This is a genomic window from Ottowia oryzae, assembly GCF_003008535.1.
Classification (GTDB): domain Bacteria; phylum Pseudomonadota; class Gammaproteobacteria; order Burkholderiales; family Burkholderiaceae_C; genus Ottowia; species Ottowia oryzae.
This window is the reverse complement of the sequence record NZ_CP027666.1, coordinates 3,320,308-3,375,609: the sequence shown is the minus strand read 5'-3', so window position 1 is coordinate 3,375,609 and position 55,302 is coordinate 3,320,308. Positions and strand designations below refer to the sequence as shown.

Here is a 55,302-nt window from a genome sequence, read left to right as displayed (position 1 = left end):
GGCGCTCTTGTTGCCGCCCTTGCCGCCGATGCGAATGCCCTGCGGGTTGTAGCCGCCGTGGCCAAACGGGCTGGTGCCGCCCGTGCCGATCCACTTGTTGCCGCCCTCGTGGCGCTCTTTTTGCTCTTCGAGGCGCTTTTTGAGCGTCTCCATCAGCTCGTCCCAGCCCATCTTCTCGATGGCGGCTTTCTGCTCGGCTGTCAGCTCTTTTTCAAGCAGCTTGCGCAGCCACTCGGCCGGGATTTCCTTGCGGAAGTCGGCAATCTGCTCAACCCCCTTGAAGTAGGCGGCAAAGGCGCGGTCGAACTTGTCGTAGTGCTTCTCGTCCTTGACCAGCGTGGCGCGGGCCAGGTAATAGAAGTCGTCGATCGAGCACGCATCGGGCTGGCGCGGGCCCACCACGTCGGCCTGCAGCGCTTCCAGCAGCGTCAGGAATTCCTTGACCGACACCGGCAGTTTGGCGGCGCGCAAGGTGTAAAAAAAGTCGATCAGCATGGCGTGGCCTGGTTGGACGCGCGATTATCGGGCGCGCCCCATTGTGGCGCCGTCGCCAACAGGACGTGCGCGAGGGGGCAGCGTGTGCGGCGGGCAGGGCAGTCGCTGTCCGACGTTGCCAGCCGGTGCCAGGTGCAGGGCCTGCGCTAGCATCGCGGCCACCACCGTCGCAAGGAAACCGGCATGCCCCTGGGGTTGAACTGGCCACTGTCGCTGCATTTCATCGATTTGCTCTGGGCGGGCCTGCTTTTCGTGGCGCACCTGGCCACCGTGGCCCGCGCGCTGACGCGCGCCAACCGCACGCCCGCTTCACGCGTGGCCTGGGTGGCCACCATCATGCTGCTGCCCATCGTAGGGGTGCTGGCGTACTTGCTGCTGGGCGAAACCAGCATCGGGCGAGGGCGATTCGAAAGGCTGCGGCGGGCCTCGTCGGCGCTGCGCCTGCCGCCGCAGGCGCCCGTGCTGGCGCCCGACCGCGACGCACCGCTGATGGATCTGGCCCGGTCCATCAATGGCTTTGGCGCCGTGGGCGGCAACCGCATCACGCTGCTGGGCGACGCGGATGCGCCGGCGGACGATCCGATGCGCAACCCCAAGGCGGCGATCAACGTGCTGATTGCCGACATCGAGCAGGCACGCCAGCACGTGCACATTGCCTTCTACATCTGGCTGGACGACGACACCGGCACGCGCGTGGCGCAGGCGGTGGCGGCCGCCGCGCGGCGCGGCGTGCAGTGCCGGGTGATGATCGACGCGCTGGGTTCGCGGGCCTTCCACGGCGGCCCGCTGTGGCGCCTAATGGAAGCGGCTGGCGTGCGCCTGCTGGCCACGCTGGACGACGTCAACCGCATCTGGCACCTGCCGCTCAGCCGGGTGGATTTGCGTGACCACCGCAAGCTGGCGGTGATCGACAACCGCATCGGTTACTGCGGCAGCCAGAACTGCGCCGACCCGGAGTTCCGCGTCAAGGCGCGCTTCGCGCCCTGGGTGGACGTGCTGCTGCGCTGCCAGGGCCCGGTGGTGCGGCAGATGCAATGCCTGTTTTTGAGCGGGTGGATCCCTGAAAAAGGCGAGGACGAACTGGCCACGCTGCCGGCGGAGGAGCCGGTCGAGCAGTTTGCCGACGGCGCCGTCGCCCAGGTGTTTGAAACCGGGCCGGTCACGCGCCACAACGCCCTATCCGACATGTTCGTGGCGTGCATGTACGCCGCCCGCCAAGAGCTGGTCATCACCACGCCGTACTTCGTGCCCGACGAAGTCATGCTGCGCGCGCTGTGCGCCGCGCCCCGCCGGGGCGTGAAGACGACCATCGTCTTTCCAACCCGCAACGATTCATGGCTGGTCGCTAACGCCGGCCGCAGCTGCTACGCCGATCTGCTGGCCTGCGGCGTGGCGGTGCACACGTATCCGTTGGGCTTGCTGCACGCCAAGACGTTGACCTTCGACGGCGAGGTGGCGCTGGTCGGGTCGGCCAACATGGACCGCCGCAGCCTGGAGCTGAACTTCGAGAACAACCTGCTGGCGACCGACCGCGCGGTGGCGGCCAGCGTTCGCGCGCGGCAGCTGGGCTACCTGTCCGTCTCGCAGCAGCTGACGGCCGAGGAAGTGGCGCGCTGGACGCCGCTGCAGCGCCTGGTGCAGAACGCGGTGGGGATGATGGCGCCGGTGCTGTAGGCGGCGGGCGCCAGCGGCCGATTCAGCGCGGCTTGTTCAGCAGGTACAGCAGCTGCGCCCGGGCCTCGGGCCATTCGCCGGCGGTCATGCTGTACATGACGGTGTCGCGCACCGTGCCGTCGCGGCGCACCGCGTGGTGGCGGATCACGCCGTCTTTCTTGGCGCCCAGGCGTTCGATGGCCTTTTGCGACGCGAAGTTGTAGTTGTCGGTGCGCCAGCCCACCACCGCGCAGCCCAGGGTGTCGAACGCATGCGTCAGCAGCATCAGCTTGCAGGTGGTGTTGACATGGCTGCGCTGCACGCTTTGGCGGTACCACGTCCAGCCGATTTCCACGCGCTGGATGGGGGGCACGATGTCGTGGTAGCTGGTGCTGCCCAGCACTTCGCCCGTGGCGTCGTTGACCACCACAAACGGGAACCGGTGGCCTTCGGCGCGCATCTTGAGGGCGGCTTCGATGTACGCCCCGGTCTGGTCGGGCTCAGGCACGCTGGTGATGCGCAGCTTCCACAGCTCGCCATCGGCGGCGGCGGCGCGCAGGCCGGCCTCGTGCGCCAGGCCCAGCGGCTCCAGGCGCACGCCACGGTCGCGCAGCACCACGGGTTCAACGAAAGCCATGTTCGGTCAGCCTTTCAGGGTGGGCTTGTCTTGGGCCTGCCGCCGCATGCGCCAGCGCCGGGCCCATGCGCGGCCCATGCCGGCGCCCAGGCCCACCGCCACGATGGCGATCACGCTGCCATCGCCGTAGCCTTGTGCAAACAGGTCAAAGCCCAGCAGGCGCGCCACGCCGAAGCCCACCAAGCCGCCCAGCACGAAACCGGCGGCGTCGGTCAGGCCTTCCAGCAGCAGGGGGGACATGCGCGGGTCAGCGGTTGCGCTGGTTCATGAACACCAGCTTTTCAAACAGCGTCACGTCTTGCTCGTTCTTGAGCAGCGCGCCCACCAGCGGCGGCGCGCTCACCTTGCTGTCGGCGCTTTGCAGCGCTTCCAGCGGAATGTCTTCCGCGACCAGCAGCTTGAGCCAATCCAGCAGCTCGCTCGTCGACGGCTTTTTCTTCAGCCCGGGCAGGCCGCGCACGTCGTAGAACACCTTCATGGCCGCGGTCAGCAACTCTTTTTTCAGGTTGGGGAAGTGCACGTCGACGATCTGCTTCATCGTCTCGGCTTCAGGGAACTTGATGTAGTGGAAGAAGCAGCGGCGCAAAAATGCGTCGGGCAGTTCTTTTTCGTTGTTGGAGGTGATGAACACCACCGGCCGGTGCTTGGCGCGGATGGTTTCGCGCGTTTCGTAGCAATGGAACTCCATGCGATCAAGCTCACGCAGCAGATCGTTCGGAAACTCGATGTCGGCCTTGTCGATCTCGTCGATCAGCAGCGCCACCGGCTGGTCGGCCGTGAAGGCCTGCCACAGCACGCCCTTGACGATGTAGTTCTGGATGTCCTTGACCTTGTCGTCGCCCAGCTGGCTGTCGCGCAGGCGACTGACCGCGTCGTACTCGTACAGGCCCTGCTGCGCCTTGGTGGTCGATTTGATGTGCCACTGCAGCAGCGGCAGGTTCAGCGCTTCGGCCACTTCCTCGGCCAGCATCGTCTTACCTGTGCCGGGCTCGCCCTTGACGAGCAGCGGGCGTTTGAGCGTGATGGCTGCATTGACGGCCAGCATGAGGTCTTGCGTGGCAACGTAGTTGTCTGAACCTTGAAATTTCATGTCGGAGTGCAAAGGAACAACAGGGAAATCCAGGCGGTTGGCGATGGTGGAGCTTGTTTACAATCCGCCTCTGATCTGGATCAAAACCACGTGAATTGTGCGCGCAAAATGAAAAAGAACTTGTCTCCGATGTTCGCCGCCGTTGCCCTTTCCCTGGCGGCCACCTTGCCCGCACAAGCCCAGGCCGTTACCGGCGATGCGAAGGCCGGCCAAGGCAAGGCCGCCATGTGCATTGGCTGCCACGGCATCGTGGGCTACCAGACCACTTTCCCCGAGGTGTACAAGGTCCCCAAGATCGCTGGCCAGAGTGAAAAGTACCTGGCGGCGGCGCTCGACGCGTACAAAAAGGGCGACCGCAAGCACCCCACCATGCGCGGCATTGCGGTGTCGCTGTCCGATCAGGACATGGCCGACCTGGCGGCCTATTACGCGCAGCTGGGCAAGCCGGCCACCGCACCCACCTTGCCCGCCCCGGCCGCGCCCAGCGCGCAAGTGGCGCAGCTGCTGCAAAAGGGCGCGTGTGTTTCTTGTCACGGTGCCAACTTCTCCAGCCCGATCGACCCTTCGTACCCCAAGATCGCCGGCCAGTACGCCGACTACATGCTGGTCGAGCTGAAGGCCTACCGCGACAACACGCACCCGCTGTGGGGCCGCTCGAATCCGGTCATGGCGGGCATGGCCAAGCAGTTTTCCAATGCCGAACTCAAGGCGCTGGCCAAGTACATCGGCAGCCTGCCGGGCGAGCTGAAAACCGTGCCGCAGCGCGAGTTCCGCCTGGGCCAGCGCGACTGAGCGGCATCCGCTGGCGTGCAGTCCGCGCCGCCAGCCACCGAAAAGAAAGCCCGCCACGTGCGGGTTTTTTTATGGATAGAAAAGTCTTCTAGCGCAGGTGTGGCCTGCGCTGGCAGCTATATAAAACGTAGCGTCAGAGTTTGTCGCTGGTGGCGCGGCGCTGCACGCTGGCCACGTAGGCGTTGCCGTCGGGCGGGCGGCCGCTGCTTTGCGCGTCGGCCAGCATCTGGCCCAGGCATTCCATCACTTCGTGGTGGGCGGCGTGCAGGTCGCCCCGGCGCGCGGCCAGCAGTTCCACCGCTTGGCGGATGCCGCGCGGCTGGTCGATGCTGCACTGCTCGCTGATGGACAAGTGCATCGACAGGTGCAGGAAAGGGTTGCTGCCCACCGCGCCGTCGCCGTAGTTGCGGGCGATGGCGGCTTCGGCGTCGGCGAAGTCGGCGTGCCATTCGGGGTGCTCGGCGATCCAGCCGGCGGCCAGTTGCTCGATGGCATCCATCGGCTGGTCGGTGCGGGACTTGGCCCAGGCATCACAGAAAAAACGGCGGACGTCGGCTTGGCTGGGGGCGAACATGCGGCAAGGCTATCACGCGTGTGGGTGGCGTTCGCGGCTGGATGGCGTGCCGATGGCGCCCGGCCTTGCGCGCCGCTTGGGTGCGCGCCTTGGCCGATTTCAGCGCGCCGCCAGCAGCCGCGCGATCTGCTCGGCCGCGTCGCGCAGCGGGCCCAGCATGGTGGCCTGCATGTCGGGGGCGCTGGTGCGGTTGGCCTGGCCAGACACGTTGATGGCCGCCAGCACCTGCCCGTTGCGGCCGATGATGGGGGCGGCGATCGAGATCACGCCTTCTTCCATCTCCTGATCGACCAGCGCCCAGCCCTGCTGGCGCGTCAGGCGCACCTGGGCCATCAGCGCGTCCACGTCGGTCAGGGTGTGGCGTGTGCGGGGCTCGAGCGCGCTTTGGCTGAGCACGGCGTGGGCCTGCGCATCGCCCAGGCCAGCCAGCAGCACGCGGCCCAGCGACGCGCAGTAGGCAGGCAGGCGCGAACCCGCCCCCAGGCTCATGCGCAGCAGGCTGCGGGTGGACACGCGCAGCACGTAGACCACGTCGGTGCCTTCCAGCACGGCGGCCGACACCGATTCGTGCACCTGCGCGGAAAGCTGCTCCATCACCGGCTCGGCCAGGTTCCAGATCGGCAGCGACGACAGGTAGGCAAAGCCCAGGTCAAGGATGCGCGGGGTCAGGCGAAACCAGCGGCCGTCGCTTTGCACATAGCCCAGCGTTTGCAGCGTGAGCAGGATGCGGCGCGCGCCGGCGCGCGTCAGGCCGGTGCGCGCCGCCACGTCCGACAGCGTTTGCTGCGGCGCCTGGTCGCTGAAGGAGCGGATCACCTCCAGCCCGCGCGCGAACGACTGCACATAGTGATCGCCAGGGCGCGGGGCGGCGTCCGCCGCGGCTTGGGCGGGCAGGGGGGTGTCGCTGTCCTTCACAGGGCGGTTCTCCGGCGCTAGAATCAAATTCATTATACGAACACTTGTTCGTATGTCGAACATTGCGCCATTGGAGAAGCGGGTCGACGGCCCTTTGCAAGGCCAGCGGTTGGCTGGACGGCGTGGCAACGCCAGGGTTTCGGCGGGGCGAAACGGCTCGGCCACGCCTCGGCTGAATCGCGGCAAAGTGGCGTTCGCCCGCCGCTGCGCGAAACCCGGCCCATCGGCGCACACAGATTCGGGCAGCCAGCCCCGCCAGCGCGATGCGCGCACGGGCTGGCCGCGATCAAGGAGACCAAGATGATTGACAAGATCGCGCCCTCCATCGCGGCGGCGCTGGCAGGCATACCGGATGGGGCCACGGTGCTCATCGGCGGCTTTGGCACGGCGGGGCTGCCGTCCGAATTGATCGACGGCCTGATCGAGCAGGGCGCGCGCGAGCTCACCATCGTCTGCAACAACGCCGGCAATGGCGACACCGGCCTGGCCGCGCTGCTGGCCGCTGGCCGGGTGCGCAAGATCATCTGCAGCTACCCGCGCCAGGCCGACAGCTACGTGTTCGACGGCCTTTACCGCGCCGGCAAGATCGAGCTGGAACTGGTGCCCCAGGGCAACCTGGCCGAACGCATGCGCGCGGCCGGCGCGGGCATTGGCGCCTTTTTCACGCCCACGGGCTTTGGCACCGACATGGCGCGCCACGCCGACGGCACCGCCAAGGAAACGCGCCGCATCAACGGGCGCGACCACGTGCTGGAATACCCCATCCACGGCGACGTGGCGTTGATCAAGGCCGAGCAGGGCGACCGCTGGGGCAACCTGGTCTACCGCAAGGCGGCGCGCAACTTCGGCCCCGTGATGGCCACCGCCGCGCGCCGCACCGTGGCCACCGTGCACGAGGTGCTGCTCCTTGGCGCGCTGGATCCGGAGGCCATCGTCACCCCCGGCATCTTCGTCACCAGCGTGGTGCAGGTGCCGCGCGTGGCCACGCAGGCCGGTGGTTTCAAAAATGCAGCCTGATCGGCCTTTGGCGCTGGAGGAATGGGCGTGAGCAGCTACCAAAAACGCAGCAAAGATGAAGTCGCCCAGCGCGTGGCGCAAGACATCCCGGACGGGGCCTATGTCAACCTGGGCATCGGCCAGCCCACGCTGGTGGCCAACCATGTGCCCGCCGGGCGCGAGGTGATCCTGCAAAGCGAAAACGGCATCCTGGGCATGGGCCCGGCGCCGGCCGAGGGCGCCGAAGATTTTGATTTGATCAACGCGGGCAAGCAACCCGTCACCCTGCTGCCGGGCGGCGCCTTCTTTCACCACGCCGACAGCTTCGGCATGATGCGCGGCGGCCATCTGGACGTGTGCGTCCTGGGCGCCTTCCAGGTGTCGGCCACGGGCGATCTGGCCAACTGGAGCACGGGCGAGCCCGGCGCCATCCCCGCCGTGGGCGGCGCGATGGATCTGGCCGTGGGGGCCAAGCAGACCTGGGTGATGATGGATTTGCTCACCCGCCAGGGCCAAAGCAAGCTGGTCGCCCAGTGCACCTACCCGCTCACGGGCATTGGCTGCGTGCGCCGCGTGTACACCGACCTGGCCACGCTGGCCTGCACGCCCGAAGGCCTGCAGCTGATCGACGAGGTGGACGGGCTGACCCTGGCCGAGCTGCAGCAGCTGGTCGGCCTGCCGATTCGCCCCCCGCCCGCGCCCGCGCAGCTGACCGGCAGCGCATGAGCGGCTGGCCGCGCCGGTTGGCGCAAGCGCCGCAGTGCCGCGCGGCAAGCCACCCGAATCACGCCATTTTTCCAATACCCAACCATCCCTATTGAGGAGACAGCATGAACCAGGCCTTTATCGTTGACGCCATCCGCACGCCCTTTGGCCGCTACGGCGGCGCCTTGTCCAGCGTGCGCACGGACGACCTGGGCGCCATCCCGATCAAGGCGCTGATGGCGCGCAACCCCGGCGTGGACTGGAGCGCCGTGGACGACGTTATCTACGGCTGCGCCAACCAGGCTGGCGAAGACAACCGCAACGTGGCGCACATGGCCAGCCTGCTGGCCGGCCTGCCGGTGGACGTGGCGGGCGCCACGCTGAACCGCCTGTGCGGCTCGGGCCTGGACGCGGTGGGCACCGCCGCGCGCGCCATCAAGACAGGCGAAACGCGCTTGATGATCGCTGGCGGGGTGGAAAGCATGAGCCGCGCGCCCTTCGTCATGCCCAAGGCGGATGCCGCCTTCAGCCGCGCCAACGCGGTGTACGACACCACCATCGGCTGGCGCTTCGTCAACCGGCTGATGAAGGCGCAGTACGGCGTCGATTCCATGCCCGAAACCGCCGAAAACGTGGCCACCGACTACAAGATCGAGCGCGAAGCGCAAGACCGCATGGCCCTGGCCAGCCAGCTGCGGGCCGTGGCCGCGCAGAAAGACGGCCACCTGGCGCGCGAGATCACGCCCGTCAGCATCGTGCAGAAAAAGGGCGACGCGCTGGTGGTCGATAAGGACGAGCACCCGCGTGAAACCAGCCTGGAAAAGCTCGCCTCGCTCAAGGGCGTGGTGCGGCCGGACGGCACCGTCACTGCGGGCAACGCCAGTGGCGTGAACGACGGCGCTTGCGCGCTGCTGCTGGCCGATGAGCAAACCGCGGGCCTGTACGGCCTGACGCCCAAGGCGCGCGTCGTCGGCATGGCCGTGGCTGGCGTGCCCCCGCGCGTGATGGGCATCGGCCCCGCGCCTGCCACCGAAAAAGTGCTGCAGCGCACCGGCCTGCGTCTGGACCAGATGAACGTGATCGAGCTGAACGAAGCCTTCGCCGCGCAGGGCCTGGCCGTGCTGCGCCTGCTGGGCCTGCCCGACGACGACCCGCGCGTCAACGCCTGGGGCGGCGCCATCGCCCTGGGCCACCCGCTGGGCGCCAGCGGCGCGCGCCTGGCCACCACCGCCGTCAACCGCCTGCACGCCACCGGCGGGCGCTACGCGCTGTGCACGATGTGCATCGGCGTGGGGCAGGGCATTGCGCTGATCCTGGAGCGTGTCTGACCGCGCTGCGCCCGCTACCAATTGCTATATTTAGGATAGCTGCTGGCGCAGGTGCAGAGGGCGCCAGGGCTTGATTTAATGGTCTGATTCGACGGCCTGATTCGTCTGGCTGAATGCGTCAGGCTGAGGCCGGCCTGCGCCGGCTGAACACGTCTGGCCTGCGCCGCTCAGCCTGGGCGCCAGCCGGGCAGGCGCCAGTCCAGCTTCAGCGCCAGCAGGCGCAGCCCGGTGGTGACCAGCGTGGCGCCGATCAGCGCGGCCCAGGCGGGCCCGCCCAGCCACTGCACCGCCAGGTACACCCAGCCGCCCAGAAAAGCCAGCACCGCGTACGGCCGGTGGTCGGCAAAGGCGGTGGGCATTTCGTTGCAGGCGATGTCGCGCATCACCCCGCCGAACACGCCGGTGACCACGCCCATCAGCACCGCCACCAGCGGCGACATCTGCGCCACCAGCGCGTACTGCACGCCGGACGCGGCAAACAGGCCCAGGCCCAGCGCGTCGGCCACCTGGATGGCCTTGGCGCTGACGGCCGCGCGCCGTCCGCGGCGCCACAGCATCAGCGACAAGGCGCACATGGCCAGCACCAGCCACAGCATTTCTTCTTCGGCCACCCAGAAGAACGGGCGCCGGTCCAGCAGGATGTCGCGCAGCGTGCCGCCGCCAAACGCGGCCAGGAAACCCAGCACCGAGATGCCGAACACGTCCATGCGCCGGCGCATGCCCGCCAGAATGCCCGACGCCGCAAACGCCACCGTGCCCACGGTTTCAACGGCGTAGCGCAGCGGCATGCCCCAGCGGGTCAGGTCGTAATCCAGCATGGCGGCGATTATGGGCGGCGCCTTGGGCGCAAGCTGTTCAAGCGGGTGCGGGGCGGCGGCCCGCGCTGGGCTACAGTGCGGCGCTGGCGTCGCCAAGCTCCATCCCGTGCAACTTCTGACTGCCCCCACCGTGCGCCCTGGCTGCCGCCGCTGCCGCCTGGGGCCGTGCGGTGTGCGTGGGTGGGGCGCACATGCAGGCATCGTCGGTACGCTGCGCCGTTCAGGGGTAAAAAGTGCCTCTGGCGCCCGCTGCAGCAGCGCTGGCAGCTATCACTGTCATAGCGAACCGGCGCTGCGGTGGCCTGGCCGGGCGGCCGCATGACGTTGATCACCGACTGGGGCTTTTACGCCGTGGCCGTGCCCGCGGTGCTCCTGCTGGGCATCAGCAAAAGCGGCTTTGGGGCGGGCTTTGGCTCGCTGGCGGTGCCGCTGATGGCGCTGTCCGTCAGCGTGCCGCAGGCGGCAGCCATCCTGATGCCGGTGCTGCTGGTGATGGACTTGCTGGGCATTGCCGCCTTCCGCAAGGATTTCGACCGCCGCCTGCTGCGGTTTTTGCTGCCCTGGGGGCTGGTGGGCATCGTCGTCGGCACGCTGTCTTTCCGGCTGCTGCGCGCCGAATGGGTGGCGGGCATCGTGGGCGCGTTCACGCTGGCGTTTCTGGCGCAGCGCCTGCTGTTTCCGCCCCGTGCGGACAGCGCCGCGCCGCCGCGCTGGGCGGGCGCGCTGCTGTCGGCCACCTCGGGCTTTACCAGCTTCGTGGCGCACGCGGGCGGCCCGCCCATCAACGCCTACGCCATCCCGCTGAAGCTGTCGCCGGTGGTGTTCACCGGCACCATGGCGTACTACTTCTTCGTCATCAACCTGGCCAAATGGGTGCCCTACGCGTGGCTGGGCCTGCTGGACGCGCGCAACCTGGGCACTTCGCTGGTGCTGCTGCCGCTGGCGCCCGTGGGCGTGTGGCTGGGCGTGCGCATCGCCCGGCGCATACAGCCCGCGCTGTTCTACCGCTTCATCTACGCGGGCATGCTGCTCACGGGGCTGAAGCTGGTGTGGGATGCGCTGGCGCCCACCTTGCTGCATCTTTGATAGCTGCTGGCGCTGGAGCAGCGGGCGCTGGCGCCGGTTTTGGCTCATAAGATCTGCAACAACCCTGACGGCGGTCAAGCCGCTGGCTACAACCGCTAACATAGCCCCATGGTTTGCCGCAGGAGGGAGTTGCCATGCCGATTGTCGTGATCGCCAATCCCAAAGGGGGGGTGGGCAAGTCCACGCTGGCCACCAACGTGGCTGGCTACTACGCCAGCCAGGGCCACGCCGTCATGCTGGGCGATGTGGACCGCCAGCAATCGTCGCGCCTGTGGCTCAGCCTGCGGCCCGAAGGCGCGCGCCCCATCGCCGCGTGGGACGTGCAGCGCGACTTCATCGTGCGCCCGCCCAAGGGCACCACCCACGTGGTGCTGGACACCTCCGCCGGCCTGCACGGCACGCGCCTGCGCGAGGTGATGCGCCTGGCCGACAAGGTGCTCGTGCCGGTGCAGCCCAGCATTTTTGACATTTACGCCACGCGAGAGTTTTTGGACAAGGTGGCCGATCTGCGCAGCAGCCAGCCACGCGAGGTGGGCATCGTCGGCATGCGCGTGGACGAGCGCACCATCGCCGCCGACCAGCTGCGCCAGTTCGTCGACGGCTTGCACCTGCCGGTGCTGGGCATGCTGCGGCCCACGCAGAACTACGTGTATTTGGCCGCGCGCGGGCTGACGCTGTTCGACGTCGGCCCCGGCCGCGTGGCGCGCGATCTGGAGCAGTGGCAGGGCATTTGCGACTGGCTGGATAAGTAAGGCCGCCCCGCGCACCGAAGCCCTGCGCCGCGCAAGCCGATCAGCGTGCCTGCGCCAGGTGGCGGCGCAGAAAGCCGGCGATGGCCTCGTCCACGGCGTCAGGCTGGTCTTTGAAAGGCGAATGCCCGCAATCGGGCAATTCCAGCAGCTCGGCGCGGGGCACGGCCGCTTGAATGTCGCGAATCTGCGCCAGCGTGGCGTATTCGTCGCCCACCCCTTGAATGGCCAGCAGCGGCGCGCGGATGCGGCGGATTTCATCGCGGATGTCAAAGCCGCGGATCGACTCGCCCAGCCACGCATCGCACCATTGCCAGAAGGCGCAATCCACGTCGGCGTGGTAGCGCGACAGGCGCTGGCGCAGGCCGCCCGTGGTGAAGGCGTCGCGCGTGCGGGCGATGCCTTGCAGCGCCACCGGCTCCACCATGACGTGCGGGGCCATCACCACGCAGGCGGCCACCGGGTGGTGCGCGGCGTGGATGAGGGCGATGGTGCCGCCGTCGGAATGGCCGACCAGCACCGGCTGCGCCACGCCCAGGCGCTGCAGCAGCGCGGGCAGCACCACCAGCGCCTCGTGGTGCAGGTAGTCGGGCAGCAGCCGGCCGATGCGGCGGCCCTGGGCGTCCTGGCGCGGCGTGCCGCGCACATCCGGCACGGGGCTGGACTGGCCGTAGCCCCGGCGCGAATACACCCACCCGGCGCGCCCGGTGGCTGCGCACAGGCGGGCAGGCCAGTCGCGCCACATCGCCACCGAACCCAGCCCTTCGTGCAGGAAGACCAGCGGGGGCAGGGCCGCTTCGGCGGCCGATGCGTCTGGGGCGGGGATGGCGTGCACTTCCAAAAAAGTGCCGTCGATGTCCACCGTTTGCATGCGGCAGATGTTAAGTCAAGGGCTTGTGGCTCTCTCAGGGCTACACTTTCTGATTGCATTTTTTGGCGGTGCTTTTGTGACCCCTCGTATTCCCCTGGCGCGCCCCGACGGCGCGCCCGTGTCGCGCCGCGACGTGCTGGGCCTGGCCGGCCTGGCTGGCGTGGGCGCGGCCCTGGCCACGCCCGCGCAGGCGCAGACCGCCGCCCCCACGGTAGCCGGCCACGGCGCCGTGCAGCCGCCGCCCCCGCGCAGCGGCGCGCCGGTGTTCGTGCTCAACTCGCTGGACGGCGACGTCAGCGTGATCGATTCGCGCCGCTGGGTGGAAACCCAGCGCATTCCCACCGGCAAAGAGCCGCACCACCTGTACCTGACGCCGGACGAGCATTCCGTGATCGTGGCCAATGCGGGCAGCGATTCGCTGACCTTCATCGACCCGCGCACGGCCGAGGTGCAGCGCACGCTGCGCGGCATCCTGGACCCGTACCACCTGCGTTTTTCGCCCGACATGAAGTGGTTCGTGACCGCTGCCAACCGGCTGAACCACGTCGACATCTACCGCTGGGACGGCCACAACCCCACGCTGGTCAAGCGCATTGCCACCGGCCGCACGCCCAGCCACTTGTGGATTGACGCGAACAGCACCACTGTCTGGTCCAGCATGCAAGACAGCGACGAGCTGGTCACCATCGACCTGGCCAGCCAGACGCTGACGCACCGCACCCCCACCGGCAAGCTGCCGGCCGACATCTTTGGCACGCCCGACGGCCGCCACCTGCTGCTGGGCCTGACCGGCGGCACCGGCGTAGAGATTTACGACGTGGCCGGCGGCAAGGCGCCGGAGCTGGTGGGCAAGATCGCCACGGGCAAGGGCTCGCACGCTTTCCGCGCCGCAGGCGACCAGCGGCACGTGTACGTCAGCAACCGCGTGGCCAACACCATCAGCAGCATCGACTACCACGAGATGAAGGCGGTAGAGACGCTGCCCGGCCCATCCGGCCCCGACTGCATGGACGTGTCCGCCGACGGCACGCTGATCATGGTCGGCTCGCGCTGGGCGGGCAAGCTCAGCCTGATCGACGTGCGCCAGCGCAAGGTGGTGCACCAGGTGAAGGTGGGCAAGTCGCCGCACGGCGTGTGGACGCTGGACCACGCTGCCAGAACATGAGCACCCCCCTGAGTCGCCTGGCGGCGCCATCCTCCCTCTCGCTGCGCGCTGCGCGCTTCGGGAGGGGAGACAACGCCAGTTCCCGGCGCAGGTCCGGGAACGGCGTTCGCTGGCCTGGCCTGCTGCGCGGTCTTTCGATTGGCCTCAAAACTACGCTTTTGATAGCTGCCTGCGCAGTCTGGACGGGCGCCAGCGCACAGAAACCCTTAGAAAACTGCGACAAGCCGGTCTACCTCACGTTCGACACTGGTCACATGGGCATCGCCCCGCTGGTGGCCGACGTGCTGGCGCGCCAGCACGTGCGCGTGACCTTCTTTGCCGCCAACGAACGCACGCAGCAAGGCGACGGCAGTCTGGGCAACACCTGGGCGCCGTGGTGGAAGGCGCGCGCGGCCGAGGGGCATGAATTCGCATCGCACACCTGGCAGCACGCCTACTGGCGCGGCGACGTGCGTTCCGATGGCAAGAGCGGCGAAAAAAATAGCGGCAGTGGTGCAGAGCCGCGCTTTCGTATCGAGCCCTCTGCCGGCCCGCAGGCGGGCAAGCGCATGATCTGGTCGGCGCGGCAGTACTGCGAAGACATTGCGTTGGCCGCTGACCGGCTGGCCAGCGTTACCGGCAAGAAGCCGCTGCCGCTGTTTCGCGCGCCGGGCGGCAAGACCTCGCCCAAGCTGCTGGCGGCCGCCGAAAGCTGCGGCTACAAATACGTGGGCTGGTCGCCCGCCGGTTTTCTGGGCGATGAGCTGCCCAGCGGCCCCTATCCCAACGACGCGCTGCTGAAAAAAGCCCTGGCCGACATCCGCCCTGGCGACATCCTGCTGGCGCACCTGGGCATCTGGTCGCGCCAAGACCCTTGGGCGCCGGCCGTGCTGGAGCCGCTGATCACCGGCCTGAAAGCGCGCGGCTTTTGCTTTCGCACACTGCGCGAGCACCCGCAATACCAGGGCTGGATTGCCCAGCACGGGGGCTGACGCCGCGCGCCGCTTCGCATCGCTGCGGCGGCCGCAGCGCCCCGGACAGATGGATTTGTTAACCCCATGTTGAACCAACTCACCGACGCCTTTGCCAGCGCCCAGCAATGGGTGTTTGAAACGCTGGTGGTGCCTTTTGCCTTCTGGGCAGGCTCGGGCAACCTGCTGGAAGACGGCTTTGACGCCACCGGCTGGATGCTGGTGGGCGTCGTGCAGATCGCGCTGATCGTGTGCGTCATCGGCCCCCTGCAGCGCCTGTGGCCCGTTGAGCCCGTGCGCGACCGCCGCGCCATCTGGGTGGACGTGCTCTACACCCTGATCCACCGCCTGGGCCTGTTCAAGCTGGTGATGTTCTTCACCGTCGAGGTGTGGCTGACCGATGCCATCGGCTGGCTGCGCGCGCACGGCATGCGCACCCTGCAGATCGACCAGCTGTGGCCCGGCGTGACCGACAAGGCCTGGGTCAGCTTTGCCATCTACCTGGTGGTGTTCGACCTGATCGGCTACCTGGTGCACCGCGCGCAGCACCGCTGGCACTGGTGGTGGCAGCTGCACGCCGTGCACCACAGCCAGCGGCAGATGACGATGTGGAGCGACAACCGCAACCACCTGCTGGATTCGGTCTTCACCGACAGCCTGTTCGTCGTCGTGGCCATCCTGATCGGCGTGGCGCCCGCGCAGTTCGTGGCGCTGGTGGCCGTATCGCAGCTGCTGGAAAGCCTGCAGCATGCCAACCTGCGCTGGCACTGGGGCCGGGTGGGCGAGCGGCTGCTGATCAGCCCCAGCTTCCACCGCCGCCACCACGCTATCACGCTGGGGCACGAGCCCGGCACCACCGCGCGCATGCCGTATGGCGGCAACTACGGCGTGCTGTTCCCTTGGTGGGACATGCTGTTTCGCAGCGTCGACTGGCGCCGTGGCACCGAGCCCACCGGCATCGAAGACCAGGTGTTGGCCGGGCGCGACTACGGGCGGGGGTTCTGGGCGCAGCAGTGGCTGGGGCTGAAGCGGTTGTTGGGTGCCGACCAAGCGCAGGGCGAGCACGCCACCCACCCGACTGGCGATACCAAGGCGGTTTGAGCCCCGGCGCGAGGCGGGGCGCGGTGGCAGCTCGTCAATCTGGTGCGCATTGAACTGCAAGGGGGCACCCGTGCGCGCCGCCCATGGTCACGCCGTCACCTTCAGCGCCAACGAATGGCGCGGCGGTGCCCCGCGCTCAGGCCGTCGGCGCAATCACCCCTGACCAGCCCGGCAGAAACTGCGCCTGGCTGCTGCGCGCCAGCGCCACGGCTTCGGTGACGATGGCGGGCGACAGGCCCTGGTCGCCCTCCACGTGCAGGTCGGTCTTGCGAAAGCGCGGGCGAAAGAAGGCGGCCCACAGGAATTCGGTGTACGGCGCCGCGTCCTTGGCGTAGCCGCCGGCGCGGCGCACGGCACCCGCCAGGCTGCGGTACGGGTCGTCCGCCAAGCCGGTCAGGCGCTGCGGGATCTTGTTGAAGTCGCGGCGCTCGCCCTTTTCGTTGTACGGGTGCGCCCACTGGTGAAATTCCATTACGCGCCAGAACATGTCGTGCTCCAGCGTGCTGAAGTCGGCCAGCGGCATCACCCACACGGTATCCACCTTCTCGGCCAGCAGGGCCACGCCCAGGTGGTGGTGATCGACGATGTAGAAGTGCCCGTCGGCGCCCTTCACGGCCGGAAACCAGTGCTCAGCCAGCAGCTTGCTGCGTGCCTTGCGCTTCAGCGCGGCCCACTGCGCGCGTTTGACCACCACTTCGGCGGTCCCGACGGTCATCTGCGTGGGTCGAAGATCGGCCAACGTGGCCCTTTCAAGATGCGACTGTGCGCGCATAGCCAACTCCAGCGACTGAAAACGCCTGCAATGTAGCGCGTGGCGACGTTGCGGGCTGGCCGGGCTGCGTGAGCGGGCACGCGCTTGACTGCCGTGCGGGCGTTGTTGCGCTGGCGTGGCTTCACAACTCGCGCCAGCCGCCCATCGGCGTGCCCGCCAGCGCGCCTATCATCGCCGCTGCTCCGCTGGCCGTCGCCCTTGCCCAGGGCGGCGCTAGCGGCCCAGGTTCCGCACTGCCCAACTCTCATGATCGTTCGCCCCAAGCTCAACTGGTTTGCCCTGCTGCTCGTCGTGCGCGGCTCGGTGTTGCCGCGCATTGCGCTGCGGCTGCTGGGCGTGACGCTGCTGGCGGTGGTGGCCACGCTGATCCACGGGCGCGTGCTGGACTGGAAGGTGTCGCTCAACTTCGTGCCGTTTTCCCTGATCGGCCTCACGCTAGCGATCTTCCTGAGCTTTCGCAACAGCACCGCCTACGCCCGCTACTGGGAGGCGCGCACGCTGTGGGGCAGCCTGCTGAACGCCTCGCGCAGCCTGGCGGCCCAGGCGTTGACGCTGCCCCAGCACCCGGCCCAACCGGCCGACGGCACCAGCGCGCACGACTTCATCCTGCGCCTGTGCGCGTTTGCCCAGGCGCTGCGCCACCAGCTGCGCGGCACCGACCCGGCGGCCGATCTGGCGCGTTTTCTGCCCGCAGATGAGGTGGCGGCGCTGCTGGCCAAGACGCCTGTCACCGCGTCGGCCACCACGCGGCTGCTGCTGGCGCTGCACCAGTGGGTGGCGGGCCACACGCACGCGGGGCGGCTGCCGCCCGCCGTGGTGCCGGCCATGCTGCGCCGGCTGGACCACCTGTGCGACGCGCTGGGCGGCTGCCAGCGCATCGGCAACACGCCCATCCCGTTCACCTACACGGTGATCATCCACCGCTGCGTGTACCTGTACTGCGTGCTGCTGCCGTTCGGCCTGGTCGATTCGCTGGGCTGGATGACGCCGGTGATCGTCTGCTTCATCGCCTACACCTTCCTCGCGCTGGAGGCGCTGGGGGCCGAGCTGGAAGACCCGTTTGGCATCGAGCCGAACGACCTGGCGCTGGAAGCGCTGGCGCACGGCATCGAGGCCAGCGTGCTGTCGATGGCTGGCGAGCTGCCGCGCACGCCCGAGCCTCACCCGGTGGATTTTGTGCTGCGTTGAGGCGCGCGGGTGCGTGATGGCCTGCGGGCGGCAGCGCCAGCCGGTGCCCAAGGCCCGCCGTGGGGTTGCAATCCTTTTGCTATGGATTGAGTAGCTGCCATCGCTGGTGGGGCGGGCGCCAGAGGCTTATTTCTTCAGAAGTGAAAGCAGCGGCCGCAAGCGCAGCAAGGCGTGCGGCCAGACGGTGGCGTGCGCTGCTTGCAAGCCGCAAAGGCGAGGTGGGTGCGTCGCCCGGCCGCTCGCCAACTTGCCAACTTGCCAACCGACCGTCCCGCTGCCTACGCCGCCGCAGGGCGCGCCCCGGCGTCCGCCACGGGCGCTCCCCCGGCGGCGGGCGTGATGGCCGCTGCCACGGGCGCGGGCGGCTGGCCGCCCACTTCGGCCGGGCAGCCCATGCACGATTCGGGCAGCATGCGGGCGCTGCGCCAGCCGCCCCAGCGGTAGTAGGCCAGCGCCATCAGCGCGGCGCACACGGCGCTGATCGGAAAGCTCCACCAGATCGCGTCCGACCCCCACAGCGGCTGCAGCCAACGCGCCGCCGGCACGCGAATGCCCCACATCGCCACGGCCAGGATGATCAGCGGCGGCACCACCGCGCCGGTGGACCGCACCACGCCCGACAGCACGAAGGTGATGCCGAAGAAGACGAACGAGCCGATGGCGATGCGGTTCAGGTGGCGGGCGGCCTCCAGCGCGGCGCTGCCGTCGGGCAGGAACCAGCCCAGCGTGTGCCGGTCGGTCAGCAGCACCAGGGCGACCAGCACCCCGGTCATGGCCAGGTTGCACAACACGCCCGCGCGCGCCGTGCCGCCCACGCGGTCCCACCGGCCGGCGCCCACGTTCTGCGCGGCCATGGTGGAGCAGGCCGCGCCAATCGCCATGGCGGGCATTTGCACGTAGGTCCACAGCTGCAGCGCCGCGCCGTAGGCCGACGCCATGGTCACGCCGTAGGAATTGACCATCGAGATCATGGTGATCATCGCCAGCGAAATCATCACCATCTGCACGCCCATGGGCAGGCCCTTGCCGATCAGCGTGCGCACCAGCGCCACGTCTGGCCGAAACAGCTCGCGCTCGCTGCGGCCGATCCACAGCGGGTGGCGGCGGCTGCGCAGCCACAGCAGCAGGGCCGTCAGGCTGATGGCGTTGGCCACCAGCGTGGCCAGGGCCGAGCCGCTGATGCCCAGCGCCGGCACCGGCCCCCAGCCGAAGATGAACAACGGGTTCAGCGCCGTGTCCAGCACCACCACCAGCACCAGAAACATGAACGGCGTGCGCGAATCGCCCGCGCCGCGCAGCACCGCCTGCACGAAGGCAAACAGGTACAGCAGCGGGATGGCCAGAAAAATCAGCTGCAGGTAGGACTGGGCCAAATCCAGCGCCGCGGCGGGCGTGCCCATCCAGCGCAGGATGTGGCGCGACAGCAGCCAGCCCAGCGCCGCGATGGCAACCGACGCCAGGCCGAACACGGTGGCGCTGGTGCCCATCACGCGCTTGGCCTGGGGCAGGTTGTGCGCGCCCATCGCCTGCGCCACCAGGATGGTCGCCGCCATGCCAATGCCGAAGATCAGCCCGATCAGCGCGAACAGCACGTTGTTGGCGTTGGCCGTCGCCGTCAGCGCCGCCTCGCCCAGGTGGCGGCCCACCCAGATCGCGTTGATTGAGCCGTTGAGCGACTGCAGCACGTTGCCGCCCAGAATGGGCAGCGAAAAGACCAGCAGCGTGCGGGCGATGGGCCCTTGCGTCAGGTCGCGCACGCCCGCGCCGCGCGTGGGGGCGGCCGGGCGCGTGCTGCGGGCAGGGCTGGCCTCGGCGCCGGGGTGGCTGGCGCCGTGCGGCGTTTGCGCGCCGGGCGCGGGGGTGGGAGATGGGGCGTGGGCTGCGGCGTCGGGCATCCGCGCCATTGTGCGCAGGGCGGCGTGGCTGGCTGCCAGCGCAGTCCGACAGCCTGCGTCGGTACACAGGCGCAGCGGTGACGACGGGCAGGGCGCATAGAGCCGGGCGAGGAGGGCCGGGGCGGCTCGCCCGTCGCGCCGGCCGGTTGGCCGATCCGCGCCGCCAGGCGGCCAGCCCGGCGCGTATGCTTGCGCCCCATGAGATTGGTGCTGGACTCATTCTGGCGCGCCGCCGCCTACTGCCTGAACCCGCGGGTCATCGTGCTGTCGCTGCTGCCCCTGGTGGTGATGCTGGTGCTGATCGGCGGGCTGACGTACTTCTTCTGGACGCCCGCGTTGGCGGCCGTCGCGCAGTGGCTGGACGGCTCGGCCGTCATCGGCACGCTGAGCGGCTGGCTGGACAAGCTGGGCGCCACCGCCCTGCGCGAAGCGCTGGCGCCGCTGCTGCTGGTGGTGCTGGCCACGCCGCTGATCGTCATCGGTGCGCTGCTGCTGGTGGCGCTGCTGCTGACACCCGCCATGCTCAAGCTGGTCACCGCGCGGCGCTTTCCGGCGCTGGAGCGGCGCGGCGGGGCGTCGTTCGTCGGTTCGGTGGCCTGGTCGCTGGGCAACACGCTGGTGGCCATGCTGGCGCTGGGGGTGTCGCTGCCGCTGTGGCTGGTGCCGCCGCTCATCCTGCTGCTGCCGCCCTTGATCTGGGGCTGGCTGACCTACCGGGTGATGAGCTACGACGCCCTCAGCGAACACGCCAGCCCCGCCGAGCGCCGCGCGCTGATGAAGGCGCACCGCACGCCGCTGCTGATGATCGGCATCGTCTGCGGGTACCTGGGCGCCGCGCCCGGCGTGGTGTGGGCGTCCTTCGCGCTGTTTGCCGTGGCCTTTGCGCTGCTGATTCCAATAGCCATCTGGATCTACACCCTCGTCTTCGCCTTCTCGTCGCTGTGGTTCACCCACTACTGCCTGGCCGCGCTGCAGGCCCAGCGTGAAAATGAAGGTAAAAAACCGCCTCTGGCGCCCGCCCCAACTGCGCCATCAGCTATTGAATTAGAAGCACAAGCCCCGCCCGCCTTGCCCCACCATGAGCGTTGAAACCCCCCAACCCGCCCCAGTTGACCGGCCTTTGGATAGCCACCCGCCCACCTTCGGGCTGATCGTCATCGGCGACGAAATCCTCTCCGGCAAGCGCCAGGACAAGCACCTGCCGCACTTTGTCGAACTGCTGGCCGAACGCGGGCTGCACCTGTCTTGGGCAGAGTACGTGGGCGACGAGCCGCCCCGCATCACCGCCACGCTGCGGCGCGCCCGCGAATCGGGCGACGTCGTCTTCTGCACCGGCGGCATCGGCGCCACGCCCGATGACCACACCCGCCAGTGCGCCGCCGCCGCCTTTGGCCTGCCGCTGGTGCTGCACCCCGAAGCCAAGCGCCTCATCCAGGAACGCATGGCCGACACCGCGCGCGAGCAGGGCCTGCCGTATGAGCCCGACCGCCCGGACAACCTGCACCGCCTGAACATGGGCATGTTCCCCGAGGGCGCGCGCATCATGCCCAACCCTTACAACAAGATTCCGGGGTTTGCGCTGGCCACGCCTGCGGGAGGTGCTATGTATTTTGCACCGGGCTTTCCCGTCATGGCCTGGCCGATGATGGCCTGGGCGCTGGATACCGACTGGGCCGCGCACTTTCGGCGCGGCGCCTGGCTGGAAAAATCCGTCATCGTCTTTGGCGGCATGGAAGCCACGCTCACCCCCGTCATGGAACGGGTCGAGGCCGCGCACCCTGGCGTGAAAGTCTTCAGCCTGCCCAGCGTCGACCACCCCACCTACGGCATGCACATCGACCTGGGCGTCAAGGGCGAACCTGCCGCCGCCGAAGCCGCCTACGCTGACCTGCGCGCCTGGCTGGCGCCGCTGGATCTGCGCTACGGCCCCGAAATAGTGCGCACCACGTAGCACAACATTGGTGCAATTTCCGTGCGTGCACAACATTGGTGCCATCGACTTGAGCGACTGCCCGAACGGCGTTCCGAAAGGCCGCAGGCGCGCCCCAAGTGAAGGCACAATCGCTACCGATGCGCAAGCCGCTTGGGCGGCTGCTGCACCCGCCCTTCGCAGGCTGGCACGGAAGCTGCTGCACAGAGCGTGAGCTTTTTTGTTTGAACCACCAATCCGATCAGGAGATTTCAGATGGCCAAGTCGGTCGCAGACGTGATGAAAATGGTGAAGGAAGACGAGTGCAAGTTCGTCGACTTCCGCTTCACCGATACCCGTGGCAAAGAACAGCACGTCACTGTGCCGGTCTCCGCGTTTGACGAAGACAAGTTCAGCGAAGGCCACGCCTTCGACGGCTCGTCCATCGCCGGCTGGAAAGGCATCGAAGCCTCCGACATGCTGCTGATGCCCGACGCATCCACGGCACACATCGACCCCTTCTACGAAGAATCCACCCTGGTGCTGACCTGCGACGTGCTGGAGCCGGGCGACGGCAAGGCCTATGAGCGCGACCCGCGCTCGCTGGCCCGCCGCGCCGAGGCCTACCTGAAGGCGTCCGGCATTGGCGACACCGCCTACTTCGGCCCCGAGCCTGAATTCTTCGTCTTCGACGGCGTGCGCTGGAGCACCGAGCCCGGCCACAGCTTCTACAAGATCGACGAGTACGAAGCCCCCTGGAACAGCGGCGAGAAGCTTGAAGGCGGCAACCGCGGCCACCGTCCCACCGTCAAGGGCGGCTACTTCCCCGTGCCGCCGGTGGACAGCACGCACGACATGCGCGCCGAAATGGTGCTGCTGCTCGAAGCCATGGGCATTCCGGTCGAGGTGTTCCACCACGAAGTGGCTGGTGCAGGCCAGATGGAAATCGGCACCAAGTTCAGCACGCTGGTCGAGCGCGCCGACTGGACGCAACGCCTGAAATACGTGGTGTGGAACGTGGCCGATGCCTACGGCAAGACCGCCACCTTCATGCCCAAGCCCTACCACGGCGACAACGGCAGCGGCATGCACGTGCACCAGTCCATCTGGAAGGGCGGCAAGAACCTGTTTGCGGGCAAGGGCTACGCCGGCCTGTCGGACACGGCGCTGCACTACATCGGCGGCATCATCAAGCACGCCCGCGCGCTGAACGCCATCACCAACCCCAGCACCAACAGCTACAAGCGCCTGGTGCCGCACTTTGAAGCACCGGTCAAGCTGGCTTACTCCAGCCGCAACCGCTCGGCCTCGATCCGCATTCCGCACGTCGCCAGCGACAAGGCCCGCCGCATCGAAGCGCGCTTCCCCGATCCGATGGCCAACCCGTACCTGTGCTTCTCGGCCCTGCTGATGGCTGGCCTGGACGGCATCGAGAACAAGATCCACCCGGGCGAAGCCGCCACGAAGGATCTGTACCACCTGCCGCCCGAAGAGGACAAGCTGGTGCCCACCGTCTGCCACAGCCTGGACCAGGCCCTGGAAGAGCTGGACAAGGACCGCGCCTTCCTCACCAAAGGCGGCGTGTTCACCGATTCCATGCTGGATGCGTACATCGATCTCAAGATGAACGAAGTCACCCGCGTGCGCGTGAACGTGAACCCGGTTGAGTACGACATGTACTATTCGCTGTGAAAGCCGTGTGATCTGTTCACAACGGAAGTGAAACAAGGCGGCCTTAGTGCCGCCTTTTTCCATTTGGCGCCGGGAACACTGGGTGACGAACCGGGTCTACATGGCCGATACTTCCACTTTTGATCCCCGGCGCTGGCCGCTGCCCAGCCCTGGAGACCGACGATGACCCAAGCTTCCCTGTTGATTTCCTCCCTGGTGGCCGCCGCCAGCCTGCTGGGCGCGGCGCTGCCCGCCACTGCGCAAGAGCGCGTTTACCGCTGCGGCAACGAATACACCAACCAGATCAAGGGCCGTTCAGGCTGCAAACTGGTGGAAGGCGGCAACGTGACCATCGTGCGCGGCACCACGGCGTCCGTGGGGGCAGCGCCCGCCCCGTATTCCAACCCCAGCCCCAGCCCGGCGCGCGCCAGTGGCGGCGGCGGTGGTGGTGGCTCTTCGTCGCCCTCCACCGCCAGCGCGCCGCCGTCGGCCCCGCGCATCGACACGCCCGACCAGCGCGCGCGCGACTCTGACGCCAAGACCATCCTCGAGCAAGAGCTGCGCCGTGCCGAAACGCGCCAGGCCGAGCTGCGCAAGGAATACAACAACGGCGAGCCCGAGCGCCAGGGCAACGAGCGCAACTACCAGAAGTACCTGGACCGCGTGGCCGAGATGAAGGCCTCCATCGCCCGCAACCAGTCGGACATCGACGGCCTGAAGCGCGAACTGGGCCGCTTCAGCCGCTAATTCCACCGTTTTGCCTTCGCCCGCGGCGCCTGGTGCGCCGCGTTTGTGCTTTCTGTTTCCGGAGTCCACCGCATGGGTGTCCCTCGCCGACCCCATCCCGCCCGTTTTCAGGCCTTCGACATGCTGCCCACGCTCGTGGCGGTGGTCGACGACGACGGCGTGGTTCTGTTTGCCAACGCCGCGCTGGAAAACGCCCTGGGCCTGTCGTGGCGCACCATCGAAGGCAGCCGCTTTCTGGCCTACTTCGTCGAGGGCGGCACGCTGGAGCGCGCGCTGCTGGGCGTGCGCGGCAACAGCTTCGCGGCGCTGCGCTACGACGCGCAGCTGAAACCCCAAGCGGGTGAACCAATGACCGTGCACGCCATCGTCGCGCAGACCGAGCGCGCGGGCGAGATCATCGTTGAGCTGCTGCCGCTGGAGCAGCAGGCCCGGCAAGAGCGCGAAGAGCGCCTGGCCGACCAGGCCCGCGCCAACAAAGAGCTGTTTCGCAACCTGGCGCACGAGATCAAGAACCCGCTGGGCGGTATTCGCGGCGCGGCGCAGCTGCTGGAGATGGAGATCACCGACCGCAGCCTGCACGAATACACGCAGGTCATCATCCACGAATCCGACCGCCTGCAGCTGCTGGTCGACCGCCTGCTGGCGCCGCACCGCCACCGGCAGGTGCTGGGCGAAGTGAACATCCACGAGGTGTGCGAGCGCGTGCGCTCCGTCGTGCTGGCCGAGTTTCCGCGCGGGCTGAAGGTGGTGCGCGACTACGACACCTCGCTGCCCGAGCTGCGCGGCGACCGCGAGCAGCTGATTCAAGCCGTGCTGAACGTCGTGCACAACGCCGCGCAGGCGCTGACCGAGCGCATCGCGCAGGGTGACGCGCAGATCACCCTGCGCACGCGGGTGTTGCGGCAGGTAACCTTTGGGCGACAGCGCTATAGACTGGCACTGGAATTGCATGTCATTGACAACGGGCCCGGTGTTTCAGAAGCGATCAAGGACCGTGTGTTCCAGCCCCTGGTTTCGGGGCGGGACGGAGGCAGTGGCCTGGGGCTGACCCTGGCGCAGACCTTCGTGCAGCAACACGGTGGCTTGATCGAATTGGACAGCGAGCCTGGAAAGACGGATTTCCGGATCCTGATTCCGCTGCCCTCGGCATCCCAGGGGTAGCGGGGCAGGGGGCGCCAGTCGGGCGCCAGCCGGGGGCCACCGTCTGTGCCAACCCCTAGACGCAGGAAAGAAGTCCCCCATGCAGCCGATCTGGATCGTCGACGATGACCCTTCCATCCGCTTCGTCCTCGAAAAGGCCCTGGCGCGTGAGTCGCTGCCCACGCGCTCTTTCTCCAACCCGCGCGACGTGCTCGCCGCGCTGGGCGAGCCCGACATGCCCGGCCCCAGCGTGCTGGTCAGCGACATCCGCATGCCCGGTGGCAACGGGCTTGAGCTGCTGTCCACCGTCAAGGAAAAGCTGCCGCAGCTGCCCGTGATCGTGATGACCGCGTTCTCCGACCTGGACAGCGCCGTGTCGGCCTTCCAGGGCGGCGCGTTCGACTACCTGGCCAAGCCGTTTGACGTGTCGCAGTCGGTCGAGCTGATCCGCCGCGCCGTCACCGAAAGCCAGCGCGAAGCCGTGGCCGACGTTCAGGCGCAGGTCGCCCCCGAAATGCTGGGCCAGGCGCCCGCCATGCAAGACGTGTTTCGCGCCATTGGCCGCCTGTCCAACAGCCAGGTCACGGTGCTGATCACCGGCGAATCGGGCAGCGGCAAGGAATTGGTGGCGCGCGCGCTGCACAAGCATTCCACGCGCGCCAACGGCCCCTTCGTGGCCATCAACACCGCCGCCATTCCGAAGGACTTGCTGGAATCCGAGCTGTTCGGCCATGAGCGCGGCGCCTTCACCGGCGCGCAAACGCTGCGCCGTGGCCGCTTTGAGCAGGCAGAGGGCGGCACGCTGTTCCTCGATGAAATCGGCGACATGCCGTTTGACCTGCAAACGCGCCTGCTGCGCGTGCTGTCGGACGGGCAGTTCTACCGCGTGGGCGGCCACCAGGCGGTGCAGGCCAACGTGCGGGTGATCGCCGCCACGCACCAGAACCTGGAGCAGCGCGTGGCCGACGGCGCGTTCCGCGAAGACCTGTTCCACCGCCTGAACGTCATCCGCCTGCGCCTGCCTCCGCTGCGCGAGCGGCATGAGGACATCCCCGCGCTGACGCGGCACTTTCTTGCCCAAAGCGCGCGCCAGCTGGGCGTGCAGCCCAAGCAGATGTCGCCTACGGCGCTCACACGGCTGTCGGGGTTCTCGTTCCCGGGCAACGTGCGCCAGTTGGAGAACATCTGCCACTGGCTGACGGTGATGGCGCCGTCGCAGGTGATCGAGGTGAAGGATTTGCCGCCCGAAGTGCTGGCCATACCGCCGCGCGCCGAAGGCACGCCCGCCGCCAGCCAGCCCGAGCCCGTCGCCCACCACGCCGCAGCGCCCCGGTCTGACCAGGGCGGCCTGGTGTACGAAGCGGCCGCAGGCACGCCCGCGCCCTACGCCGATCTGGTCAAAGGCTTTGCGCCGCCCACCCAAATCGGCGCCGCTGCGCCCAGCGCAGGCCCCGTGGGCGAAGCCACCGCCTGGGAAGAAGGGCTGGAGGCCGACGCCGCCCGTCTGCTGGCCGAAGGCCATGCCGACGTGTGGGACCGCGTCATGCACCGCGCCGAAGCCCGCCTGATCCAGGCGGCGCTGACCAGCACGCGCGGCCGCCGCATCGAGGCGGCGCAGCGCCTGGGCATTGGCCGCAACACCATCACGCGCAAGATCCAGGAGCTGGGGCTGGACGACTAAGGCCGCTGCAGTGCCTGCACGGCCCGCGCGGCCTGCACGGGGCCGCGCGCGGGCGTGGGGCTTTTCGAGCCGGCTGCGCACCTGCCCGTGCTGCGCCTGCCGCCCGCCACGTTCATCGGGCGCGGCGGCGCAGGCGAACGCCGCCGGCGGCGCCAACGCGCGAACCACCGCCTTCTGCCAGCGGTAATTTGCTATATAAAACGTAGCTGCCAGCGCAGGCTGCACCAGCGCCAAAGGCCGATTACTTTATGAATCTGTTTGGCCGCTCGACTCCGGCCGCCCCACGTCCTTGAGCAGCGGCACCGCGCGTGAGCTGACGGCCACCAGCGTCCCCACCAGCCAGAACAGCCCGGCCACGCCCGTCACCGCGCCGATCGAGCCGAACACCATCGGCAGCAAAAAGCTGGACGCATTGATCGTCATCACCCGCAGCGCCATCGCCTCGCCCTGGCGGTCTTCGGACGTGATGCGGTGCAGCAGCACCAGCACCATCGGCTGCACCGATCCCAGCGCCAGCCCCAGCACCACCGAACACATGCCCATGGCCAGCGGCCCCGGCATCAGCGGGTAGGCCGACAGCATCACCGCCGTCACCAGCGTCACGGTGTAAATCACCCGCCACTCGGCCACGTGCGCCGTCAGCCGTGGCAACACCACGCGCACCAGCGCCGCCGCCACCGCAAACGCACCCAGCAGCGCGCCGATGGTCGAAGCCGCGTAGCCACGCTCGTGCCCCAGGATCGGCACCACGAAAGTGTGCGCATCCCACGCGGCCGATTGCAGCAGGTTGGTCAGCAGCAGCAGGCGCATGCTGGGCATGGCCAGCAAATCCCACACGGACCGGCGCTCAGCCCCCGGCGTGGGCGGCGCGGGCAGGGCGGCCTCGGGCGCAGAGCGGATCAGCAGCCAGCCCAGCAAAGGCAGCAGCGCCATCAGCGCAAACGCCGCGCGAAAACCGGTCAGGTGCGCCGGCGTGGGCCCCGCCCAGTCGATCAGCAGGCCGCAGGCCAGCGGCCCCAGAAAGTTGGCCGTGGGCGGCGCAATGGCGATCCAGCTGAACAGCGACTTGAGCTGCTCGGTATCGCGCGCCGACCGCCCCACGTGCCGCTGCAGCGCAATCTGCGTGGTGCCCGCCGACGCGCCCGTCAACATCGCCGACAGGCACAGCACCGGAAACACCGGCCACGCCGCCGCCAGCCCAGCCCCCAACAAGGCCGCCACCGTGGATAAGCGCACCGGCAACTGCAACCCGGTGCGGTCGGCCAGCCGGCCCGACGGCAGCGCCAGAAACAAGGGCGACAGCGCGTACAGCGACAACAACACCCCCACCGCCGCCGGGCTGTAACCCAACTGCAGCGCCAACAGCGGCGCCGCCAGCCGCGTGCCCGTCATCGCGCTGTGGATGCAGACCTGGCCGACCATCAGGCGCAGGAGTTGGCGGTTGGTCATGGGTGGTTTTTTGGCATGAAAAGTGGCCTCGGCGCTAGAGGGGGTTGCGCTGGCAGCTATTAAAAGAGAAGCAATGGGCAGGCTGCTTGCGCAGGCATTCACTGCGTTGGAGGCCAAACACCACAAAGCCTGGAAGCCGCGCCACACCCGGGCGGTAGAGGGCTCGAACAAATGAATGAGCCCTAAATAGGTAGGGGCTGGCGACATACGAGAGGGGCAGACTAAAGCTAGAGTTCAGCTGCCGCCGAAGGCCGGCGGCTGCAATGCTGGGTTAGAACATCGCTATGTCGAATTTCTCTTAGAGTTTTGCTGAATTTCAAGCGCACGCTGTCGCCCCATAGGTGAGAGAGAAAATAGACCGGAGTTAAACTGGTTAATAGAGATCAATCCTTTGCGCTGTAGTCCATGTACAAGTTCAAGTACTTCCAAGCGAGTAAGCTCCACCTGCTCGTAATTAATTTCATCGAAATTTAGCGATTCCCGCGGCACTTCGCCCATCGCACGTAAGAGGTCTATTTCATTCTGGTTCAACTCGCGCGATGCGCGTGCTGATACGGCTCGTTTCCAACGCCTGCCAAGCGATTCGTATGTAAACGATAGTGCCCAAAAGAGTAGAAGCGCGCCTGAGAATACGAGCGACCCGACCACAACTACAGCCCACTCTTTTGGAACGGAATCAACGTATGCAGGCGCGAGTCTAGGCCCCACGTAGAGCGTGAGCGCGGTGATGAATACTGCGCCGATCAATGAACGTGACAAACCTAGATGCTTGAGTAGGGCCGGTATCCAGTCCATGAGGTGTCCTGAGTAAAAATTCCTGAATTAAACTGTGCCGTGAAGCGGCGTTGGCTTGAATGATTTGTTAAACCTTACCCTACCACCTGAGCGAGGTATGAATCGACGATATTCCATGTTGCGGTCAGTAGTTTAGCGCGCCTCTCACCAGTGATGCCTACTGCCTCGCCATGCCTCGCTGGGTCCGCCGCGGCCTTGATGTGCTCAATAGATTCCCGGTCTGTGCTAGCCACTTGGCGAAATTTCTCCCACTGGGCCTTCTTACTGTTATTTGATAGGTCATGCGCTGCAGCACAGTGATGTCGCAAGGACTCCAATGCACGGTAGCAGTAAAATCCAGTGTCTTCAGCGTTCTTCATGGCCGATACGAGATCTGCAAAGCACCGATGCAAGAAGATGCCTCGAAACCCGGTCAGCTTGCCGCGAAGTTCAATGAGGGATGCCGCCAGGTCAATTGGCTGTCCGCGACAGGAGATGCACGGCATATCAATGCCGAAGACATAATCGATTGAACGTTCGAGATTGATTACGCGAGTGATTTCAAGGTCATAGGCGTGCCCAATCAAGTAGCCGATCGCGTCCAATTGACCTCGAACTAAGTTCAGCACGACATTCCTCAGATCGAAGATGTCCCATTCATGCGAACTCTCTACTGTTACCGCTATTTGATTAAGGATAATGCTTATGTGAGCTTCGCTGTCGGCGTGAGAAGTCGTTTGCGAAAAACCCAAGGAAAACCCAAGCGAGAGCTGGGCTCGCTCCGGAAGCACAACGCCTTGGAGTAGGTACTGAAGTGTCATGTAAGGTCTAACTAGGATTGCCCGGGCGTTGTGCCGTACTTTCTGCGCAACCCTTCACAACAACCTCCGCTCAGCCGGCAGCGATTCATCTTCACCCGGCCCCGCCTCCGCGGCTGGGCCCACCTCTGGCGGCAACAGTTTGCCCGCCTGCTCATCCGGCAGCGCTTCTACTTTCTTCAGCGCGCGGTTCATCATGTTGGTGCGGGTCTGGGCCTGGTCCAGTGTCTTGACGACGTTTTCGGCCTGGCCGCGCACTTTGGCGACGAATTCGCCGAATTTGTTGAATTCGGTTTTGACGGCGCCCAGCACTTCCCACACTTCGGCGCTGCGTTTTTCCAGCGCCAGGGTGCGAAAGCCCATTTGCAGGCTGCTGAGGGTGGCCAGCAGGGTGGTGGGGCCGGCCAGGGTGATGCGGTGGTCGCGCTGCAGGGCTTCGACCAGGCCGGGGCGGCGCAGGGCTTCGGCGTAAAGGCCTTCGGTGGGCACGAAGAGGATGCCAAAGTCGGTGGTGTGGGGCGCGGCGATGTACTTTTCGCGGATGGTGCGCGCTTCCAGGCGCAGGCGCGCTTCGATGGCCTTGGCGGCCTGCTCGGCGGCGACGGGGTCGGCCTGCTCTTGCGCGGTCAGCAGGCGTTCGTAATCTTCACGCGGAAACTTCGCGTCGATGGGCAGCCACAGCGGTTTGCCGTCTTCGCGGCGGCCGGGCAGGCGGATGGCGAATTCCACCCGCGCGTTGCTGCCGGGCACGGTTTCGACGTTGGCGGCGTACTGCTCAGGCGTAAACACCTGCTCCAGCAGGCCGGCCAGCTGCACTTCGCCAAACACGCCGCGGGTTTTGACGTTGGTCAGCACGCGGTTGAGCGAGCCCACGTCTTGCGCCAGCCGCTGCATTTCGCCCAGGCCGCGGTGCACCAGTTCCAGCCGCTCGGCCACCTGCTTGAAGCTTTCGCCCAGGCGCTGCTCTAGCGTGGCGTGCAGTTTTTCGTCCACGGTCTTGCGCATTTCCTCCAGCTTGGCGGTGTTGCTGGTTTGCAGGGCGGCCAGTTGCTGCTCCAGCGTGGCGCGCACTTCCTGCATGCGACGCGCGTTGGATTCGCCCAGCGCCTGCAGTTGCAGGTTCAGCGTTTCCGACAGGCCGCCGCGCAGCTGGGCCAGTTGCTGGGCAAAGGCGTCGATCTGCGCGTTTTGCGTGCGCGTGGCTTCGGCGGCCTGCTGCGCCATGCCCAGGCCCAGCGATTGGAGCTGCTCGACCAGCTTGTCGCCCAGCGTGCCGCGTGTTTCGGTCAGCTGCGTGGCCAGGGTGCCGCGCGTTTCGGACATTTGCTCGGCCACCGTGCCGCGCAGCTGCGTGAGCTGCGTGGCCAGTGCATCCACCTGCGCGTTTTGCGTGCGCAGAGCTTCGGCGCCCTGGCGGGTGACGGCGTCTTGAAAGCCCGCCAGCGTTTGCGCCAGCTCTTGGCGGCCACCGCGGGCGCTGTCGCCAATCTCGTGGCGCAGCTCGCGCTCCAGCCGTTCGCAGCTTTGGCCAATGGCCTGGCCGATCAATTGCTGCACCTCGCCGCGCGAAGCCACGTCTTCGGGCCTGCGCGGTCGGCGCACCAGCAGCAGCACCAGCAAAACGGCGTTGAGCAGCAGTGCCGCCAGGGCAAGCCAGATAAGCCAGTCGGGTAGGTTGGAGGTCATGAATTACTACTAAATAGATAGCTGCCAGCGCTGGTGTGGTAAGCGGTGGAAGCGGTTTTTGTTGTGAATTGTTGGGGCTGATTCAGCGCAGTGCGCGCATGCTCAAAGGGGCTATTCAACTTGCACCGCAGGCCCGGTCGCAAGCGGGTGGCCCGCATGCCAGGGATTGTGGACTACGGCGCCGCACGGCCATGACTGCGCAGGCGCCGCAGCGCCCGGCGCTCAGCCTGCGATGTCGATGGCCTGTGCCAGCCGGTGTGCATTGGCACCCGCCTGGGCGCGCATGGCGCTGCTGGCGCGCGGGTCCTGCGCCAGCGTTTGCCAGAAGGCCAGCGCGGCGGCGGCGGCGGGTTGCCACTGTGGGCGCTCGGCGGGCAGGGGCAGCACGGGTTCGATCAGCGGCATGGCGGGCGTTTCGCCGCCGCCCAGCGGCGCGTAGCGCATGGGCAGCATGTCGTAGGCGGGGGCCAGCGCCAGTTGGCCGTTGTGCGGGCGAAAGCTCAGGTTGCCCAGGTGCATGTCGGTGTTGCCGATCAGGCGGCCAAACCACCACAGCACCTGGGCGGCGTGCAGCGTGCCTTCGGCCAGCCAGCCGCCCTGGGCCAGGGGCGCCAGCATCTCGGGCCAGGGGCGGTGTGGCAGGCCCAGAAATGCGGCGTTGACGGCCTCCAGGCTGACCAGCGGGCTGCGGCCCCAGCGGCCGTGGCGGTCAAACCGCTCTACCTCCAGAAAGGCGCGGCCACCGGCCTGCAGCCAGCGGCTGTGGGCGGCGGCCACGCCCTGGGCGCCCAGGTGCGCGGCGCAGGTGTGCAGCGCCAGGTGCTCGGCCAGCAGCAGATCGGCCCAGCGCTGCTCGGCCGGGGCGCCGCCTGCGCCTGAAAATTTCACCAGCACATGCGGCGTGCGCGCGCCGCCGGGCCCGGCGGTGTCGGCACCTTGCGGCAGCGCGCGCAGCGCCGCGAACTTGGGGAATTCGCCCGCCGCGCTGCTGCCCGCGCCGCCGCCGGCCACGGCCTGATTGGCCAGCGCCAGGTAGGCGGCGGCCACTTCGGCTTCGGCCAGCGGCGCGGGGGCGTCCAGCCGGCCGGCCTGCCAGTGGCGCAGCGCCTCGTCGCCCACGACCAGGTCGCCCACGGTGTCGCTGCCGGTGCGGGCCAGGGCCAGCAACACGTCGTCGTCGCTCCAGGCGCGCGGGTCGGGCGGCAGCTGCAGCGCTTCGTGCACCGCGCGGGCGAACTGGCGGCCCATGTAGCCCTGCGGCCGCAGGTCTTGCAAGGGGTAGGGCAGGCCGGGCCACCAGCCGTCGCCTGCGCTGGCGTTGCCGGGCTCATCGGGCGGCACGGGCCAGCCGGTGCCTTCCAGCGGCATGGCGCAGCCTTGCGGGGCGATCAGCGCCAGCGTGCTCCAGGCGTGCGGCGTGCCCTGATCGTCGATGCGGTACACGGGCCAGTCGCCCAGCCAGCCGCGCAGCGCACGGCGCCACGCGTGGCGGGTGCGGCGCGCGCGGCCCAGCGTGACGACCTGCGCCCCCGCGCCGCGCAGCAGGCGGTGCACGGTGGGCAGGCTGACGCCCAGGCGCGCGGCCAAGTCCTGCGCGGGGGCGGCGGGCTGGCGCGCCAGCGCGGTGGCCAGGTCTTCAGGCGCTGCCACCGGTTTGCTGCAGTGTGATTGGATTCATGATTAGATTTTATTGAGTGAAATGCCTTTAAATCAATAGGTTGTATTTGTTGATTAGGTTGTAGATGATTGGATTTTTGGATGGATAAGGGCCGCTGCCGCTGCTGCAGCGGCCTGCAACCACCGCGCGGCAGCCGGATCAGCGGGTGCGCCAGTTCAGCCCCACGTACACCGCCCGCGCGTCGCCCGGGAAGTAGTAGGCGCCGTCCATGCCGCGTGCGTTGGCCTGCACGGCGGTGGTGGCGGCGTACCGGCGGTTGGTAAGGTTGCGCGCATCCACGAACCAGCTCCAGCCCGCGCCCAGCTCGCCCTTGAGCGTGAGGTTCAGCACGGCAAAGCCCTTGGCCGCCACGGTGTTGGCGTGGTCCACCCAGGTGCGCGAGGGCTGCCATTCCACCCCCGGCACCACGGCGATGGCGGGGGTGGGCTGCCATTGCAGCTCGGCGCGCAGCAGGTGCGGCGGTATGCCGGCCAGGCGGCGCTTGCCGTACACCGGGTCGTTGTCAAAGCGGAAATCGTTGTAGAGGTACTGCGCGCGCAGCGCCCAGTGCGCGGCCAGCTTGCCGTTGGCTGCCAGCTCCAGCCCCTGGTGGATGGTGCGGCCCGCGTTCACCGTGCCCAGGGCGGCGCCGGTGGCGTCGGTCAGCGACAGCAGCTCGCGCCGCACGCGGGACCGGTACAGCGCCACGTCCCAGTTCCAGTGATCGGTGCGGCCGCGCCAGCCCAGCTCGACCGTGGTGGCGCCCTGCGCCCTGGCCAGCGGTTGCGTGGGGCTGTACACCAGCTCGCCAAAGGGCGGGGCTTCGTAGCTGCCGCTGACGTTGGCAAACCACTGTGACTGCGCCGAGGGCGTGTACAGCACGCCCAGCTTGGGCGACGTGCCGCTGAAGCGGGCGTCGTAGCTGGCGGCGGGCGCCATCAGGTTGCCCAGGTCGCGGCGGGCCTGCACGGCCTGCACGCCCGCCTGCACGGCCCAGCGCTCGGTCAGCCCGTGCGTGTATTCGGCGTAGGCGGTGTTCTGGCGCGCCTTGAGCTGCGTGCGCCCGGTGGGTGCGCCGGCGCTGCCCGCCACGTTGGTGTAGCGCCATTCGTCGCCCGACAGCCGCGCGAACGACACGCCCGCCACCAGCCGCCGCGTGAGCGTGGCCGTGCCGAACTCCGCCGTCAGCCTGGAATCCAGCCCGCTGTCGCGCATGCCTTGCTGCAGGATGCCCATCGTCATGGCGTGAAAGCGGTCGCGGTCGGCTCCGTAGAGCGAGGTGGTCCAGCGCACATCGGCGTTGGGCTGCCACGTCAGCCGCAGCGCGCCGCGCGTTTGGGTGAAGTCGTTGGTGGCCTTCAGCGCCACGTTGTTGGGGGCGGCCTGGCGGGGGTTGGCGTCGAAGGCGGCGCGCGTCAGGCTGCCGGGCATCTGCATCGACGAATCGACGTACGACACAAAGCCGCGCAGCTCCAGGCTGTCCGACAGCAGCACGCCCACGTTGCCTGACACGCGGTCGGCGCGGTAGCCCGACTGCTGGCGCCAGCCGTCTTGCTCGCTGCGGCTGACGCTTAGAAAGCCGTCCACCACGCCGCTGCGCGCAGCCAGGTTGGCGTGCGCCTGCCGCTGACCAAACGATCCGCCCTGCACGCGCAGCGCGGCGGTGGGCGCCGTTAGCCCCGTGGGCGACACGAAGTTGACCGCGCCGCCCAGGCCGTTGGCACCGTATTCCAGCGCATTGGCGCCGCGCCACACCTCCACGTACTGCGTGGCCAGCGGGTCCACGGATTGGAAATCCGCCGATCCGTCGGTGTGGTTCAGCGGAATGCCGTCCTGGTACAGCCAGATGCCGCGCATCAAAAAGCCGCGCTGAATGCCCGAGCCGCGGATGGACAGCCGGGCGTCCTGCCCATGCCGCGTTTGCGCCAGCACCCCCGGCGCGAACGACAGCGCGTCCACCGCCGTGGCGGCGCGGCCGTCGGTGAAGCTGGCGGCATCGACCACGGCCGTGGCGCCCGCGCGGCGCGCCAGGTCTTGGCGGGCTTGCTCCAGCGTCTCTGCCGCCTGCGCGTTGGTTGAGCGTGCGGCGCGCACTTCCACTGGCTCCAGCGTGCCTTGGGTGGTTTGTGCGTGGGCCACGGGGCCGATGAAAGCGCTGGCCACGCTGGCCAGCAGGCCGGCCGGGGCCAGCGAAAGTGTCAGGCTTGGGGGTTTCATCCAAAGTCCAATCCGTCAGATACTCAAAAAAATGGGCGGGCCGCGCGGCGCATGGCCTTGTGCGGCTTGGGGTGGGCAGCCCGCGGGCCCAGGCGCGCCCAAAGCGGATGGCCTGGGCGATCTGGGCGCGCGGCTGCGCGTTGGGGGTGGCTAACAGCGTCGGCGAACGTCAACGACGCGCGGCATTGGCGCGCGCGCACCGACTGAAGCCGAGCAGCGCCCACGCGGTGCAAGCGGGTCAGCGCCCGCCGTGCGGCGGATTCATCAAAAACCATAGCTGCTGGCGCTGATACAGCCTGCGCTGGCGCTGGTTTTGATCAGGTATTTGTGGGGCGCTATCGCTCGCGCTGCCGGCCCTGGCACAGGTGCCGGGCCGCGGCCATGCCGCTGCGCGCAAGGCGCGTCGGTTGGCCCGTCAGGCGGTGGCAGCGCCTGTGCCGCGCGGTGGCCCTCGCGCGGGCAGGGGGGCGCCAGCGCGCAGCGCGCCCTGCGCCTGCGCCAGCGGCGGCAGCACGAAGTCGAACGCGACAGGCGCCGGCGCCGGCGCAGCAGGCGCTTCGGGCGCGGGCAGCGCGGTGGCCAGGCACAGAGCGCAGTCCAGCGTGTGCGGGCCGCTGGCGACCACGTCGCCGTCGGCATCCACCACCACCAGCACCATGCCGCCGTCGGCCGAGCACACCTGCGTGAGCAGCTTCGGCTGCACCAGCGGCGACGCCATGGCCGCGCCCAGCGTAAGGGCATACCACGCCAGAAAAAGGCGTGCCAGCCAAGAGCGGGCGTACAGGGTGCGCATGGCGCTGGATTATGGGTGAGGCGGTGTGGCGCGCCATGCGCCAGCGCAAGCTATCTGGACGGCTATGGGCGGCATTCGCCAGCCGTTGGGGGGTGGACGCCGTGCCCGAAGCTGGGCGGACGGGTACAGGGCGCGGTTGCCGTGGGCGATGGCCGCCGGGGCGCGGTAGGGCGTTGCGGGCGGACAAGGGCCTTGCCGTGCGGCCGCAGCCCACTGGCCAGGCACTATGAAAAAAAGAGCTGCCAGCGCCCGTCTGTACGGCGCTGGTAGCTCATTTCATTCAAATAACCAGCCGCGTCAGCCCGCTTGGCCCAGCACCTCGGGGTTCAGCGGCGTCAGCGCTTTGCCGTGCAGCAGGAAGTCGATCAGGTTGTCGGCGGCCAGGTTGGCCATGGCCAGGCGGGTGGGCACGGTGGCGCTGGCGATGTGGGGCGTCAACACCACGTTGGTGCAGGCCAGCAGCTCGGGGATGACCTTGGGTTCGCCCTCGAACACGTCCAGCCCGGCGGCGGCGATCTGCCCGGTTTGCAGTGCGTGGGCCAGGGCGTGGTCGTCCACGATGCCGCCGCGCGCGATGTTGGTCAGCGTGGCGCTGCGCTTCATCAGCGCCAGCTCGGCCGCGCCAATGGTGTGGTGCGATTCGGCGCTGTAGGGCACCACCAGCACCACGTGGTCGGCGCGGCGCAGCAGGTCTTGCTTGCTGACGTACTGCGCGCCCACGGCGGCCTCGTCGGCCTCGGGCAGGCGCGAACGGTTGTGGTACAGCACCTTCATGCCAAAGCCCAGCGCGCCGCGCCGCGCAATGGCCTGCCCGATGCGGCCCATGCCGATGATGCCCAGCGTGGCGCCGTGCACGTCTTGCCCGATGAGCATGTCGTAGGCCCAGCGGTCCCATTGGCCCGCGCGCAGGTAGTGCTCGCCTTCGGTGATGCGGCGGGCCGTGGCCATCATCAGCGCAAAGCCCATGTCGGCGGTGGTTTCGGTCAGCACGCCCGGTGCGTTGGTGGCCAGCACGCCGGCGGCCGTCATGGCGGGCAGGTCGAAGTTGTTGTAGCCCACGGCCATGTTGGCGCAGATCTTCAGGCCCGGGCATTGCGCCAGCAGCGCGGCGTCCACCCGCTCGCTGCCGGTGGTCAGCGCGCCTTGTTTGCCCTGTAGGCGGCGCGCGATGTCTTGCGGCGACCACAGCTCGTCGGCCTGGTTCGACTCCACGTCGAAGTGGCTGGCCAACCTGTCCACCACCTGCGGAAAGATGGCGCGAGAGATCAGGATGCGGGGCTTGGCAGAGGTGGGTGCGGCAGCGGTCATGCGCCGCAGTTTAGCGGCCGTGGCGCTGCTGGGCAGGGCGGCGGCGGGGCGTGTTGCGGCGCGGCGGGCAGCGCGCGCCGGCGGTGCGCCGCAATCCCGCCCAAGTTGACCTGGGTCAAAACACGCTGGCCGCGACGGCGAGACGATGGGCTCATCCCTCCTGTTTCTCATCCAAGGAAGCTGTCATGAAATTGAAAGACAAAGTGGTTCTGGTGACCGGCGCCGGCCAAGGCATTGGGCGCGGCATTGCACTGCGGCTGGCGCGCGAAGGCGCCGCGCTGTGCCTGGTGGACATGAAGGCCGACAAGCTGGCCGAAGTCGCCCGCGAGGTCGAGGCGCTGGGCGCGAAGGCGTGCACCACGGTGGCCGACGTGAGCGACCGCGACGCGGTGTTCGCTGCCGTCGACTACGCCGAGAAAACCCTGGGCGGCTTTGACGTGATCGTCAACAACGCGGGCATTGCGCAAGTCAAGCCGCTGGACGATGTGCTGCCCGAAGACGTGGACCGCATCTTCCGCATCAACGTCAACGGCGTGCTGTGGGGCATTCAGGCGGCGGCCAAAAAGCTGCGCGCGCTGGGGCACAAGGGCAAGATCATCAACGCCTGCTCGATCGCCGGGCACGACGGCTTTGCGCTGCTGGGCGTGTATTCGTCCACCAAGTTCGCCATCCGCGCGCTAACGCAGGCTGCCGCCAAGGAATATGCCAGCGCAGGCATCACCGTGAACGCCTACTGCCCCGGCATCGTCGGCACCGACATGTGGGTGGAAATCGACGAGCGCTTCTCGCAGCTGACTGGCGTGCCCATTGGCGCCACCTACAAGAAATACGTGGACGGCATCGCCCTGGGCCGCCCGGAAACGCCGGAGGACGTGGCCGGCATGGTGGCCTTTCTGGCCAGCGAAGACGCCGACTACGTCACTGGCCAGGCCCTCCTGATCGACGGCGGCATCGTCTACCGCTGATGAACGGCGCCGCGGGCGCCTTCTGGTCGACTTTTCTGAACACCGCCAGCGTTTGCTGGCGGTTTTTTTTGCCTTCTGGCGCCGTGACTGCGGCATCAGGGCGCGCTCATCGCCACGCTGGCTTCAGTCGAACAGCGGCAGCGCCTCGGGCTGCGGCGCCTCGCCCACGCGCACCAGCGAGCCCACGCGCACGCCCAGCAGGCGCAGGCGGCGACCCAGGTCCACGCGCTTGAGGCACTGGCCCGCCACCTGGCGGATGCGGCGCGCGTCCTGCGTGTGCTCGGGCAGCGTCTGGTCGCGCGTGACGATCTTGAAATCGTCAAAGCGCAGCTTGATGCCAATCGTCTTGCCCACGTAGCCCTTGCGCTGCAGATCGCCCGCCACCTGTTCGCACAGGCGGGTGAACACGGCGCCCAGCTCGGCGCGGTCTTGCACGGCGTGCAGGTCGCGGTCGAAGGTGGTTTCGCGGCTCATGCTGACGGGCTCGCTTTCGGTGACCACCGGGCGGTTGTCGCGGCCCCAGGCGGCGTCGTGCAGCCACGCGCCGTAGGCCTTGCCAAAGGTGGCCACCAGCCAGGCGCGCTCGCGCGCGGCCAGATCGCCCACGGTGTGGATGCCGTGGGCCTGCAGCTTGGCATCTGCCTTGGGGCCGATGCCGTTGATCTTGCGGCAGGGCAGGGGCCAGATCTGCGCCTGCACGTCGCCCTCGTGCACCACGCTGATGCCGTTGGGCTTGTTGAATTCGCTGGCCATCTTGGCGATCAGCTTGTTGGGCGCCACGCCGATGGAGCAGGTCAGGCCGGTGGCCTCGAAGATGCTTTTTTGCAGCAGCCGCGCCAGCACGCGCCCGCCTTCGCGCTGGCCGCCGGGCACGTCGGTGAAGTCGATGTACACCTCGTCTACGCCGCGGTCTTCCATCACCGGGGCGATCTCGCGGATGACGCGCTTGAATTCGCGTGAAAAGCGGCGGTACTGGTCAAAGTCCACCGGCAGCAGGATGGCCTGCGGGCACAGCTTGGCCGCCTTCATCAACCCCATGGCCGAGCCGATGCCGAACTGCCGCGCCGGGTAGGTGGCGGTGGTGATCACGCCGCGGCCCACGTAGTCCTTGAGCAGCGGGAAGAAATCCACCGGGATGTCGGCCAGGTGCTCGGCCGTCCATGCGCGCTCGGGCCGCTCGGCGTTCAGGCGCGCGATCAGGTCGTCCTCGCGCCGTCGGCCGCCACCAATCACCATCGGCAAGCCCTTGAGCTGCGGGTAGCGCAGCCATTCGACGGACGCGTAGAACGCGTCCATGTCAAGGTGGGCAATGCGGCGGATGGCGGCGGTCACGGATGGGCGGTCGGGAGGGCCGCGCAGGGCTGGGAATCAGGCGGGCAGGCCAAACACGAAGTTGGACACCGTCAGCCCGCCGCGGAAGTCGCGCTGGTGGTAGGTGCGCACGGCGGCTTCGTTTTCAGCGGCGCCGGCGGCAAACATGAAGGGCAGCAGGTGCTCTTCGCGCGGGTGCGCCAGCCGCGCGGCGGGTGCTTGCGACCAATCGCGCAGGCGCTGGTTGCGCGCCTCGCCCGTGAGGGCCGCGGTGTCGCCCAGCCATTGGTCGAAGGTGGCCGAAGCGGCTGCGCCGTCGGGGCCGAAATGGCGCAGGTTGTGGTAGCTCAGCCCGCTGCCGATCAGCAGGACGCCCTCGTCGCGCAGCGGTGCCAGTGCGCGGCCCAGCGCCAGGTGCTGCTCTGGGTCCAGCCCTTCGCGCAGCGACAGTTGCACGGTGGGCAGCTGCGCGCGCGGGTACATCACCTGCATGGGCGAATACATGCCGTGGTCGTAGCCGCGTTCGGGGTCGATGCTGGCGGGCAGCCCGGCGCCGCCCAGCAGCATGGCCACGCGCTGCGCCAGCGCAGGCTCGCCCGGCGAGCGGTAGTGGATTTGGTAGGTCTCGGGCGGAAAGCCGTAGTAGTCGTAAATCATGCCGGGCTGCGCGGCGCCCTGCACCGTGAAGCGCGGCGCTTCCCAGTGGGCCGACACCATCACGATGGCGCGGGCCGTGGGCCACAGCGAAGGCAGGCGGCGCAGCTCATCCGTGAGTTGGGCGTAGGCGGGCGCGGCGGCGGGCATCCACGGCCAAGGGCCGCCGCCGTGCGAGATGAAGACCGTGGGCAGGCGTGGGGAAGCGTTGGTCATGGTGCAAATGCGTGGGGTTGTCTGGCCGATGGTGCGATGCGGGCAGCTGGCGCGTTCCCGCGCGCCGATGGGCCGCAGCCCATCGTCTTACCCGACCGCAGCGCAGGCTGGGAGAAAGTTTAGCGAGCCGCCCCGCGCCGCGCGGACAATGGCGCGCATGAGCCTTCGCCCCATCCGCCTTTGCCCCGGTGCCGATCTGCGCACCGCCATCCAGGCGTTGGCCGCTGAAAGCGTGGGCGGGTCGGCGTTTGTCGTGGCGGGCATTGGCAGCCTGACGGCGGCGCAGCTGCGGTTTGGGGGCAAGGCGCAGGGCACGCTGGTGTCGGGGCCGCTGGAGATCGTTTCTTTGAGCGGCACGGCCACGCCCGATGGCGCGCACCTGCACATGGCCGTGTCGGACGCGCAGGGCCGCGTGTGGGGCGGGCACGTGCTGGCGGGCTGTGAAGTGCGCACCACGGCCGAGCTGCTGCTGGCCGACTTGCCCGGCTGGCGCCTGGGCCGCGAACACGATCCGGCCACGGGCTATGCCGAGCTGCGCGTGCGACCAACGGACTGATCGGCGCCGTGGCCAGGCGTCACGCCCGGCACGCGGCGACCGTGATGTTTGGAATAAAAAGTGCCTCCAGAACAAGCGGGGTAAGCGCTAGCAGCTACGGTTTATATAGCGAAAGCCTGCGCCAGCGGCGTGCTTGCTGCCGCGCTCAGCCAGCGCACGGCCCGCTCAAATGGCGCCAGCGCGCCGCCGCATCAGGCCGCGGCAGGCAGCACCGTACCGACGCATTCGCCAAAGCCGATGCGCACCGCGCCCGGCTTTTCACACCAGCCGCGCAGGATCACGGTGTCGCCGTCCTGCAGCCAGGTGCGGGTTTCGCCGCCGGGCAGCTGCACCGGGTTTTGGCCACCGGTCGTCAGCTCGATCAGCGCGCAGGCCGAATCCAGCGTGGGGCCCGACAGCGTGCCCGTGCCCAGCAGGTCACCGGGTTGCAGGTTGCAGCCGTTCACGGTGTGGTGCGTCAGCATCTGCGCGGCCGTCCAGTAGGCGTGGCGGTAGTTGGTGCGGGTGAACGCAGCCGGCGGCACCTTCGCGGCGCGCATGGCGGGCGTTTCGATCAGCGCCTGCAGTTGGATGTCCAGCCCACCTTCGGCGCTGTTGGCGGCGCTGCTCAGGTAGGGCAGGGGCTGCGGGTCGCCTTCGGGGTGGCTGAACGGCGCGCGAAAAGGCGCCAGCGCCTCCATCGTCACCACCCAGGGCGAGATGGTGGAGGCGAAGTTCTTGGCCAGGAACGGGCCCAGCGGCTGGTATTCCCAGGGCTGGATGTCGCGCGCCGACCAGTCGTTGAGCAGCACCAGCCCGAAGATGTGCGATTCGGCCTCGGTGATGGGCACGGCGTCGCCCAGCGCATTCGCCTGGCCGACCAGCACGCCCATTTCCAGCTCGATGTCCATGCGCGCGCTGGGTTGGAGCGCCGGCACCTCGGCGTTGGGCGGCTTGACCTGGCCCTTGGGCCGCTTGAAGGCCTGGCCCGACACGCCGATGGACGAGGAACGGCCGTGGTAGCCGATCGGCACCCACTTGTAGTTGGGCAGCAGCGGGTTGTCGGGGCGGAACTGCTTGCCGATGTTGGTGGCGTGGTAGACCGAGGTGTAGAAGTCGGTGTAGTCGCCAATGCGGGCGGGCAGGTGGTATTCGGCCTCGGCCTGCGGCACCAGGCAGGCTTTCAATGCGGTTTCTTGGCTTGCGCCCGTTTGCAATGCTTTCGATAGCGCCTTGCGCAGGCTGGACAAGCGCTGGGGGCCTAAACCCATCAAATGATTCAAGCTGGATTCGGCCGCGGCCTGCGCGGGCGCCAGCGCGTCGCCCGTGAACATGCCCGCCTGCACCGCCGCGGCCATGTCGACGATCTGGTCGCCAATGGCCACGCCGCCGCGCCAGACTTCGCTGCTGCCTTGGCGGCGGAAGATGGCGAAGGGCAAATTCTGGATGGGGAAGTCGGTGCGGCCGTCGTTGGCCGAGGCAACCCAGCTGGTCAGCTGCGGGTCGTGCGTTTCGTTCAGGTGGGGCATGCTGTGGTGAGAAGGGGCTGAAAAGGCGGGGCCGCGCGGGTGCGTAGAACAGACCACCGCCGGGGAGGCCAAGGCCGCCTACGCAGCGCTGGCCGATCAGATCAATGAGCGGCCGAGACCGGCGGCTCAGAGCCGTCGTGCATCCAGCGGGCGTGCTGGGGCGCTTTCTTGGTGCGGTCCCACTCGTCCAGCATGGCCCATTTGACGTCGTCCAGCGCCCGGTTCATCTGCGGCGTGGCGGTGTTCACCGCCAGCTCCAGCCGGTGGCCGCTGGGGTCGAAGAAATAGATCGACTGGAACAGCGTGTGGTTAACGGGGCCGATCACGTCGATGCCGCCCGCCTGCAGCCGGGACTTGGCCTGGAGCAGTGCGTCCATCGAATCCACGGTCAGCGCCAGGTGCTGCGTCCAGGCGGGCGTGTTTTCGTCGCGGCCCATCTCGGGCTTGGTCGGCAGCTCAAAGAAAGCCAGCACGTTGCCGTTGCCCGCATCCAGAAAGATGTGCATGTACGGGTCGGGCTCTTTGGTGGATGGCACTTCGTCCTCGGCGATGGCCAGGATGAAATCCATGTCCAGGTACTTCTGGTACCACTGCACCGTTTCCTTGGCGTTCTTGCAACGGTAGGCGACGTGGTGGATGCGGTCGATCAGGGCCATGGTTGTCTTGTCTCCAGTCGTGTGTGTGGGGGCGTTGCCCAGTGGCGGCGGCAACGCGGCGAAGCCTGCGGCGGGGCGCGGGTCCGGGGTGTCCGGCAGGCCGCCTTCCGCGCCGGCCAACGCCTGGAATTATGGTGGGAATTGGTTGCGCGCGCAACCAATCGCTAGAATCCACACTGTGGCACCTTCTTCTTCCCCCATGCCTCGGCGCAAGCCGCGTCGCGCAGTGCGCCCGCTGGCGCAGAGCTTCACGCACCGGCTGCACACGCTGCAAAAGCTCACGGACCGCGTCAGCCAGGCCGCGTATGAGGCCGAAACCGGCCTGGCCCTGGGCGAAGCGCGTTGCCTGACCGCCGTCGGCGCCTTCGCGCCCTTGTCGGTCAAGGATCTGGCGCGCCTGGCCAACGTGGACAAAGGCCAGGCCAGCCGCGCCGCGCAAACGCTGGTGGACAAAGGGCTGGTACTGAAAAACCCCGACCCGCAGGACGCGCGCGGCGTGGTGCTCAGCTTCACGCCCGAGGGTGAGGCGCTCTGCCAGCGCCTGATGGCGGTGGTGGAGCAGCGCAACCAGCACATCGTGGCATGCCTGACGGCGGGCGAACAGGCGCAGCTCGACAGCTTGCTGACCCGCCTGGTCGAGCACGCCCGCCAGACTCTGCACCCACCGCCTGAGCGCTGAACACGCCGCCCGATGGGGCAGAGGGCGCCCAAGCGCGGCACCGCGCGCTCAAGCCATGCGCGCTTGCGCAACAACGCAAAAAACAGGATAATGCGCGGTTTCGTGCAAAGCCAGCGGTTCTTGGGGTAACCCGAGCCAACGGGCAGTTCAGCGGCACGCCGGGTTTGATTCACCCAGCGGCCGGCACGAAGAAAACAAACGCCACATCTTCCTTCTCTCGTGTGGTGGCCCGGCAAGCGTAAGCCTTGCCGATCGGACCATCACTTGCAATCGTTACCGCGCCCCATCCGGCGCGGGTCATCGCTTCCCTTGTGGACGCGGGCGATTGTTCCCGGCGCGAAGGCCGCGTTGACACTCGTTTGTCAAAGCGCCCCTCGCGTACGCGTTGTCGTCAGATGGTGGGTGTAGTTACTTGAACCCCGGGCGCGCTTTGATCAGCGCCCAACCATATGACGCGCTACGCCTGCAGCCGCTTGGCTTGTGCACGCGCGCCGGAAAGAAGAGAAAAACCATGACCTCTTTTGAGGAAAACCACGCCTTTTCGCAGGACGAATCTGCGCAGGCAGCTATCGAAAACGCAGCGCCCGAGGCTTATGCCGAGGCCGCTCAAGCCAGCGTGATGGCACCCCCTGCCGATGCAGCCGATGCACCCGTGCCCGGCGCCGCCTTCGCGGCCCTGGGCCTGGCGCCCGAGCTGGTGGCCGCCGTCACCGACCTGGGCTACACCCAGCCCACGCCCGTGCAGCTGCGCACCATTCCGCTGGCCCTGTCGGGCAAGGCGGACCAGGGCGCCTTCAACGACCTGATGGTCAGCAGCCAGACTGGCAGCGGCAAGACCGCCGCCTTCCTGTTGCCCATGCTGCACACCCTGGTGCAGCAGCAGCACGAAGTCGCCGCGGCCGAGATAGCAGCGTGGGACGCCAAGGTCGCCGAGGCGCTGGCCAACGGCGAACCGGCCCCCAAAAAGCCGCGCCGCAAAAGCCCGCTGGATTCGCGCCACTTCAAGCCCGCCGTGCCCGGCGCGCTGGTGCTGTGCCCCACGCGCGAGCTGGCGCAGCAGGTGGCCAGTGACGCCATCGACCTGGTCAAGCACTGCCGCGGCCTGCGCGTGGCCAACGTGGTGGGCGGCATGCCCTACCAGTTGCAAATCGCCAAGCTGCAGAACGCCAACCTGGTCGTCGCCACGCCTGGCCGCCTGCTCGATTTGCAGCGCAGCGGGCAGATCAAGCTGGACCAGATCCGCTTTTTGGTGATGGACGAGGCCGACCGCATGCTCGACCTGGGCTTTGCCGACGACCTGGCCGAAATCCACCAGCTGACCGCCCAGCGCCAGCAAACCATGATGTTCAGCGCCACGTTTGCGCCGCGCATCCAGCAGCTGGCCATGCGCGTGATGCACGACAACGGCGCACGCGTGCAGAAGGTGGAAATCGCCACCGCGCAAGAGCAGCACGCCAACATCCGGCAAGAGCTGTACTGGGCTGACAGCCCTGAGCACAAGCGCCGCCTGCTGGACTACTGGCTGCGCGACCCCAGCATCGACCAGGCCATCGTCTTCGCCTGCACGCAGGTGGAATGCGAAGAGCTGGCCGAAGACCTGCAGCAGAACGGCTTCGCCGCCGTCTCTCTGCACGGCGCGCTGAGCCAGTCCGTGCGCAACCGCCGCCTGGGCGCTCTGCGCGACGGCCGCGTGCAGATCCTGGTCGCCACCGACGTGGCCGCGCGCGGCATCGACGTGCCGACGATCACCCACGTGATCAACTTCGGCTTGCCAATGAAGGCCGAGGACTACACCCACCGCATCGGCCGCACCGGCCGCGCGGGGCGCGATGGCCTGGCCGTCACGCTGGCCGAGTTCCGCGACCGCCGCCGCCTGGGCGACATCGAAGCGCATACGCGCCAGCCGTTCAACGCGCTGACCATCGACGGGCTGGAGCCCACCCGCTTCTTCCCGCCCATCCAGGAAGCGTTTGGCCGCAAAGGCGCGGGCAAAGGCCGTCCGGGTGGTCGTGGCGCGCCTCGCGGCGGCCCGCGCGGCAGCTTCGGCGAAGACCGCCGCGGCCCGCGCATGGTGGGCGGCGGTTTTGGTGAGCGATCGGGCGACGGCGCCCGCCGCCCGGGCGCTGGCAGCTCTCATTTTGGAAGCGGAAAGCCAGCCCCCGCGCACGCCAAGCACGGCGCCCGTCCGGCAGCGCGCAACGGCGCACCCGCACCGCGTGCGGCCAAGCCTTACGCGCCCAAGGGGCGTTGAGGCTGGCTGGCCCCTGGCCGTGTCCGTTCCCTTGCCTGTGTGGCCGTCTGCTGCGCTTGGCTTTGAGTGGGCGTGGTGAGGGGTTGAAAGGCGAGCTGCCGCGCATGCAGTGAAGACCCGCGTTCCGAGGTGTTCGGATCGCGGGTTTTTTTGTTTCCGGGGTGTGGCGCAGGTGCTGCCTGCGCTAGCTGCTATCTTTGTTGATGTTTTTGTGGGGTTGCTGAGGGCCGAGGCACGCCCCTGCCCGCAGCAAACCCCGCGCACATCAAAACGATAGCGACCTGCGCCCACCACACTAGCGCCACAGCCCCAAAAGCCACATCCCCACCTCGCCTGTGCCCCACTCAACCCACCCCGGCCGAGGTCACCCCTTGTCACATCTCCGTCACGCTGCCGCACTAACTTCGCGGGTTAACTTTTTTCCGCGCGATCTCCCATGCGTTTGTCTGCATTCCCGGTGGCCGTCTTGGTCACGGCCAGTGTCCCCGCGCTGGCGCAACCCACGCCCCAGCTTGTTGTCGGCTTTGTGTCGGCCACGGCGCAGCCAGTGCCTTCGTTGAGTGTGGCGGGTCTGTTGCTGTTGATGGTGGCGATCTCCGTGCTGGTGTGGAAAACCCGGCGGCTGGGCTGGCCGGCGACGCTGGGGGCGTGGCTGCTGGGGGCCGTGGTGTTGGCTGCGGGTGGATTGGCCGGTGGCGAAGCGGTGGTGGCGCAAACCGTCAACCGCACGCTGTCGCTGGGCCAGACCAGCCCTGCGAGCTTGCCGCTCAGTGGCACGGCCGCCATCGACGTGGCGGTGACCAACGCCTCTGGCGGCGCCGTTCGCCTGGCCAGCATCGATCTGGCCGACGCCACGGGCAGCGGCTACTTCATCAGCACCTTTGGTGACGCTGCGCAGCGCTGCGCCAGCGGGCAAACGCTGCAAGCCGGGCAGGGCTGCGTGGTGCGCGTGGCGGCCGGCGGCCAATACCTGCAGGCGCAGGTGGGCGACGTGCTGAAGGTGCGCCTGGGCGAGTTGCGGCCCACCCAGCCGTCGGTGGGATATGACCAGGTCTACTACCACCTGGGCCGCAAGCAGCCGGATCTCACGCGCTTTACCGCCACGCAGGCTGGCTACCTGGGTGACGATGCCACCGACAACTACTCGCGCTACCTTTACCGCACCGAACGCAAGCGCGCCGACGATTACTGTGCCGACAACGGCCGCGGCGCCATCGACGACGCGCGCTATATGCCTGGTCAAGTTTCGCTGGTGGCGGGCACAGGCTTTGCCTGCACCGTGCCCGAATCCGGCCCGATCGCCGCCGCAGGGCTGAAGACGGTGGTGGTTGGCCCCGAAGGCCAGCTGTACCTGACCGACGGCCACCACACTTTCACCACCTTGTGGGAGCTGGCCGACGGCGGCGCCAACCTGCCCGTGTGGGTGCGCGTCAGCGGCAATTTCTCCAACGCGGCCGACAGCGCCACCTTCTGGCAGCGCATGCAGGCCACCAAGAACGTGTGGCTGCGCGACGCGCAGGGCAACGCCATCACGCCCGACCAATTGCCGCAGCGCCTGGGCCTGGACCAGATGGGCGACGACAGCTACCGGTCGCTGGTCTACCTGACGCGCGGGATGGGTTACGACAACGGCAGCCTGCCCGAATTCGCCGAGTTCTACTGGGGCAACTGGCTGCGCGGCCAGGTGACCCTGTCCAACTACGTGCTGAACGGCGCGGGCAACAGCGCCAACTGGGTCGCCGCGCTCAAGCGCGCGCGCATCGAGCTCAGCGGCGGCGCACCGGTGGCGCGCAGCGGTGACGCCACCAACAGCTACGTGGCGGCCGTGCGCGATGCCTCCATCCGCATGGTGGCGCTGGCGCCCGGCGCCCCGGTGGATGGCGGCATGACTGCGCAAGACCTGGGCAAGCTCGGCAACCCGGCTGCCGCCAAACCGTGGAACGACCTGATGGAAGAAGACATCTGGCGCACCGACCTGAACAGTTCTAACCTCTACCGCACGGCGGGCAAGGCGTACTACGCGCTGATGTACCGCCAGTGCGGCGGCGCGGCCAGCACCCAGCCCGTTTGCTGGAAGAACCAGCGCATCCAGGCGAACTAAGGGGTGGCGAAGGGGCGCGGGCCCGCCAGGGCGCGCGCTGCGCGGTTCAACGTGGGTTGCCGCCGGTGCCCGTGCTGTCCGTGGTCAGCACCCGCCCCGGGTTCATCAGCCCCTGCGGATCCAGCGCCTGCTTGATGCCGCGCATCAGGCCCAGCGCCACGGCCGATTTGTAGTGGGGCAGCTTGGCCGCTTTCAGGCTGCCGATGCCGTGCTCGGCGCTGATCGAGCCTTCATGCCGCGCCACCGCGTCGAACACCAGGGTGTTGATGCGGTCTTCCTCGTCGCGCAGGAAGGCCTTGGCGTCGCCATGCTCGGGTGCCTGCACGTTGTAGTGCAGGTTACCGTCGCCCAGGTGGCCAAAATCGACCAGGCGCACGCCGGGGATTTCGCGCGCCAGCAGCGCGTCGGTTTCTTCCACGAAGGCGGGGATGCGCGACACCGGAATGCTGATGTCGTGCTTGATGTTCAGCCCCTCTTCGGCTTGCGCCAGCGGAATGCTTTCGCGGATGTGCCACAGGCCCTTGGCCTGAGTCAGGTTTTCAGCGACCACGGCGTCGGTGACGCAGCCGCCCTCCAGCGCCGTTTCCAGCAGCTGCTCGAACAGTGCGCGGGCGTGCGCTTCGCTCTCGTGGTCAGAGTTTTCCAGCAGCACGCACCAGGGCGATTCCTTGAACAGCGGCACGCGCAGTTGCGGGTAGTGCTTGTCCACCAGGCTGAGGGCGAACTGGCCCATCACCTCAAACCCCGTCAGGCCCGCGCCCAGGCGCGCGTGCGCCAGGCCCAGCAGGTCGACGGCGGCCTGCATGCTGGGCACGGCGGCCCAGGCGGTCAGCTTGGCGGCGGGGCGGGGGTACAGCTTCAGCGTGGCGGCGGTGATGATGCCCAGCGTGCCTTCGCTGCCGATGTACAGGTCGCGCAGGTCGTAGCCGGTGTTGTCCTTGCGCAGGCCGGTCAGGCCGCTCCAGACCTCGCCCTGCGCGGTAACCACTTCCAGGCCCAGGCACAGCTCGCGCGCATTGCCGTAGCGCACCACCTGCGTGCCGCCCGCGTTGGTGGCCAGGTTGCCGCCGATCGTGCAGCTGCCTTCGGCGGCCAGGCTCAGGGGAAAAAGGTAGCCCGCCGCTTCGGCCGCGCCTTGCAGGTTCTGCAGGATGCAGCCTGCTTCCACGGTGATGGTCAGGTTGGCCGCGTCCACCGCGCGCACCTTGTCCATGCGCCGCAGGCTGAGCAGCACCTGCGTGCCGGTCTCATCCGGCACCGATCCCACGGCCAGCCCCGTGTTGCCGCCCTGCGGCACGATGGTGGCGCCGTGCGCCACGCAGGCGCGCACCACGGCGGCCACCTGCTCGGCACTGGCCGGGCGCACCACGGCCAGGGCGCGCCCGCGGGCGCGGCGGCGCCAGTCGTGTTCGTAGGCGCTCAGGTCGCCCTCGGTCAAAACGTGCGCGGCGCCCACCGCTTGCTGCAGGGCTTCGATCAAGGGGCTGGGGGGTGACATGGTGATCGCTATGGTTTGTATAGCTGCCAGCGCAGTGTGCACCTGCGCTGGCGCGCTAAAAGATTAAGAAACGGGCGTGGCGGCGTGGGCCTGCGCACTGTGCAGGCGCGCCTCGCGCAGGCGCAGGCGGATGTGCGCCGTGCAAGCCACGAACACGATGACGACCAGCACCGCCTCAGCCAGCGCGTACCAGGCCGACGGCGCTCGGTCGCTGGTCGCGCGCACCACGCCTTCCACAAAATACAGCCAGACGAACAGCGCCAGCGTGCGGTAGGTCGCCATGCGGTAGCGCAGCACGCCGGGTACGGCCAGCAGCAGCGGCAGCGCCTTCAACGCCAGCCAAGAGCCGCCCGGGCGCAGCGGCGCCAGCCACAGCTCCCACGCCAGGCACAGTGCGGTCAGCGCCAGCAGCGCCGCCAGCGTCACCGCGCGCGTACGCCGTGCGGTGGGCGAAGGCGCATTGGCCACGGGAGCAAAGGGCGGCGGTACAGGGCTGGACATGGGCGGTGGCATCATACCCAGCATGAATCTGGACGGCCTGAAGAAGCGGCTCAAGACGTTTGTCACCGATGTCACCGACTTTCCGGTGCTGCCCACGGCCGCCACCCTGTGGCAGCGCTTTCAGCAAGACCGCCTGGGGCTGACGGCCAGCTCGCTCACCTTCACCACCACGCTGGCGCTGGTGCCATTTTTTGCCGTGGTGCTGGCGGTTTTCACCGCGTTTCCGCTGTTTGCCGAGCTCAAGGGCGCGCTGGAGCGCTGGCTGGTCGACAGCCTGATCCCCGCCAGCATCTCGCAGAACGTGCTGGATTACCTCACCCAGTTCGCCACCAAGGCCAGCGAATTGGGCGCCGTGGGCCTGGCGGTGCTGTTTTTTACTGCGCTGTCGCTCATGCTGACCATCGATCACACGCTGAACGCCATCTGGCGCGTGAGCACCGCGCGCCCGCTGGGCCAACGCCTGCTGATCTACTGGGCCGCGCTGACGCTGGGGCCGCTGGTGATGGCGGGCAGCCTGGCCATCACCTCGTACGTTATCAGCCATTCGCACGGGCTGATTCCCATGCTGCCGGGCGGCGTGGGCTTTGCGCTGGACGCGCTGCAAACGGCGATGCTGGTGGGCGGGCTCACGCTGCTGTACCGCTTTGTGCCCAACGCGCCCGTGAAGTGGAAGCACGCGCTGGCCGGCGGCGTGTTCGTGTCTCTGTGCATTGGCCTGGCCAAGCAGATCCTGGGCTGGTATTTGTCGCGCATGCCCACTTATTCGCTGATCTACGGCGCGTTTGCCACCGTGCCCATCCTGCTGCTGTGGATTTACCTGTGCTGGCTGATCGTGCTGCTGGGCGCCGTGATCGCCGCGTACTTGCCCAGCCTGCTCAGCGGCGTGGCGCGCCGCGGCGACGGGCCTGGCTGGCATTTCGAGCTGGCCGTTGAAGCGCTGCAGGCGCTGGCGCGCGCGGGCCAATCGCCCCGCCGCGGGCTGACCTTGCCCCAGCTGGCCGAAGGGCTGCGCGTGGACAGCTTGCAGCTCAGCCCCGTGCTGGAGGCGCTGCAAGGCATGAATTGGGTGGGCGAGCTGGCCACCCGCAGCGACAACGAACAGCCGCGCTACGTGCTGCTGATCGACCCGGCGAACGAGCCGCTGCAACCGCTGGCGGCGCGCTTGCTGCTGGCGCCGGGGCAGGCGCTGGATGCGTGGTGGCGCCAGCCGGGCGTGGGCGCCGTGACGGTGGCGGATCTGCTGTCAGCACCGCCCGATTCACAAGAAAAAAAGGCCGCCAGCGCACAGCCAGCGGGCGCTGGCAGCTCTTGAAAGCATAGCGTTGAAGCGTCGGATGAGCAGCGGTCCGCAGGCCTTGCGCGTGCAACCGACGCCGGATGTAGGCCGACTCAGAACCGGATCTTGCCCGTCCAGATGTCCTTGTACATCACCCAATCGCCCATGAAGCTGTACAGCGGCCGCTTGAAGCTGGCGGGCCGGTTCTTCTCGAAACCGAAGTGCCCCACCCAGGCGAAGGCGTAGCCGACCAGCAGGCCCGCCAGCAGATACCACGGCTGGCCGGTGGTCACCATCAGCGCCAGGCACACCAGCCCCAGCGTGGAGCCGACAAAGTGCAGCCGCCGACAGGTGCGGTTGCTGTGCTCGGTCAGGTAGAAGGGGTAGAAATCCGCAAAGCGCTTGAAGGCGCGCGGGTCTGGGCCGATTGCCGCTGTGTTGGGGTTCATGGCTTGTCTCCTGGTGGGGTTGTGGCCACAGTCTAGGAGCTTGCGCGCCATCTGCCCAGCGATTTGGCCGATGGGGCCAGAATTTGGGTAAGAAAAAGCCCGCCAGCGCTGGTCTGTACAGCGCAGGCAGCTATAAAAAAAGAAGCGTATTGGCAGGGCACAGCCGCATCGGATCGCGACACCCGGTGCCGCCCGCGCCATCGTCGACCCACTCAGGCGCTCAGGAAGTCGCGCAGCGCAAACAGCACCTCGTCCGGCGCCTCGGTCATCAGCGAATGGCCGGCGTTCACTTCCACGATCTTGGCCAGGCGCGCATGCTGCGCCAGCGCCTTGGCCGATTTGGGCGGCGTCATCTGGTCGTGCTTGCCAATCAGGAACAGGGTGGGGCAGTGCACGGCGGGCATGGCCTGCTCGCCACCCGCATAGCTGTCGCACGCCTTGAAGCCGGTGTAGAACACGTTCACCTGCGGGTTGCTGGCCAGCACGCGGCGCATCAACGCGCGCGAGCCGCCGTACAGCCAGGTGCCCGGCCCCAGCGCCGACGGCGGCGGGCACAGCGTGCTGTGCGAAAAGGTGTTGACCATCGCAATGGCTTTTTCAGGCGCGTTGACGGCGCTGTCCAGCAGCGCGGGCGACACCTTCATCGGGTAGGCCGTGCCCACCATCGCCAGATGGCTGACCTGCGCGGGCGCGCGGGCAGCGGCCTCTAGCGCGATGAGCGAGCCAAAGCTGTGCCCCACCAGCGCCGCCTGGTCGACCCCCACGGCTTTCAGCAGCGCCAGCACCGCATCGGCTGCCTCTTCGACCGATTCGGGCGGCTTGCCGCCGCTCTTGCCGTGGCCGGGCAGGTCGATGGCCAGCACGTTCCAGCCGTGGTTGGCCAGGTAGCGGCTTTGCAGAATCCAGACGCTGTGGTCGTTCAGCACGCCGTGGATGAACACCACGGTGGGCTTGGCCGCGTCAAAAGCCTTGCCACCGGTGTAGGCGTAAAGATCGGCACCCTGGACGGGGATGAGCATGGTGGGTCTCCTTCACTGATCGGCTATCAGCCGTTTGCCGAGCGACACCGCTTCGTCGGTAGCGTAGCCCAGGTGTTCGTAAAAAGCGATGGCCTGCGCGTTGCCCGCGCGCACCTGCAGGCTGAGCTTGGGGCAGCCCAGCGCCGTCAGGCGCGCCTCGCCCTCGGCCATCAACTGGCGCGCCAGCCCACGGCCCCGGTGGCTGGGCGCCACGGCCAGGTAGTTCACCCAGCCGCGGTGGCCGTCATAGCCGAACATCGCGCTGGCGACGATTGGCCCCGCGTCTTCTATGACCAGAAACAGCTCGGGCTGCACGGTGAGCTTGCGCGCAATGTCCTTGGCCGGGTCGTTCCAGGGGCGCGTCAGGCCGCAGGCGTGCCACAGGGCAATCACCTGGGGCTGGTCTGCGGCCAGAAACGGGCGCAGGTTCATGCGGCGGCTTTTTCGGCGGCTTTCAGGGCGCGCTTCAGGTCGTCGATCAAGTCCGCCGGGTCTTCCAGCCCGATCGACAGGCGGATGGTGCCGGGGCCGATGCCGGCGCCGGCCAGCGCTTCATCGCTCATGCGGAAGTGGGTGGTGCTGGCGGGGTGGATCACCAGGCTGCGGCAGTCGCCCACGTTGGCCAGGTGGCTGAACAGCTTCAGGTTTTCGATGAAGGCCTTGCCTTGTTCGCGCGAGCCCTTGATGTCGAAGCTGAACACGCTGCCCGCGCCCTTCGCGCCGTGCTTCAGCAACCGGTTGGCCAGCGCATGGCTGGGGTGCGATTCGAGCAGCGGGTGCCCCACGCGCGAAACGAAGGGGTGTTCGGCCAGGAAGCGCACCACCTTCTCGGTGTTGTCGATGTGCCTTTCCATGCGCAGCGGCAGGGTTTCGATGCCTTGCAGGATCAGCCAGGCGCTGTGCGGGCTCAGGCAGGCGCCAAAGTCGCGCAAGCCTTCGCGCCGCGCGCGCAGCAAAAAGGCGCCGACGGTGCTTTCCTCGCTGAACACCATGTTGTGAAAGCCGTCGTAGGGCGCTGTCAGTTCGGCGAATTTGCGCGATTTATCCCAGTCGAAGCTGCCCGCGTCGGCCAGCACGCCACCGATCACAGTGCCGTGGCCGCTCAGGAACTTGGTGGCCGAGTGGTACAGCAGGTCGGCGCCGTGGTCGAAGGGCTTGAGCAGGTACGGCGTGGTGAAGGTGGAATCCACCAGCAGCGGCACGCCTGCGCTGTGGGCGATGTCGGCCACGGCGGGAATGTCCAGTACGTCCAGCCCCGGGTTGCCCACGGTTTCGCCAAACAGCAGGCGCGTGGTGGGGCGAATGGCGGCGCGCCAGGCGTCCAGATCGCCGGGCTTCACAAACGTGGTTTCAATGCCGAAGCGCCGCATCGTGTAGTTCAGCAGGTTCTGGCTGCCGCCGTAAAGCGCCGTGCTGGCCACGATGTGGCTGCCCGCGCCCATCAGCGTGGCCACGGCCAGGTGCAGCGCGGCCTGGCCGCTGGCGGTGGTGATGGCGCCAATGCCGCCCTCTAGCGCTGCCACGCGCTGCTCCAGCACCGCGTTGGTGGGGTTGCTGATGCGGCTGTAGACGTGGCCCGAGCGCTCCAGGTTGAACAGCGCCGCGGCGTGGTCGCTGGACTCGAACACGAAGGACGTGGACAGGTGGATGGGCACGGCGCGCGCGCCGGTGCTGGGGTCGGGCGCGGCGCCTGCGTGCAGCGCCAGCGTGTCAAAGCCAGGGTCGGCATAGCCGGGCATAGGGTCTCCTCAGTCTTGTCGGGGTGGCGGCGCCTTGGGCGCCGGCCGCATCGCTTCGATTGTGGGCCAAACCCGCGGTGGCCCCGCGCGCAACGCGCCCTGGCGTGCGCGCGACACGCACCCGGCGTTGCGCTGGGCTATATTTGATTGGCAGCGCGGTGGTGCGCGCGCTCGGAGTCAATGGATGAAAGTCAGCGATATTTTGCGTTTGAAGGGCAACGTGCTCTACACGATCACGCCCGAAGACAGCCTGGCCGACGCCGCGCAGGTGATGGCCGAGCGCGACATCGGCT

At 68.0% G+C, this 55,302-nt stretch carries 52 protein-coding genes (2 of these 52 cut by a window edge); 24 read left to right on the top strand and 28 right to left on the bottom strand.

Features of this window, described 5'->3' with window-relative positions; genetic code table 11:
* On the bottom strand, positions 1-495 hold the beginning of the coding sequence (locus C6570_RS15420) for a vWA domain-containing protein (RefSeq protein WP_106704002.1). 693 nt of this gene lie to the left of the window's left edge; 495 of the gene's 1,188 nt are visible here — the first part of the coding sequence; the start codon lies at positions 493-495; the stop codon falls past the left edge of the window.
* Between the two features lie 183 nt (positions 496-678).
* On the opposite strand from C6570_RS15420, the gene C6570_RS15415 reads away from it, so the two are divergent.
* Positions 679-2,169, top strand: a complete 1,491-nt coding sequence (locus C6570_RS15415; RefSeq protein ID WP_106704001.1) for a phospholipase D-like domain-containing protein — start codon at positions 679-681, stop codon at positions 2,167-2,169.
* 22 nt (positions 2,170-2,191) lie between these two features.
* Here the strand turns inward: C6570_RS15415 and C6570_RS15410 are convergent, their stop codons facing one another.
* The 3 genes from C6570_RS15410 to C6570_RS15400 are packed head-to-tail and all read right to left on the bottom strand — an operon-like array spanning position 2,192 to position 3,875.
* Entirely contained in the window at positions 2,192-2,785 is a 594-nt protein-coding gene (locus C6570_RS15410; RefSeq protein WP_106704000.1) for a GNAT family N-acetyltransferase, read from the bottom strand.
* 6 nt (positions 2,786-2,791) lie between these two features.
* Positions 2,792-3,025: a hypothetical protein gene (locus tag C6570_RS15405; protein WP_106703999.1), complete on the bottom strand. Its 234-nt coding sequence runs from the start codon at positions 3,023-3,025 to the stop codon at positions 2,792-2,794.
* Between the two features lie 7 nt (positions 3,026-3,032).
* Positions 3,033-3,875: an AAA family ATPase gene (locus C6570_RS15400; RefSeq protein ID WP_106703998.1), complete on the bottom strand. Its 843-nt coding sequence runs from the start codon at positions 3,873-3,875 to the stop codon at positions 3,033-3,035.
* 108 nt (positions 3,876-3,983) lie between these two features.
* On the opposite strand from C6570_RS15400, the gene C6570_RS15395 reads away from it, so the two are divergent.
* On the top strand, positions 3,984-4,667 hold the full coding sequence (locus C6570_RS15395) for a c-type cytochrome (protein ID WP_106703997.1): 684 nt from the start codon (positions 3,984-3,986) through the stop codon (positions 4,665-4,667).
* Positions 4,668-4,800: 133 nt separating this feature from the next.
* On the opposite strand, the gene C6570_RS15390 is transcribed toward C6570_RS15395, so the two are convergent.
* Together C6570_RS15390 and C6570_RS15385 are read right to left on the bottom strand one after the other, a co-directional pair.
* Positions 4,801-5,241: a DUF1841 family protein gene (locus tag C6570_RS15390; RefSeq protein ID WP_106703996.1), complete on the bottom strand. Its 441-nt coding sequence runs from the start codon at positions 5,239-5,241 to the stop codon at positions 4,801-4,803.
* A gap of 99 nt (positions 5,242-5,340) precedes the next feature.
* The gene (locus C6570_RS15385; RefSeq protein WP_106703995.1) at positions 5,341-6,189 is read right to left on the bottom strand and encodes an IclR family transcriptional regulator domain-containing protein; all 849 of its coding nucleotides are present in this window, start codon (positions 6,187-6,189) and stop codon (positions 5,341-5,343) included.
* A gap of 267 nt (positions 6,190-6,456) precedes the next feature.
* Between C6570_RS15385 and C6570_RS15380 the strand changes: the two genes are divergently transcribed.
* From C6570_RS15380 to pcaF, 3 genes are all read left to right on the top strand, one after another.
* Positions 6,457-7,173, top strand: a complete 717-nt coding sequence (locus C6570_RS15380) for a 3-oxoacid CoA-transferase subunit A (RefSeq protein ID WP_106703994.1) — start codon at positions 6,457-6,459, stop codon at positions 7,171-7,173.
* Between the two features lie 27 nt (positions 7,174-7,200).
* Positions 7,201-7,878, top strand: coding sequence for a 3-oxoacid CoA-transferase subunit B (locus tag C6570_RS15375; RefSeq protein WP_106704747.1), 678 nt, complete (start codon positions 7,201-7,203; stop codon positions 7,876-7,878).
* Between the two features lie 104 nt (positions 7,879-7,982).
* The gene (gene pcaF, locus C6570_RS15370; RefSeq protein ID WP_106703993.1) at positions 7,983-9,185 is read left to right on the top strand and encodes a 3-oxoadipyl-CoA thiolase; all 1,203 of its coding nucleotides are present in this window, start codon (positions 7,983-7,985) and stop codon (positions 9,183-9,185) included.
* Positions 9,186-9,352: 167 nt separating this feature from the next.
* Here pcaF and C6570_RS15365 read toward each other — a convergent pair whose 3' ends face one another.
* A complete protein-coding gene (locus tag C6570_RS15365) occupies positions 9,353-10,003 on the bottom strand; it encodes a trimeric intracellular cation channel family protein (RefSeq protein ID WP_106703992.1) in 651 nt (216 codons plus the stop codon).
* Positions 10,004-10,321: 318 nt separating this feature from the next.
* Between C6570_RS15365 and C6570_RS15360 the strand changes: the two genes are divergently transcribed.
* Both C6570_RS15360 and C6570_RS15355 read left to right on the top strand, forming a co-directional pair.
* On the top strand, positions 10,322-11,089 hold the full coding sequence (locus tag C6570_RS15360) for a sulfite exporter TauE/SafE family protein (protein ID WP_106704746.1): 768 nt from the start codon (positions 10,322-10,324) through the stop codon (positions 11,087-11,089).
* A gap of 134 nt (positions 11,090-11,223) precedes the next feature.
* Positions 11,224-11,841, top strand: a complete 618-nt coding sequence (locus C6570_RS15355) for a ParA family protein (protein WP_106703991.1) — start codon at positions 11,224-11,226, stop codon at positions 11,839-11,841.
* Positions 11,842-11,881: 40 nt separating this feature from the next.
* Here C6570_RS15355 and C6570_RS15350 read toward each other — a convergent pair whose 3' ends face one another.
* A complete protein-coding gene (locus C6570_RS15350; RefSeq protein ID WP_106703990.1) occupies positions 11,882-12,709 on the bottom strand; it encodes an alpha/beta fold hydrolase in 828 nt (275 codons plus the stop codon).
* A gap of 142 nt (positions 12,710-12,851) precedes the next feature.
* Between C6570_RS15350 and C6570_RS15345 the strand changes: the two genes are divergently transcribed.
* The 3 genes from C6570_RS15345 (at position 12,852) to C6570_RS15335 (ending at position 15,925) form a co-directional block, all read left to right on the top strand.
* On the top strand, positions 12,852-13,874 hold the full coding sequence (locus tag C6570_RS15345; RefSeq protein ID WP_425437932.1) for a YncE family protein: 1,023 nt from the start codon (positions 12,852-12,854) through the stop codon (positions 13,872-13,874).
* A gap of 254 nt (positions 13,875-14,128) precedes the next feature.
* Positions 14,129-14,845: a polysaccharide deacetylase family protein gene (locus C6570_RS15340; protein ID WP_245896219.1), complete on the top strand. Its 717-nt coding sequence runs from the start codon at positions 14,129-14,131 to the stop codon at positions 14,843-14,845.
* A gap of 66 nt (positions 14,846-14,911) precedes the next feature.
* Positions 14,912-15,925 (top strand): sterol desaturase family protein, encoded by a 1,014-nt coding sequence (locus C6570_RS15335; protein WP_106703987.1) that lies wholly within the window; start codon positions 14,912-14,914, stop codon positions 15,923-15,925.
* 136 nt (positions 15,926-16,061) lie between these two features.
* On the opposite strand, the gene C6570_RS15330 is transcribed toward C6570_RS15335, so the two are convergent.
* Complete coding sequence (locus tag C6570_RS15330; RefSeq protein ID WP_106703986.1) at positions 16,062-16,697, bottom strand: ParB-like protein; 636 nt, start codon at positions 16,695-16,697, stop codon at positions 16,062-16,064.
* A gap of 246 nt (positions 16,698-16,943) precedes the next feature.
* Between C6570_RS15330 and C6570_RS15325 the strand changes: the two genes are divergently transcribed.
* The gene (locus tag C6570_RS15325; protein WP_106703985.1) at positions 16,944-17,885 is read left to right on the top strand and encodes a bestrophin family protein; all 942 of its coding nucleotides are present in this window, start codon (positions 16,944-16,946) and stop codon (positions 17,883-17,885) included.
* A 278-nt stretch (positions 17,886-18,163) separates the two neighbouring features.
* On the opposite strand, the gene C6570_RS15320 is transcribed toward C6570_RS15325, so the two are convergent.
* Positions 18,164-19,789: an MATE family efflux transporter gene (locus tag C6570_RS15320; protein ID WP_425437891.1), complete on the bottom strand. Its 1,626-nt coding sequence runs from the start codon at positions 19,787-19,789 to the stop codon at positions 18,164-18,166.
* A gap of 189 nt (positions 19,790-19,978) precedes the next feature.
* Here C6570_RS15320 and C6570_RS15315 point away from each other — a divergent pair, with 189 nt between their 5' ends.
* The 6 genes from C6570_RS15315 (at position 19,979) to ntrC (ending at position 26,928) form a co-directional block, all read left to right on the top strand.
* The gene (locus C6570_RS15315; protein WP_106703983.1) at positions 19,979-20,869 is read left to right on the top strand and encodes an EI24 domain-containing protein; all 891 of its coding nucleotides are present in this window, start codon (positions 19,979-19,981) and stop codon (positions 20,867-20,869) included.
* Positions 20,859-21,731 carry a competence/damage-inducible protein A gene (locus tag C6570_RS15310; RefSeq protein WP_106703982.1) on the top strand — a complete coding sequence of 291 codons (873 nt, stop codon included), beginning with the start codon at positions 20,859-20,861 and terminating at the stop codon, positions 21,729-21,731. Before C6570_RS15315 ends, C6570_RS15310 begins: the two co-directional genes overlap by 11 nt.
* A 234-nt stretch (positions 21,732-21,965) precedes the next feature.
* On the top strand, positions 21,966-23,381 hold the full coding sequence (glnA, locus tag C6570_RS15305) for a type I glutamate--ammonia ligase (protein WP_106703981.1): 1,416 nt from the start codon (positions 21,966-21,968) through the stop codon (positions 23,379-23,381).
* 162 nt (positions 23,382-23,543) lie between these two features.
* Positions 23,544-24,107, top strand: a complete 564-nt coding sequence (locus tag C6570_RS15300) for a hypothetical protein (protein ID WP_211297611.1) — start codon at positions 23,544-23,546, stop codon at positions 24,105-24,107.
* 72 nt (positions 24,108-24,179) lie between these two features.
* Positions 24,180-25,268, top strand: a complete 1,089-nt coding sequence (gene glnL, locus C6570_RS15295) for a nitrogen regulation protein NR(II) (RefSeq protein WP_211297610.1) — start codon at positions 24,180-24,182, stop codon at positions 25,266-25,268.
* A 79-nt stretch (positions 25,269-25,347) separates the two neighbouring features.
* Positions 25,348-26,928: a nitrogen regulation protein NR(I) gene (gene ntrC / locus C6570_RS15290; RefSeq protein WP_106703980.1), complete on the top strand. Its 1,581-nt coding sequence runs from the start codon at positions 25,348-25,350 to the stop codon at positions 26,926-26,928.
* Positions 26,929-27,174: 246 nt separating this feature from the next.
* Here the strand turns inward: ntrC and C6570_RS15285 are convergent, their stop codons facing one another.
* From C6570_RS15285 to C6570_RS15255, 8 genes are all read right to left on the bottom strand, one after another.
* Positions 27,175-28,377 (bottom strand): MFS transporter, encoded by a 1,203-nt coding sequence (locus tag C6570_RS15285; RefSeq protein WP_106703979.1) that lies wholly within the window; start codon positions 28,375-28,377, stop codon positions 27,175-27,177.
* 282 nt (positions 28,378-28,659) lie between these two features.
* Entirely contained in the window at positions 28,660-29,172 is a 513-nt protein-coding gene (locus C6570_RS18025) for a hypothetical protein (protein WP_123812278.1), read from the bottom strand.
* Positions 29,173-29,246: 74 nt separating this feature from the next.
* Complete coding sequence (locus C6570_RS15280) at positions 29,247-29,972, bottom strand: DUF8168 domain-containing protein (RefSeq protein WP_106703978.1); 726 nt, start codon at positions 29,970-29,972, stop codon at positions 29,247-29,249.
* 54 nt (positions 29,973-30,026) lie between these two features.
* The gene (locus tag C6570_RS15275) at positions 30,027-31,655 is read right to left on the bottom strand and encodes a DNA recombination protein RmuC (protein WP_106703977.1); all 1,629 of its coding nucleotides are present in this window, start codon (positions 31,653-31,655) and stop codon (positions 30,027-30,029) included.
* Between the two features lie 222 nt (positions 31,656-31,877).
* Entirely contained in the window at positions 31,878-33,305 is a 1,428-nt protein-coding gene (yjjJ, locus tag C6570_RS15270; protein ID WP_245896217.1) for a type II toxin-antitoxin system HipA family toxin YjjJ, read from the bottom strand.
* Between the two features lie 166 nt (positions 33,306-33,471).
* A complete protein-coding gene (locus C6570_RS15265; protein WP_106703975.1) occupies positions 33,472-35,529 on the bottom strand; it encodes a TonB-dependent receptor family protein in 2,058 nt (685 codons plus the stop codon).
* Positions 35,530-35,944: 415 nt separating this feature from the next.
* Positions 35,945-36,322 carry a DUF2946 family protein gene (locus C6570_RS15260; protein WP_106703974.1) on the bottom strand — a complete coding sequence of 126 codons (378 nt, stop codon included), beginning with the start codon at positions 36,320-36,322 and terminating at the stop codon, positions 35,945-35,947.
* A 297-nt stretch (positions 36,323-36,619) separates the two neighbouring features.
* Positions 36,620-37,630 (bottom strand): 2-hydroxyacid dehydrogenase, encoded by a 1,011-nt coding sequence (locus C6570_RS15255; RefSeq protein ID WP_106703973.1) that lies wholly within the window; start codon positions 37,628-37,630, stop codon positions 36,620-36,622.
* A gap of 185 nt (positions 37,631-37,815) precedes the next feature.
* On the opposite strand from C6570_RS15255, the gene C6570_RS15250 reads away from it, so the two are divergent.
* Positions 37,816-38,595, top strand: a complete 780-nt coding sequence (locus C6570_RS15250; RefSeq protein ID WP_106703972.1) for an acetoin reductase — start codon at positions 37,816-37,818, stop codon at positions 38,593-38,595.
* Between the two features lie 123 nt (positions 38,596-38,718).
* On the opposite strand, the gene dinB is transcribed toward C6570_RS15250, so the two are convergent.
* Both dinB and C6570_RS15240 read right to left on the bottom strand, forming a co-directional pair.
* Positions 38,719-39,891: a DNA polymerase IV gene (dinB, locus tag C6570_RS15245; protein WP_106704743.1), complete on the bottom strand. Its 1,173-nt coding sequence runs from the start codon at positions 39,889-39,891 to the stop codon at positions 38,719-38,721.
* Between the two features lie 72 nt (positions 39,892-39,963).
* Positions 39,964-40,776 (bottom strand): DODA-type extradiol aromatic ring-opening family dioxygenase, encoded by an 813-nt coding sequence (locus C6570_RS15240; RefSeq protein WP_106703971.1) that lies wholly within the window; start codon positions 40,774-40,776, stop codon positions 39,964-39,966.
* A 157-nt stretch (positions 40,777-40,933) separates the two neighbouring features.
* Between C6570_RS15240 and C6570_RS15235 the strand changes: the two genes are divergently transcribed.
* On the top strand, positions 40,934-41,332 hold the full coding sequence (locus C6570_RS15235) for a PPC domain-containing DNA-binding protein (protein ID WP_106704742.1): 399 nt from the start codon (positions 40,934-40,936) through the stop codon (positions 41,330-41,332).
* A 191-nt stretch (positions 41,333-41,523) separates the two neighbouring features.
* On the opposite strand, the gene fahA is transcribed toward C6570_RS15235, so the two are convergent.
* Positions 41,524-42,840 (bottom strand): fumarylacetoacetase, encoded by a 1,317-nt coding sequence (gene fahA / locus C6570_RS15230; RefSeq protein ID WP_106703970.1) that lies wholly within the window; start codon positions 42,838-42,840, stop codon positions 41,524-41,526.
* A 101-nt stretch (positions 42,841-42,941) separates the two neighbouring features.
* Complete coding sequence (locus tag C6570_RS15225) at positions 42,942-43,496, bottom strand: VOC family protein (RefSeq protein ID WP_106704741.1); 555 nt, start codon at positions 43,494-43,496, stop codon at positions 42,942-42,944.
* A 199-nt stretch (positions 43,497-43,695) separates the two neighbouring features.
* Here C6570_RS15225 and C6570_RS15220 point away from each other — a divergent pair, with 199 nt between their 5' ends.
* The 3 genes from C6570_RS15220 to C6570_RS15210 all read left to right on the top strand — a co-directional run bounded on the left by C6570_RS15220 (position 43,696) and on the right by C6570_RS15210 (position 48,527).
* Positions 43,696-44,175: a MarR family winged helix-turn-helix transcriptional regulator gene (locus C6570_RS15220; protein WP_106703969.1), complete on the top strand. Its 480-nt coding sequence runs from the start codon at positions 43,696-43,698 to the stop codon at positions 44,173-44,175.
* 511 nt (positions 44,176-44,686) lie between these two features.
* Positions 44,687-46,426: a DEAD/DEAH box helicase gene (locus C6570_RS15215; RefSeq protein ID WP_106703968.1), complete on the top strand. Its 1,740-nt coding sequence runs from the start codon at positions 44,687-44,689 to the stop codon at positions 46,424-46,426.
* A 436-nt stretch (positions 46,427-46,862) separates the two neighbouring features.
* A complete protein-coding gene (locus tag C6570_RS15210; RefSeq protein WP_106703967.1) occupies positions 46,863-48,527 on the top strand; it encodes a midcut-by-XrtH protein in 1,665 nt (554 codons plus the stop codon).
* Between the two features lie 46 nt (positions 48,528-48,573).
* Here the strand turns inward: C6570_RS15210 and C6570_RS15205 are convergent, their stop codons facing one another.
* Positions 48,574-50,025, bottom strand: a complete 1,452-nt coding sequence (locus C6570_RS15205) for an FAD-binding oxidoreductase (protein ID WP_211297609.1) — start codon at positions 50,023-50,025, stop codon at positions 48,574-48,576.
* 63 nt (positions 50,026-50,088) lie between these two features.
* Entirely contained in the window at positions 50,089-50,526 is a 438-nt protein-coding gene (locus C6570_RS15200; protein ID WP_106704739.1) for a DUF2069 domain-containing protein, read from the bottom strand.
* Between the two features lie 22 nt (positions 50,527-50,548).
* Between C6570_RS15200 and C6570_RS15195 the strand changes: the two genes are divergently transcribed.
* Positions 50,549-51,838, top strand: a complete 1,290-nt coding sequence (locus tag C6570_RS15195; protein ID WP_106703966.1) for a YihY family inner membrane protein — start codon at positions 50,549-50,551, stop codon at positions 51,836-51,838.
* A gap of 77 nt (positions 51,839-51,915) precedes the next feature.
* Here C6570_RS15195 and C6570_RS15190 read toward each other — a convergent pair whose 3' ends face one another.
* From C6570_RS15190 to C6570_RS15175, 4 genes are all read right to left on the bottom strand, one after another.
* Positions 51,916-52,251: an Mpo1-like protein gene (locus tag C6570_RS15190; protein WP_106703965.1), complete on the bottom strand. Its 336-nt coding sequence runs from the start codon at positions 52,249-52,251 to the stop codon at positions 51,916-51,918.
* A 212-nt stretch (positions 52,252-52,463) separates the two neighbouring features.
* The gene (locus C6570_RS15185) at positions 52,464-53,270 is read right to left on the bottom strand and encodes an alpha/beta fold hydrolase (protein WP_106703964.1); all 807 of its coding nucleotides are present in this window, start codon (positions 53,268-53,270) and stop codon (positions 52,464-52,466) included.
* A 12-nt stretch (positions 53,271-53,282) separates the two neighbouring features.
* Positions 53,283-53,702: a GNAT family acetyltransferase gene (locus C6570_RS15180; protein ID WP_106703963.1), complete on the bottom strand. Its 420-nt coding sequence runs from the start codon at positions 53,700-53,702 to the stop codon at positions 53,283-53,285.
* Positions 53,699-55,009 carry an O-acetylhomoserine aminocarboxypropyltransferase gene (locus C6570_RS15175; protein WP_106703962.1) on the bottom strand — a complete coding sequence of 437 codons (1,311 nt, stop codon included), beginning with the start codon at positions 55,007-55,009 and terminating at the stop codon, positions 53,699-53,701. The genes C6570_RS15180 and C6570_RS15175 overlap by 4 nt, the downstream gene beginning before the upstream one ends.
* 184 nt (positions 55,010-55,193) lie before the next feature.
* Between C6570_RS15175 and C6570_RS15170 the strand changes: the two genes are divergently transcribed.
* Positions 55,194-55,302, top strand: the start of a protein-coding gene (locus C6570_RS15170; protein ID WP_106704738.1) for a CBS domain-containing protein. It continues 359 nt past the right edge of the window; the window shows 109 of its 468 coding nt (coding positions 1-109); the start codon lies at positions 55,194-55,196; its stop codon lies off the right edge, out of view.

What these genes read in the sequence shown, in the direction of transcription:
- C6570_RS15325 (WP_106703985.1), top strand. Translation starts at nt 16,944, where the DNA reads ATGATCGTTCGCCCCAAGCTCAACTGGTTTGCCCTGCTGCTCGTCGTG.
- C6570_RS15300 (WP_211297611.1), top strand. Translation starts at nt 23,544, where the DNA reads ATGACCCAAGCTTCCCTGTTGATTTCCTCCCTGGTGGCCGCCGCCAGC.
- C6570_RS15180 (WP_106703963.1), bottom strand. Translation starts at nt 53,702, where the DNA reads ATGAACCTGCGCCCGTTTCTGGCCGCAGACCAGCCCCAGGTGATTGCC.
- C6570_RS15350 (WP_106703990.1), bottom strand. Translation starts at nt 12,709, where the DNA reads ATGCAAACGGTGGACATCGACGGCACTTTTTTGGAAGTGCACGCCATC.
- C6570_RS15215 (WP_106703968.1), top strand. Translation starts at nt 44,687, where the DNA reads ATGACCTCTTTTGAGGAAAACCACGCCTTTTCGCAGGACGAATCTGCG.
- dinB (WP_106704743.1), bottom strand. Translation starts at nt 39,891, where the DNA reads ATGGACGCGTTCTACGCGTCCGTCGAATGGCTGCGCTACCCGCAGCTC.
- C6570_RS15340 (WP_245896219.1), top strand. Translation starts at nt 14,129, where the DNA reads ATGGGCATCGCCCCGCTGGTGGCCGACGTGCTGGCGCGCCAGCACGTG.
- C6570_RS15400 (WP_106703998.1), bottom strand. Translation starts at nt 3,875, where the DNA reads ATGAAATTTCAAGGTTCAGACAACTACGTTGCCACGCAAGACCTCATG.
- C6570_RS15285 (WP_106703979.1), bottom strand. Translation starts at nt 28,377, where the DNA reads ATGACCAACCGCCAACTCCTGCGCCTGATGGTCGGCCAGGTCTGCATC.
- pcaF (WP_106703993.1), top strand. Translation starts at nt 7,983, where the DNA reads ATGAACCAGGCCTTTATCGTTGACGCCATCCGCACGCCCTTTGGCCGC.
- glnL (WP_211297610.1), top strand. Translation starts at nt 24,180, where the DNA reads ATGGGTGTCCCTCGCCGACCCCATCCCGCCCGTTTTCAGGCCTTCGAC.
- C6570_RS15240 (WP_106703971.1), bottom strand. Translation starts at nt 40,776, where the DNA reads ATGACCAACGCTTCCCCACGCCTGCCCACGGTCTTCATCTCGCACGGC.
- C6570_RS15200 (WP_106704739.1), bottom strand. Translation starts at nt 50,526, where the DNA reads ATGTCCAGCCCTGTACCGCCGCCCTTTGCTCCCGTGGCCAATGCGCCT.
- C6570_RS15280 (WP_106703978.1), bottom strand. Translation starts at nt 29,972, where the DNA reads ATGACACTTCAGTACCTACTCCAAGGCGTTGTGCTTCCGGAGCGAGCC.
- C6570_RS15410 (WP_106704000.1), bottom strand. Translation starts at nt 2,785, where the DNA reads ATGGCTTTCGTTGAACCCGTGGTGCTGCGCGACCGTGGCGTGCGCCTG.
- C6570_RS15210 (WP_106703967.1), top strand. Translation starts at nt 46,863, where the DNA reads ATGCGTTTGTCTGCATTCCCGGTGGCCGTCTTGGTCACGGCCAGTGTC.
- C6570_RS15380 (WP_106703994.1), top strand. Translation starts at nt 6,457, where the DNA reads ATGATTGACAAGATCGCGCCCTCCATCGCGGCGGCGCTGGCAGGCATA.
- C6570_RS15335 (WP_106703987.1), top strand. Translation starts at nt 14,912, where the DNA reads ATGTTGAACCAACTCACCGACGCCTTTGCCAGCGCCCAGCAATGGGTG.
- C6570_RS15195 (WP_106703966.1), top strand. Translation starts at nt 50,549, where the DNA reads ATGAATCTGGACGGCCTGAAGAAGCGGCTCAAGACGTTTGTCACCGAT.
- C6570_RS15360 (WP_106704746.1), top strand. Translation starts at nt 10,322, where the DNA reads ATGACGTTGATCACCGACTGGGGCTTTTACGCCGTGGCCGTGCCCGCG.
- C6570_RS15220 (WP_106703969.1), top strand. Translation starts at nt 43,696, where the DNA reads ATGCCTCGGCGCAAGCCGCGTCGCGCAGTGCGCCCGCTGGCGCAGAGC.
- C6570_RS15355 (WP_106703991.1), top strand. Translation starts at nt 11,224, where the DNA reads ATGCCGATTGTCGTGATCGCCAATCCCAAAGGGGGGGTGGGCAAGTCC.
- C6570_RS15385 (WP_106703995.1), bottom strand. Translation starts at nt 6,189, where the DNA reads ATGAATTTGATTCTAGCGCCGGAGAACCGCCCTGTGAAGGACAGCGAC.
- C6570_RS15235 (WP_106704742.1), top strand. Translation starts at nt 40,934, where the DNA reads ATGAGCCTTCGCCCCATCCGCCTTTGCCCCGGTGCCGATCTGCGCACC.
- C6570_RS15265 (WP_106703975.1), bottom strand. Translation starts at nt 35,529, where the DNA reads ATGAAACCCCCAAGCCTGACACTTTCGCTGGCCCCGGCCGGCCTGCTG.
- C6570_RS15320 (WP_425437891.1), bottom strand. Translation starts at nt 19,789, where the DNA reads ATGGCGCGGATGCCCGACGCCGCAGCCCACGCCCCATCTCCCACCCCC.
- C6570_RS15365 (WP_106703992.1), bottom strand. Translation starts at nt 10,003, where the DNA reads ATGCTGGATTACGACCTGACCCGCTGGGGCATGCCGCTGCGCTACGCC.
- fahA (WP_106703970.1), bottom strand. Translation starts at nt 42,840, where the DNA reads ATGCCCCACCTGAACGAAACGCACGACCCGCAGCTGACCAGCTGGGTT.
- C6570_RS15250 (WP_106703972.1), top strand. Translation starts at nt 37,816, where the DNA reads ATGAAATTGAAAGACAAAGTGGTTCTGGTGACCGGCGCCGGCCAAGGC.
- C6570_RS15310 (WP_106703982.1), top strand. Translation starts at nt 20,859, where the DNA reads ATGAGCGTTGAAACCCCCCAACCCGCCCCAGTTGACCGGCCTTTGGAT.
- C6570_RS15190 (WP_106703965.1), bottom strand. Translation starts at nt 52,251, where the DNA reads ATGAACCCCAACACAGCGGCAATCGGCCCAGACCCGCGCGCCTTCAAG.
- C6570_RS15315 (WP_106703983.1), top strand. Translation starts at nt 19,979, where the DNA reads ATGAGATTGGTGCTGGACTCATTCTGGCGCGCCGCCGCCTACTGCCTG.
- C6570_RS15415 (WP_106704001.1), top strand. Translation starts at nt 679, where the DNA reads ATGCCCCTGGGGTTGAACTGGCCACTGTCGCTGCATTTCATCGATTTG.
- C6570_RS15405 (WP_106703999.1), bottom strand. Translation starts at nt 3,025, where the DNA reads ATGTCCCCCCTGCTGCTGGAAGGCCTGACCGACGCCGCCGGTTTCGTG.
- C6570_RS15225 (WP_106704741.1), bottom strand. Translation starts at nt 43,496, where the DNA reads ATGGCCCTGATCGACCGCATCCACCACGTCGCCTACCGTTGCAAGAAC.
- C6570_RS18025 (WP_123812278.1), bottom strand. Translation starts at nt 29,172, where the DNA reads ATGGACTGGATACCGGCCCTACTCAAGCATCTAGGTTTGTCACGTTCA.
- C6570_RS15395 (WP_106703997.1), top strand. Translation starts at nt 3,984, where the DNA reads ATGAAAAAGAACTTGTCTCCGATGTTCGCCGCCGTTGCCCTTTCCCTG.
- C6570_RS15185 (WP_106703964.1), bottom strand. Translation starts at nt 53,270, where the DNA reads ATGCTCATCCCCGTCCAGGGTGCCGATCTTTACGCCTACACCGGTGGC.
- glnA (WP_106703981.1), top strand. Translation starts at nt 21,966, where the DNA reads ATGGCCAAGTCGGTCGCAGACGTGATGAAAATGGTGAAGGAAGACGAG.
- C6570_RS15175 (WP_106703962.1), bottom strand. Translation starts at nt 55,009, where the DNA reads ATGCCCGGCTATGCCGACCCTGGCTTTGACACGCTGGCGCTGCACGCA.
- C6570_RS15205 (WP_211297609.1), bottom strand. Translation starts at nt 50,025, where the DNA reads ATGTCACCCCCCAGCCCCTTGATCGAAGCCCTGCAGCAAGCGGTGGGC.
- C6570_RS15255 (WP_106703973.1), bottom strand. Translation starts at nt 37,630, where the DNA reads ATGACCGCTGCCGCACCCACCTCTGCCAAGCCCCGCATCCTGATCTCT.
- C6570_RS15390 (WP_106703996.1), bottom strand. Translation starts at nt 5,241, where the DNA reads ATGTTCGCCCCCAGCCAAGCCGACGTCCGCCGTTTTTTCTGTGATGCC.
- C6570_RS15330 (WP_106703986.1), bottom strand. Translation starts at nt 16,697, where the DNA reads ATGCGCGCACAGTCGCATCTTGAAAGGGCCACGTTGGCCGATCTTCGA.
- C6570_RS15260 (WP_106703974.1), bottom strand. Translation starts at nt 36,322, where the DNA reads ATGCGCACCCTGTACGCCCGCTCTTGGCTGGCACGCCTTTTTCTGGCG.
- C6570_RS15275 (WP_106703977.1), bottom strand. Translation starts at nt 31,655, where the DNA reads ATGACCTCCAACCTACCCGACTGGCTTATCTGGCTTGCCCTGGCGGCA.
- ntrC (WP_106703980.1), top strand. Translation starts at nt 25,348, where the DNA reads ATGCAGCCGATCTGGATCGTCGACGATGACCCTTCCATCCGCTTCGTC.